The sequence below is a fragment of the Desulfovibrio sp. genome (assembly GCF_009712225.1).
Classification (GTDB): Bacteria; Desulfobacterota; Desulfovibrionia; order Desulfovibrionales; family Desulfovibrionaceae; genus Desulfovibrio.
On sequence record NZ_WASP01000010.1, the window covers coordinates 193586 to 251256 of the forward strand.

Below are 57671 nucleotides of genomic sequence, written 5' to 3' on the forward strand. Positions count from 1 at the left end.
AAAGGTGATGCCCCGCGGACCGGGCGGGGTATTCCCCCGGCCCTCTTCATTATGGCAGGCTATTTTCTGATGAATAAGGACAAGCCTTCACCGATTGGCAAGCACAATCCAGAGCAAGATGCCGCGAAGCCAGCTTGACCGATAGAACCAAATTCAGCACTTATTCGGCTAAAGGATCGTGAATATGCAACTCAGCACAGCAGTACGCCCAATTAGTGCGGTCAAGGCGCACCTTGAAGAAATCATTCGCACTTTCAGCGAAGAAGCTGCGCCACCCGTTGTGATCACCCAGAATGGCGAGGCCAAGGCCGTACTCATGGGCATTCATGAATATGAACGCATGCAAAAAACTTTTGCCTTGCTCAAGGCCCTCAGCCTTTCAGGCAAAAGCTTTGAGGCGGGCAAGGGACGCCCCCTCGAGAAATTTTCGCAGGGCTGCGTGCAAAGGGCGAACGATGCCCCCTTTCCCCAATGTGTCGCTCTTGAAGGCTCTCCTCTCTCAGAGGAGGGTTAGGCCTTGCTGGCTATTTTCTAATGAACAAGGACACCCCCCACCGATTGGCAAGCACAATTGTTGCTGCTATACCAAACCCTCACATTGTCCATTGTCACTGCTGAGGGCAGCTTAGTGCCGCCGTCCCAATTTTCCGTATTGCTAGAGGAACGTCCATGCTTACAGAACAGCACAGCAAACTTGTCGAATTCATATGGAGCATTGCCGAGCGTCTGCGCGGCCCCTATCGCCCGCCGCAGTACCGCAAGGTTATGCTGCCACTGATTGTTCTGCGCCGTCTGGACATGATGCTGGAGGATAGCAAGGCGGAGGTATGCGCCGAATACCAGCGCCTCAAGGCAATACAGAAAGCCAATGAGGGCAATGAAAAGCAAAAAATGTCTGACGATACCATCGCCAAGACATTGAGCCACTTTGTGAACCAGAAGCACGGGGTGAGCTTTTATAATGTAAGCCCGTACACGTTTTCCACCCTGCTGCATGATCCCAATGGGCTGGCCGCCAATCTGAACGCATACATCAACGCTTTTTCGCCCAACGTGCGCATCATCTTCGACAAATTCAAGTTTGATGCGGAAATAGCCGTGCTGGACGACAAAAACCGCCTGTTCAGCATCATCAAAGAATTCGCCGACGAGAGGATAGACCTGCACCCTGACAGGGTGAGCAACTTGCAGATGGGCTATATTTTTGAACACCTCATCCGCCGATTCAACGAACAGGCCAATGAGGAAGCCGGGGACCACTTTACCCCGCGTGAAGTCATCACCCTCATGGCGCACCTTGTCTATACGGGCGACGACGACATCTACACCCCAGACATAGCCAAGACCATCTATGACCCCGCCTGCGGCACCGGCGGCATGCTGTCCGTTTCGGAAGATTATATCCGCAGCCATAACCCACAGGCACACCTTGTGCTCTGTGGGCAGGATTATAACGACGAATCGTGGGCCATCTGTTGTTCCGACATGCTCATCAAGGGCGAGAACGTGGAAAATATCGCTCTGGGCGACACGCTGGGCGACGGCAAGAGCAAGGACCAGCACGAGGGCGAACAGTTTGACTACATGCTGGCCAATCCCCCCTTTGGTGTGGACTGGAAGGACCAGTTGCCAGTGGTGCAGAAGGAGCATGAGACCTTCGGCTTTAAGGGACGCTTCGGCCCAGGCCTGCCGCGCATCAATGACGGCTCACTGCTCTTTCTTTTACACATGCTTTCCAAACGCCACCCTTCGGAGGCCGAAGGCGGTCAGCCGGGTGACGGCTCCAAGATCGCCATTGTGTTCAATGGCTCGCCCCTGTTCACCGGTGATGCGGGCGGCGGAGAAAGCAACATACGGCGCTGGATCATCGAAAACGACTGGCTGGATGCCGTGGTAGCACTGCCGGATCAGCTTTTCTACAATACCGGCATCTATACCTACATTTGGCTGGTGAGCAATCGCAAACCTGCAGAACGCAAGGGCAAGGTGCAGCTCATCGACGCCACGCGGCATTTCCGCAAAATGAAAAAAAGCCTGGGCAATAAGCGCAATGAGCTTTCAGAAGAGCATATTGCGGAGATTGCCCGCCTGTACGGCGAATTTGCCCACAACGGTACGAGCATGGTCAACGGCACGGGCGAGCCCAAAGAGCGTGTGTGCTCCAAGGTGTTGCCCAATCAGGCCTTTGGCTACATCAAGCTGACGGTGGAGCGCCCCTTACGCGTCAATGTGCAGGTGAGCCCCGAGCGTATGGCACGCTTTACCGATAGTGGGCCTTTTGCCTCGCTGGTGGAGAGCAAAAAACGCAAAAACAAAGAAGCCATAGAAAAAGACGTGCAGGCCGGGCAGGCAATGCAGCAAAGCTTGCGCAACCTGCTCAGCATCTTTGACGCGGGCAAGCTGTACATGGACAGGGCTGAGTTTGAGGCAGACTTGAAGAAAGCATGCAAAAAAGCAGGCGTAAAGCTAGAAGCCCCCATGAAAAAGGCCCTGCTATCCGCCCTGAGCGAGCGCGACCCCAACGCCGCAATTGTGCGCGACGCCAAGGGCAATCCGGAGCCGGATAGCGACCTGCGCGACACGGAAAACGTCCCCCTGCCGGAAACTTTACCTCTCCCTCTGCCCCTGGGATACGGCGGCAAGGGCGACAAGGTGGACAACAGCAAGCTTGTTGCGCTGGTGCAAGCCCATTGCGACAGCTATTTTGAACGCGAAGTGAAGCCGCACTGGCCTGATGCCTGGATTGATTACGACAAGACCAAGGTGGGCTACGAAATTCCCCTGACCCGGCATTTTTATGTATATGAGCCGCCGCGCCCGCTGGAAGCCATTGAAGCGGAGATGGCGGCGCTGGAAGCTGAAATCGCCGCACAACAAAGCACCATGACGGGCCTTGCCGGGAGCCACGCATGAGTGGCGCAGGAAAACGCTGGAAGCCCTACCCAACGTATAAGGATTCCGGCGCGGAATGGCTGGGAGAGGTCCCGGAGGGGTGGGCGGTAAAGAGGTTGAAGTTTGGAGTTGATGATATCAATCAAAAATGCCTTGAAGAAGCACCCCTCACCCCTTTTGTAGCGTTAGAGCACATTGAGCCATGGACTGGCAAGCTCATGGTTGATGAAAGCTCTCAAAGTGACGGACAACCAAGCTGCTACCAATCTGATGATGTGCTTTTTTGTAAATTGCGTCCGTATCTGGCAAAAGTTCACTTGGCCAAAGTCAACGGAATTTGCACTTCTGAACTTTTAGTTTTACGTGCCCAGCATGGTATTTTCCCCAAATACCTGCACCGCTTTTTGCTTTCACGAGACACTATTGATTGCATAACTGCATCTACTTACGGTGCCAAAATGCCTCGCGCAAACTGGGAGTTCATTGGTAATCTACTACTGCCAATCCCCCCTCTCCCCGAACAACGCGCCATCGCCGCATTTCTTGATCAGCAATGCGCCCAGATAGATTCGCTCATCGAGAAAAAACAACGCATGCTCGACCTGCTGGACGAAAAGCGTCGCGCCGTCATTACACAGGCCGTCACACGTGGTCTTGATCCCACTGTGCCCATGAAGAATTCCGGCGTGGAGTGGCTGGGCATGGTGCCGGAAGGGTGGGAGATTTTTTCTTTGCGACGCTTATTTTGTGTAAAAAGTGGCGACATGACGACATCAACAGACCTTTTTGATGAGGGTTTTCAAGTATTTGGCGGGAATGGGTTTAGGGGATATTTTGATAAATGGAATACGAATAAGGGTGTAATTATTATTGGGCGTTATGGAGCTCTCTGCGGAAATATTAAAATCTCCCCAGATAGGATTTGGGCGACAGAGCATGCATTCCGCGTCGTTCCATTCATGGTTTTTAATGTGCACTTCATGGCATTTTTTCTCGAGCATCTTAATCTCAATCGTCTATCTACACGAGCAGCACAGCCGGGACTTAATTCTGAAATGGTGCGTAACCATCTTATAGCTCTCCCCCCCCTCCCCGAACAGCAGGCCATCGCCGATTACCTTGACGCCCAGTGCGCCGCCATGGACAGCCAGCGGGAAAACCTGGAAAAATCCATTGAACTCTTGCGTGAGTATAGGGCATCCCTTATTACTCATGCGGTGACCGGAAAGATTGACGTGCGCGATGTTGCGCCCCTTCAATAACGTTTTCAAGCCAGCCGAGGAGCTGCCATGCCCGCCATGCACACGGAGCGCCGTTTTGAGGAAGCCATTGAGCTCACACTTCTTGCTCTGGGCTATGTAAAACGTTCGGCGCGGGACTATGACGCGGACACGGCCCTATTTACGGCGGACGTGCTGACCTGGGTGCAGAATTCTCAGCCCAAGGTCTGGAACGCCCTGCAAAAAGCCTTGGGTACAGAAGACAACATTGCCGCCCATCTGCTCAAGGCGCTGAAGGACAATCTGGCGGATTCCGGCAGTCTGCATGTGCTGCGGCACGGCTTTACCTGCTATGGCAAAAAGGTGCGCATGGCCGCCTTTGCCCCGGCCTCCGGTCTCAACCCCGAAACCATAGCCCTGTACAACGCCAATATCTGCGCCGTGGCCCGCCAGATTCCCTGCAAGCCCGGTACACGAGACACCGTTGATACGGTGCTGGCGATCAACGGCATACCCGTGGTGACGCTGGAACTTAAAAACCAGATGACGGGGCAAACAGCAGATAATGCCAAGATACAATACGAAAACGACCGCGACCCCGGCGCACCGCTGTTCCGCTTCAATGAACGGCCAGAACGAACCTTGGCGCATTTTGCTGTTGATACGGACGTGGCGTGGCTGTGCACCCGCCTGAACAAAAAAGACACCTACTGGCTACCCTTCAATCAGGGGAATGGCTTCGGTAAGGGCAACCCGCCCTCACCTGCCGGGCAGTACCGCACCGCCTATTTGTGGAACGAAACCCTGAGCCGTGAAAGTCTGCTCGACCTGCTGGCGCGCTTCATTCACCTTGAAGTGAAACGCAAAAAAATTGTGTCTGGCAAGGCCATCAAGACCATCACCACTGAAAGCCTCATTTTTCCGCGCTATCATCAGCTTGCCGCAGTGCGCCAGCTCACGGGCCATGCCCGTGAGCATGGTTCGGGGCACAACTATCTGGTGCAGCACTCGGCGGGTTCCGGCAAATCCAATACCATCGGCTGGCTGGCCCACCATCTGGCAAGCCTGCACAATGCCGCCAATGAAAAAGTATTCCACTCCATTGTCGTAGTGACAGACCGAGTGGTCATCGACAGGCAGTTGCAGGACACCATCTACCAGTTTGAGCACAAGCGCGGCGTGGTGGAAAAAATTGACCAGAATACCCGCCAGCTTGTAGAAGCCCTTGCCTCCGGCGTGCCCATCATCATCAGCACAATCCAGAAATTTCCCTTCATCGCCGCTTCTCTGGAGCGCCTGACCAAGGAAGGGCATGATATTTCGCTGGCGACCAAAGGCAAGCGATTTGCCGTCATCATCGACGAAGCGCACTCCTCCCAAAGTGGCGAAACCGCCACAGAGCTGCGGCGGGTGCTTAACAGAGACGGTATTGAAGCGGTGGTGGCGGAACAGGTGCTGGATACGCAAGATGACGAAAACCTGAGTGAAGACGCCCGCGCCAATCTTTACCGGGAACTTTCAGCCCGCACGCGACAGCCCAATTTGAGCTACTTCGCCTTTACGGCAACCCCCAAATACAAAACTCTGGCTGTGTTCAACGAGCCGGGGCCAAGCGGCCAGCCGCCCTTCCATCTCTATTCCATGCGCCAGGCCATTGAAGAAAATTTCATTCATGACGTGCTGGCCCACTATGTGCCGTACAAAACATATTTTTCTCTAGTCAAGGCCGTGGAGAATGATCCGGAAGTGCCCAAGCGCAAAGCCGCCCGCGCGCTGGCCCGCTTTGTGGGGTTGCATCCTCACAATATCCGCCAGCATGTGGAAATCATGGTGGAGCACTTCCGCTCTTCCACCATGCACAAGATCGGCGGCAGGGCCAAGGCCATGGTGGTCACAGAATCGCGTCTGCATGCAGTGCGTTACAAGCTGGCCTTGGATGCCTATTTGCTTGAAAAAGGCTATACGGATGTGCGCACGCTGGTGGCCTTTTCCGGCGAAGTACATGACCCGGACAGCGGCAAATCATACACCGAACCCGGCATGAACAAAAATATCAAAGAAAAGGAACTGCCGGAACGCTTTGAAACGGACGAATTCAACGTGCTGCTGGTGGCCGACAAATACCAGACCGGCTTTGACCAGCCTTTGTTGCACACCATGTATGTGGATAAAAAGCTGGGCGGCGTGCAGGCCGTACAGACGCTCTCACGCCTGAACCGCCGGGCATCGGGCAAAAGTGATACCTTTGTGCTCGACTTCCGCGACCAGAGTGCCGACATTTACAAGGCTTTCAAGCCCTACTACGAACGCGCCGACATGGGCGATGCCCCTGACCCGCAGCGGCTCTATACGCTGCACCGTGAATTGCTGGAAAGCGGGGTCGTAAACAGTGAAGAAGTGCAGGCCTTCTGCGCCATCTGGTTCAGTAAGCGCGGAGACGGCACGGCGAACCACCAAAAGCTCAATGCTCTCATTGATCTGGCAGTGGAACGCTTTACAGCTCTTGCGGAAAAAGAGCAGGATCTGTTTCGGGGTAAATTGGGAGCCTTTCGCAATCTCTACGCCTTCTTGTCGCAAATTATCCCCTATGGCGACTCCGAGTTGGAAAAGGTCTATGCTTACAGCCGATTTCTGTTGACCAAACTTCCTTCAGAGGATGGCGGCGCGGCTTTTGCGCTGGATGATGAAGTAGCCCTGCGCTTTTATCGTTTGGAAAAGCTGGAAGAAGGCAAAATACGTCTGGACGAGGGCGAGGCTGCCCCCCTGAAAGGCCCCACGGAAACGGGCAGCAGCAAGGGAGATGAAACAGAAGTGCCGCTTTCCACTCTGGTGGACGCGCTCAATGAACGCTTTGGCACCGCCTTTACCCCGGCGGATCAGCTCTTTTTTGATCAGGTGGCCGAGGCCGCCGCTGAAGATGAAACCCTCAGGCGGGCATCAAAGGTTAACTCGCTGGAAGCCTTTGGCCTTGTGTTCGCCGACATTCTGGAGCGTTTGTTCATCGCCCGCATGGAGGGCAACGAAGGCATCTTTGACCGCGTTATGAGCGACAAGAGCTTCCGCAAAACTGTTGAAGAGCAACTTGTCAAAGACGTGTATGAACGCCTGCGCGGAGATACTGGAGCGGTTGCGTAATACAGTTTCATTGTTGCAGCATCCAAAACTTCGGTGGAATTCAATAGCTGGTAGAATGGAGTGATGACATGACACAGTTGGAACGTGTGCTGGCCTTTCTCAAGGCCCACCCCGGTGAGCAATTTACAGCCAAGGGAATTGCCGCCGCCATTACCCAGCAGTTTGCGGATGACTACACTTCCAAGCGGAATAATCCAAGGTTTGCCGACGAGCGCAGTTTTACTGCGCAGGTGGCAGCGGAAATTGGTGCTCACAAGAATGCGTTGCAACGCGCTGGCGTGGTCTGGCAGGACAGGCCAAAGCCGCGCCGATATTTCTGGGAAGTGGATGGCGATGCTTCCGGTTGTGGCAGGACGGTCATCGACACACATGAAACGGAAGAAGACGAACAAGAGCGAGAAGTTGCATCTTTTTCCCAAGACATACGTAGTCTTAGTGAGCACGATCTGTATCCTGTGCTTATGGATTACCTTAAATCAGAACTACAATTATACTGCTTACGCATCAATGAATCTCGCTCGCGCAATACGCGCGGCGCTGGCGGCAACAAATGGTTGCACCCGGATATTGTAGCCATGCAGCCTCTGGACAGAGGATGGGATGGCCTTGTACGCAACTGTGTCCAAAAAAGTGGCAGCAATAGCGTTCGTTTGTGGTCTTTTGAAGTAAAGAAAGAACTGACCGCGTCCAATGTGCGTGAATGCTTTTTTCAGGCTGTCAGCAACTCCAGTTGGGCCAATGAGGGATATCTGGTAACCACCGCCATTGCATCTGACGGCGGTGTGGAGCAGGAACTCCGCATGCTGTCGGCTTTACACGGCATCGGTGTGATTATACTGGTGCCCGACAACCCTTCGGAAAGTGAAATTTTTTTGCCAGCCATCAGCCGTCCCGAGGCAGATTGGCAGTCCATCAATCGTTTGCTTGTGGAAAATGCCGACTTCAAAGAGTTTGTAGGCCAAGTGAGTGACTATTTTCAAACTGGTCGCCTGAGAGACCGAGACTGGGGTTGGCGTCACGAAGCGTGATGGCAAGTCTATTTCCAGCATTACAAAAATTTTCTGTGAAGGCCGGGATTGCTCCGGCCTTTCGTGCTGCTGGAATCAAAGCATACGCACATGCAAGGAGCGTGGTTGGCACACTAGCACCTCCAAGCGTAAATGGGGTTCAGGTTGACGCTATACAGGGATGACAACAGGAATTTGAACTTGGTTGTCAATGGCCACCTTCACGGGGGTGTAGATATCCACGTCTTGCGCTTCTGTGTGTAGGGAAATGATAAGACTATAGCGAGCAAGGCTATCTGCCTTCTTGAGATGGGTACGTGTCTTCCACCAGCCCCCAACGGGAAAGACCGCTACACGGTTGCAGGCCGCGATTTCAGCTCCAGTACCTTCCCAATAGTCAGAGTGGACAGAACCAGAATTTCGTCCGTTGCGACCAATGCCCCATCGCTCACTAAGAGCGGCATCGCGGGGTGGAGCGGGCACGTCCTCTTCTTCCTCTCTTGCAGCCCTATTTATGCGCTTTTCAAAATCTTGGAGCGACTCATGCGGGCCGCATACCTCAAAGCGCAACCCGTGCGAGGCATAGCGATACTTACTATCCCACCCCCGCTGTCCTGGGCTGGGTTCAATAAAATAGGACAAGGTAATCCGCAGGGTGACTGGAGTTTCCGCCAGATCCTGCAAGGCTTCTTTTGGCCATGGCAAATCGAACATCTGAAGTTGCATGCCCTCAGCGAGTTTGCCTACATTTTCATCAAAATACCTAAAGGGCATAAATTCACGTTCTGCCACTAATACCAGACTGTTATTCAAACAACGCGCGGCTCGTTGCAAAGAAGGGACACCGTGCCCACATATACGCTTTAGCTTTGCAATCTCGGTTTTACTGGCACCAGGTGCGAACTGTTCACGCATGGCAGGTGTCCATTCCGCAGAGTGCACCATAAGCGCACGGATGGTTTCTGGCCACGCTTCAGGATAGGCCAACTGCAACTGGGCAGCAAACCACGCGGCTTCGGCCGTTGCGGCACTAGTGGCGTCAAAGTTGGCGAATAGGCGATGCGGCATCTGGGATGAGGTCGTCAAAACACTGAGCGCATCATGCGTGCAGCAGAATCCGTCAGCAGAGCGCGCTATATTGCCTCCCTCAAAAACCACATCAGGCTTAGGAGGCCGCTGCGGAGCCCACTTGCAGGATGTGCGGCTGAGCGGAGACAATCCACCTTGTGGAGCCACAGCTACAGGATCGTCTGCTTGATTCCCAAGTTGCGTAAAATTTGTAAATGCACCTACGGTAAGGGCATTCCACGATTGTGCGGGATCTTCAACACTCATAGCTAAGTTGGAGTCAGGATAGTTAGCCCAATCTTCGCGATTGCGGACGTTCCCCGCACTCAACAAAACGAGGTATTTTGTGTCATCGCCCACACCGGCCGCAAGACGATCAATGGCTGCAGACCACGATGTTGGTTCACCCTTGTTAGCAAAAGGTGAGGGTGCACTGACAGCCATGCACACCTGCCGCTTGCGTTCAGGGGCGGCGTCTCGAGCCTGCTGCACGGCTTTCACCGTGACAAAACCGTAGAGCTCTTTTGGCAAGTCATTTCGAGGGGGACAAATTTTACACGATTCCAAACAATGCGAAATAGTTATCGAATCAGCACTGGCTAATGCCTCTGCAAGATTTCCGTAGGTTGCAATACCCGCCATGCCAGTTCCATGACCGGCATGATCATGAGCGCCCCAATCAGGGCACACGGCATGCATGTCCTCATCACCCAAGACGGGTACAAGTAAGGGGTGCCCATTATTAACACCAGTATCCAAAATACAGACAGAGACGGGTTCTGCGCCAAAAAAGGAATTTCCCAAAAGCGCAGAGGCCCAATCAGCCTGTTCCCTGGGGGTAAGGTCGAGAAAAAATTCAGCGGGCTCACGTGCAAGACGACATTCGGCTATATCACTGGAAATTTGCAATAGCTTATGGAAGGCTTCTCTGTTGAGTTTAGCCAAAATGATAGTCCGCTCGGGGAATGAAAGGCGAGACGCTTTACTATATTCAATTTGAAGGTATTCAGCCTGATGCTCAAAGCGCCTCACAGCCTCAACGGTTTCGTCATCCTTCAACCATAATTCACACCACTGCGGCACTTCCCGTGGCATTTCGGCTGAATCTTCTGTCCAAAAGTCATCCAAAAGGGCGAGACGAATTCCCTCAATGCCACCGATAAGCTCGCCGTTCTTTGGGTTCCCTTTTATCGTCAGTTCCGTTGCATAAGACTGAATTTTTTTCGTGAAGTTTTCTTTTTTCTCGTTAGGAATGAATATGGTGGCAACCGTAGTCTTGGCATCATTTTCCACAAGCTGCTTCACGTTAAGCAACGTGTAATCGCCGCGGCTACTATCAAGACTCTTCGTCGCAAGATCTTTGCCTGCCGCTCCCTTCACCTGAAGATATATTCCCTTCTTGACTGGCAATGGTAAAACATATTGCTCTACGGCCTGCTCATTAGCGGCCCATGCGGCGTCAAAAAGAGTTTGGATGCGGGCGGCATGATCGCTGGGGGTACGGAACGGGTATTGGGGATCACCCCCTCCATTGCCTTTATAGCGCCTTAACTCAGGTTCGGTGGGGATAAACAGAAGAGGATACTCTTGCATGGGCTACCTTGCATATTTGGCTTTACGTGCAAGAAGGGCAGCAACGAGGTCGTCCTGCTGCACTTCTGTCTTATCCTGCAGGATATTATTTTTCATTGCATCGGCACAGGCTTCGGAAATTTCAGCGTGGCTCAATCCCTCTGCTGCGTTGACGACACTGTCCATACACTCTGGGGCTCGCCAGAAAAGTCCCAGCTTATTCGGCAAAAGCTGTTCTATGGTTGCGCGGTCAGGGCTTGCATAGTACAGCACATCGTCAAAGCGCCTAAAAAGGGCCGCATCAAGGATGGTCGCCTCATTGGTGGCGGCAACGATAATACTTTCAGACGTATCTTGCTCTAAAAGCTGCAAAAATGTGTTCAGCACCCTACGCATTTCACCTACGTCATTGGCGCGCGTACGTTCTCCCCCGATAGCGTCAAATTCGTCAAAAAGATAAACACCCCGGTGTTGAGTCATATGGGAAAATATTTGCCGCAATTTGGCACTGGTTTCACCCATGAACTTCGTCACCAATTTATCCATAAGCACTGTATAAAGAGGCAGATGGAGTTCGCCAGCCAAAATTCGAGCGGTCATGGTTTTACCCGTACCAGGAGGCCCAGCAAGCAAACTTTTACGGCGAGGTAACATGCCATGTGCGTGAAGTTTCGCCCGTTGTTTGTACTCCAGTAGCAACCGCTCTATCTGAGAAAGTACTCTCGATGGAAGGATGGCCTCGGGCAAACGCTCCTCGGGGTGAGAAACGATAACAAGATCGCTTATCTCGGCATCGGCATTGTCTTTGAAGGATAAAACCTTGGCGTGAAGGGGCTGCCCTTTGATAGCGTCCACAAGCTGACGAATTTCAAGCGCAACAGTGCCATGCCCCAGCTTCGTTTCATGTGCTGCAAGCTGGATAGCCGTGGAAATAAACCTATCACGGTCATTTTCCTTGAAGGCGCGTATGAGCGTTGTAACTTGTGTTGCTGTGGCCATTGTTTTTCCCTTAATAAGGACAACACAAAAGTCTAGAAAAGTAAACGCCACCGGGGTCAGCAATGAGCCCTCCCCCGCTCGGTATGTCAGTGAAGAATTAGTATTTCTGATATCTAAGCCCAAAAATGAAACGAAGAAGATACACCTACGAAAGCATTCCCAGATAGCTAAAATTGTTATTCATCTAACCTTAAGAATATATTACTCTTTCAAGAACATCAGAGTAATGCTTCAAATCAACTTGAAAGCCCTGTCCAGCACTAAGCTGGACAGGGCTTTACCATTTTTAGGGGGCAAACATGCACGAATACCAATCAGAAAACATTACCGATTTGGCTAAGGCCCTGCTCAACGTACAGCGAACCGTGCAACCCGTTACAAAAGACGCTGAAAATCCGTTCACCAAAAGCTGGTACGCCAGCCTCAACAGTGTCATGGATGCCTGCCGTGATGCACTTATCGAAAACGGCATCTGGCTGTGCCAGTATCCTGTGCCTGTGGAGCAGCCCAACTCCTTAGGGCTGGTTACCAAGTTGACGCATGCAGAGTCTGGTCAGTGGCAAAGCTCTCTTGCCGTGGTTCCTCTGCCGAAGGCCGACCCGCAAGGGATGGGGTCGGCAATGACATACGCCCGGCGCTATGCTCTAACCGCCATGTTGGGCATGGTAACTGAAGATGACGATGGCGAAGGGGCCAAAAATGGTAAAAAATCGCCTGTACGGCCTAAATTGCCCGTAATTCCCCCTGAATCACAAAAAGCACGCCAACGCGACCCATCCACCACAAACAACATTTCAGCCCCCTCAAATCGACCGCTAGCAAGCCTTGAAAATCTCCCACCGCTAGAAGGCATCACCTATCAGCAGGTTACCGCTCAGGACGGACGGCCTTGCATCATTGCCACTGGCAACACGCAGGCGAAAAAGGAATTGCTTACCGGTTCGGGCTTCCGCTGGAACCCGCAGAGAAAATTGTGGTGGAAGTATGTTGATGCCGCATAATGTAAATCAAAATACCAAGTAAGAGGGCTGCCTGATGGCGGCCCTCTTGCTTTTGTGGAGGCTAACCCATGGAACAGATGAACCGCACGGAAGGATTGCGGGCTCTAATCAGACAGGGCCTACAAGCCGTTGCCCACAAAGATACTCTTGCCCATCTGGGCGACAGTTCCAGCTACATCGGTATGAGCGACATTGGCCAGCACTGGGAATGCCCACGGGCAGCACTGGCAAGAAAGGTGCTCCCCACCACTAACAGCCTGGAGCGTCTGCTTACTCTGCAGCGCGGGCACTGGTTTGAATCTGGGGTTGGACAAGCTCTGGTATCGCTCGGCCTGCATGTTTTGCCCCAGCTTGAGATCAATTGGCATCATCATGGCGTGCCCATCAAGGCTCATCTCGATTTTGTGCTGGTCTGGGGCGCACCGGTCAATGCCATACGCATTCTGAAAGTGAAAAGCACAGACAAGCTGCCAGCTTCGCCGCATGATTCTCATCTTCTGCAATTGCATTGCCAAATCGATCTTCTGACAAAAGCTTGGAACAAACCCGTCTTCAGCCTCCGAGCTGAGGACGGCACGCTTATGCATGACAAAATGACATTTCCACAACTTTGCCATGCCCAACTTGGCCTTCAGCTGCACGCAACGGCTGCCGAGACAAGTATGGAGGCATGGTTGCTCTGCCTTTCCATGAAGGAGGTTAAAGCGTTCGGCCCCTACGGTTTCAATCAGGCCATGCTCGATACGGCCCTTGACCATGCGGCGCAGCTTTGGGGTGAGCTTGCAGCATTCCGCGCCGGGCACATAACTCTGGCACATGTGGATTGCGCTCAAGGCTTTTACCCATTGTGCTCGTACTGCGAACACAACGGCGACTGCCCTAAATTTCCGCAGGGCGTGCAAATGCCACAATGGGAGCCAGCTCTTGAAAAGCTGGCGGCCATTAAGGCGCAGCGTACTGCTTTGGATGCTGAAATTAAAGAAATGGAAACGGTACTCAAGCTGGTTCACCGCCAGGCTGGCACACGGGATTGGGTAGACACGGGAAACTACCGCTTCCGCATGTCGGTGGCAGCGGGGCGCACCACTTTGGACAAGGATGCTCTGCGGGAGGAGTTGATCGAGATTTTTCACTCTGAGCATCGGGGTGACATTGACGTGGATACCTTGCTAGCTCGCTGTGAGCGCACAGGGTCACCGTTTGAGAAATTGAGTATTTCGCCCATAAACTGAACTTCGGGAGATTATCATGGGGTATTATTCTGACGTGGCCCTGTGCCTGACAAAAAACGGCATGGATCAGTTAAAAACAGCTCTTGCTGAGGCAGAAAGGAACAATCCCGACAAGTTTGCAGCAATCAAAATGCTCATAGGTGGCGAACCCATCAAAATAGATGAAGGCTCAGGCTCCGCTGTCTTTCTTTGGGAGGGAGAAAAGTGGTACGCAGAATTTGATGAAGTGGCCTTTGTAGCAAAGCTAACGGACAGCTTGCCCGACCAAGACTTCCTGTTCATCCGTCTTGGCGAAGATTATGACGACATTGAAACTCGCGGTAGCTTCTGTGGCAAGCCGTTTGGGATGTATGTCGCAAGAAAGATTGCGTTTTTGTGATTATTGCGGATAACGTCGGGCGGTATGTAGAACACGAAGGATATGTACTTCCGATTTCACAACGCGGTATGCAATAAAATACGGAAAATCTGCCAGCACAAGCTCACGAGTCCCAGCGACTCTTCCAGCCCTTCCCCGTGAAGAAAGAGAAGCAAGGCTTTGCCCAGCATTCCATACGCATTGGGCTATTTGTTCCCCTGCATTTGAGTCCTTTTCAGCCCAATACCCCGCAATTTCGTGCAAATCCTCAAGCGCTAGAGCGAGCCACCGCACAGGCCTATTTTGCATGGACGCCCCAACGAGCAAAGGCTCCCGTCACCTCTTGGTCAGAAGCAAACTTCCCCTCATCTGCCTGCCGAACACCTTCCTGAATGGCTTCGACCTGCCAGGACTGTTCGGCCACGTATTGCCTTACCGCCTCTGCCACCAGCCAGGAACGAGACCGTGAGGTAGCAGCGGCAAGCTTTTCAAGCTGCGCCTGCGTATCCGCATCCAATCGCGCTGTTACCGTAGACATGGGAATCTCCTTTGTCATTATTGTGTACATTCAAGACAAACGTGTCAATAGAACACACAGGAGTAATAATGCAAACTCCCCTTACTGATGAGCTTGATTCTCTTACCCCCATCGACCTCGATGCCGGTCATATTTTCAGCGGCAAGCCCTCCGGCACCACGGTCAGGGGCTACGCTGTTCCTTCGGCCTACACCCCGGCAATTAACCACGACTATATTTTCCATGAGTCCAGCCGCGATGTTGTGGTCTGGTTTCTCAACCCACAGGAACCACTGTACGTCTTCGGCCCCACTGGTTGCGGCAAAACCAGCTGCATCAAGCAGCTGGCAGCCAGACTTAACTACCCTGTCTTTGAGGTTACCGGACACGGGCGGCTGGAATTTGCCGACCTGGTTGGTCACCTGACAGTCAAAAACAGCAACATGACCTTTGAATATGGCCCGCTTGCGCTTGCCATACGCTGCGGCGCACTTTTGCTGCTGAATGAGATCGACCTAACATCCCCTGAAATTGCGGCAGGCTTGAACAGCGTGCTGGACGGCTCCCCCCTGTGCATAGCGGAAAACGGCGGAGAACTGATACAGATTTTAGTATGCTGAAAGCTGCAAACCTTGATCCTGTGACCTTTAATTTGTTCAACTGCCTCGAAGATTGGCGTGTTGAAAAGAAGCTGTCGGGCATTTTCCCCGGCTGCTGGAGAAACCTGAACTGGCTCATACGACGATTCTTTGTAGAGCAAACACAACCAAGGGCCAGGGACGATTCCCCGGTCCTTGCTGTTTTGGACTATGTGCTGTTGACGGTGAGGGCTTGGGATGTGGACGAGGTGACCCCGGCGCGCCAAAACGCGGCGAGCATCATTGAGCATCACTTCCCCGGATTAAAAGAGGCCATGGATGCCATCCTGGTCAAGGTCTACATCTATTGCCCTGATACAAAGGCAGCAATTGAATACGCGAAACAGATCGCCCTGTGCATCCGGCAGTGGAAACCGCCTCAGCCAACTGCAACCAGCAACTGCTCGAACGCAAACGATAAAAGCGCCGTGCGTCAAACTACAGGGGAAACCAACGATTCTACCTCACAAATCGACCAACAACCTGAATCGGCTTGTGACTCTGCGCCGGTTCAACAGTCGAGGGCTTTGAGTGCCTTACCACTCAAGGCCCTGTTTCATGCTGAGGTCCAGGACCTACCCCAACACATTGGGGAAATTATGGCGATTGAGCTTACCAGTTGCAGCACAGAATCCGCTGGTGACGCGCTGACCATCGCTGTGGCAGGCACCCGACAAGCAGCCCCCTTGTCAGCAGGGCAGAAGATGCAAGCGCTTCAGGCCAGCATTGCCCTGCGCACTCGCCTTCAGGGCTTTCTGCAGGCGCAAACGCAAAGGCGATGCAGTATTGGGCGCAGGGGCACACTGCACGCCAATTCGTTATACCGTCTGCAGGTTGGCAATGCTCGTGTTTTCCAAAAAGAGTCTGTGCAACTGGGCCTCAATACGGCTGTCCATATCCTGCTGGACGTAAGCGGCAGCATGGCTGGCGCACCAATTAACCTTGCCAAGCGAGCCTGCTTTGCCGTGACAACGGCACTGAGCCGTATCCGTGGCGTGAACCCGGCGGTTACGGCCTTCCCTGCTGCCACGGCGACCAATTCCGTATTCCCCATCATGCGACACGGGCAGGCGGTGCCAGACCTGTTTGATATTCGAACTTCTGGCGGGACACCCTTGGCTGGGGCTTTGTGGTGGATTTTGCAAACCATGTTGCCCCTCAAAGAGCAACGCAAGATGATCTTGGTTATCACTGACGGCATGCCGGACAACCCGCTGGCCGCAAACAATGCCATCGGGGTGGCCCAAAAACTCGGCTTTGAAATTTATGGCCTTGGCATTCGGGATGAACACATAACACGCCTGCTGCCGCATACCAGCAAGGTGGTCAACGATCTGCCTGATCTGGTGCCTGCCATGTTTGCCATGTTGCAGGTAGCCTTGCTCAAAAGCGGTGCAGTATGATGGTACCGCTTGATTTCAGCCATCGGTATCGGTCGGGGGCATTTCGTTTCTTTACGCTTAACAAAAAGCGGCGCATCCCGCGCTGCTGAAAACAATGGAGGTCATATGAACCCACTGGCTTGGATACCAGTAGCCATCGCCGTATTGCAGGTTATCAAGGACAACTGGGACGACTAGCTAACAATCGTGCTGGTATGCAGAAGGTGGGAAATACCCGCCTTCTGTCATTTCGTGAACACAAAAGGAGCAGGAATATGAGCAAGACTTGGGTATTTATCGGTGGCATGGTGGCGGGAATTGCAGGGGTATTTGCTGCGGCTTTTGCGGCTGAAGAGTTTGATGCTCGCAAACAGCCCGGCAGGGATGGCACAATTGAAAACAAAAACATACTTGCTCTGCCTGAGGCAGAGTAGCCTTAACGATGGATAAGCTGTGACTAGAAATTCGGGTCCCAAACCGGGACCCGAATACATTTCTCTATCAAGCGAACTTTCTCACAGACAGACCAACAACGGCGGTGAGTTATGCTCATTATCTCCACCGTTGAGCTTATTTTAGCACTAGTTTCAGGCATAGTTCCAGCATCTCCTCCTTAGTTAGAGGGGTGTCCGGTAGAAATGGAGGGTACTCTACAGATGCTCCTAAAGGTATTTAGCTGTCTATAAGGAATTTGCTGCAGGAATGATGAAATACACTAGTGCTCGCAAGATATTTGACATAAAATATCGCCATGTTGGGTAGTTCTTTTGGCCTTTTTAAAATAGGAGGTGTCGGATATGAACAAGGTGACAGCGGCAGTTACCCGTTATATTCAAAATGCATTTTCAGAATTAGATCCAAAGAGTTTTTCGCAAGAACCCGCGTATGTGGCTGCATTGATGGGAAGACTGAGGGGGGTTGCTTGGGAAGATGATGACGGTACCTTGGTAAAATTTAAAACTACTGTTATTGATGACCGAGGGCCAAAATCCGCGGAAAGTCGCTTCGGCGCAGATTTTGCGATAAGCCTCGAAATGACGGGGCGGGATTACAATGTATCTAAGGCGGTGTTTGGCCAAGGTAAGCGCGGAAAAATCGAAAAACTCCGCACCAGCGAAAAACGACGCCTTGATGAGCAGTGTAGCAAAATGTCGAAGCACACAAAGGAGTACTTGATTCTAGAAACGCCGATGATAAGCGGAGCATCTCCCATGGTTCGACTGCGAAGTGACTCTGAAATTACTCCATCGGGACAGCAGATTTCTTTACAAAATTATATCGTTGAGATGTTCATTGCTTGTAAGCACGGTGACAAACGACCGAGCTTCGTGTCTGCTGTCCAAGAAAGCAATTTGAGTCAGTTATCGATCATTGTAGAAGGCCTTGATCCGAATTTGATTCCAGATTCTAAGCCACGCCACAAGCCTCGCTTCTAGTGATCTGTTCATGGGTATATAGAGTAATGCGCCGCTGCGTTGAAAACTACGCAGTTGGCAAAGCATATTGGTGATATTGAAAAGCAAGGAAGAAATTCAAAATCGAAGAGCTAGAAAACGAAAGGCTTTTTCAGGTGCAATGCAATTTTCAGCAATTGATCGAAAAAATGTAGCTACGTCAACAAACGCCTTCTCTTTAAAACAATGCTATCGTGCTACAATGGTTGGCAAAGAACACTTAGCCTTAAGTTCACTTTCACCTAAGTGGGGTCAAAGCATGGGGTCAAAGTGCGGGGGCATAGACAAAATCACTGAAAAATTTTATCAACAATATCAGGTTGTTTTGGACTCGATGGTGTCGCGGTGCCTATTCTCCGCTTCATCATATTTTTAGATTCTTTACAGACAACAACATCCTGTAACAACTCATTTTTTATATATAAAAAAGGGGGGGGGAGAGCCTTTCAAGAACCACAGCAAAAAGTAGTTGCCCCACTGCTTAGTTTTCTGACGATTCACATAATTCGATTGAATTTTATTTTTTTCATTCCAAGAATAACGTCACGATTTTTAACTCGCATTGGCTTATTTTTTCCCAATCTGGACATACCCCAGCCAGAATGATGGAAAATTTTAACTGTGTCTCCTGATATTCACTTTCAAGATCAGAACCATGCACCAGGCAGCAACCAACAAAAAGGGTGGAGCTTTCCCGTTGATAACGCCAGCCCTCGGTGAAACCATAGTCTCGCCTTTTCCCAAGGCAACAAGCTAGCCCATAGGCCTTACGCACAAACCCGACATGAGACAGAAAGCTTGACACAAATTATTTTTTAATGAACGATAAATAAAAAAGGAGGGCACCTTGAACACGTATAACCATTCCCTGAAATACACCGCGACAGCCATTCTTCTGGTGTGTTTTTTTGCATTTCAGGCATTGCCAGCAGGGGCACAGATGCCCGAAGCCGGAAGAGTAGACGCATCCGTGGGGAAAAGCCTCATTGACGATTTTGGAAAGCACCTTCTGGTTATTGATGTGAGGACGCCAGAAGAATTTGGTCAAGGGCATATCCCTGAAGCAGTCAATATTCCCATAGAAGAACTTGCCCAACGGTCTGCGGAGATCCCCCCGAATGTTCCAACACTTCTGGTTTGCCGCACAGGAAGACGAGCCGAAGCTGCATACTTGACGCTGCAAAAATCCGGGCAGCAGCATGCTCAACTTTGGTACCTCGCCGCAACTCCTGTTTACGAAAAAAATGGAACATTTACCTTTAAATAGGTGGGATCATCCCCATCCGCGTGTGTACATTTAACATCTCAATAAAACTGCTTTTCTGGAGAGTATACTGTGCAAAAAATATTTGAAGCCATGTCACGAATGGATTCCGTTGCTGTCACCATGGCAAGAGTTGGCATGATCATTGTTTTATTATGGATTGGCGGGCTAAAGATTGCTCCCTATGAAGCCGATGGCATTGTTCCATTTGTTGCAAACAGCCCGTTCATGAGCTTCCTGATGGATGCTCCTGACGAATATAAAAGTCATATGAATCCCGAAGGCAAGCTGGTTCCGGAAAACAGAGCATGGCACACGCAACATGGAACCTACACAGCCTCCTACATTATCGGCGCAGTAATCGTTACCTTGGGGTTAATGCTGTGCCTTCATCCGCTACTGCCACAGGTGGCCGCCATCGGCAGCGCACTGATTGTGGGCATGTCCTTTGTAACCTTGTCCTTTTTGATTACCACCCCGGAATCATGGGTACCAGCTTTGGGTGATATTGAGCACGGATTTCCATATTTGAGCGGAAGAGGCAGACTTGTTATCAAGGACGTGATCATGATGGGGGCGGCAGCCGTTACAATGGTGGACTCCGCAAAGGCATATCTCAAGAAACAACACGCCTGAAAGAATACGTAACACTATGCCCTGGCTGCTCATCCAGATTCTGCTGAACAACCAGGGCGTAGATACAAGAGAGGGCCATACCCTTTCGAAAAAGAATTTGACCGCGGTTAAACACGCATCCTGCCAGGCAGGGCAACCCAATATTGCAAAGGAACAGAACATGAATACCGAAAACCAACCCTCCCCCCAACCTGCTTCGCAAGAGGTCGATATGAGCAATGTTGTCGGCCTGCACGCCGTGAGAGCGATGTCGGATGCCCCCACCGTACAACAGCGCCTGGAGAACTGGCTTGCAGAAAAAAATATCCAGATTTTCTACGTTGTGGACCATGCGGCCAACGCCAAAGCGTACGATCTTTTCCAGCTTCCTGCATGGGTAACCTTCTTTGGAAATCCTGCCGTCGGCACCCCCCTCATGGTGGAAAACCCCTTGATGTCTTTGAACCTGCCTCTCAAGGTACTGGTGTATGAAGATGCCTCAGGGGCGACATGGTTGGCCTACCATAATCCTGCACAACAGGCTGCGGCACTGGGGATAAAGCCAGATCACCCCAGCCTGAAAAAAATGGAAACCCTGCTGAAAACCCTGGCACAGGCTGTAACGGCATAACCCCGTAAATCATGCAACTATGCCGGAATCAAGAGGTATTACATGGGTAGAGCACCTAGTTACGATAAAGAAGTTTTGCTGAAAAAGCTCACCGACTGCTTTTGGGAATATGGGCATTCTGCCCCTGTGAGTTTTTTGGTTGAGCAGGCTGGTGTTAATGCGGCCAGCCTGTACGCCGCTTTTGGAAGTAAAAAGGGCATGATCCATGCCACCATAAAAGATTACGCCCGTGAAGCATGCACTGAAGTAACCGAGCTTCTGGGAAAAAACAGTCCTGGCCGCGAGCAGATACGATATTTTCTTCAAACCTTGCTGGATACAGGGCTGGCTGATCCCAAGTCCAGGGGATGTTTTCTTGTTAACAGCATACTTGAAGCACATTTCGATGACCCGGAGATCAGGGCAATTCTTAATACGTGCATGGATGACCTGCGGGCAATTTTTCAAAAGCACCTTGCGCTTGCAAAAGATTTGCGCCCCGGCATCACTGCGGCAGAGGCGGCGCTATTCCTTCAGGTTCAGGTATGGGGCATCAAGATGATGGTCAAAATGGGATTACCTGCGGAATCAGGGCAAACCCTTATTGAACAGACTCTTTGCAGGCTATTTGCGGATAAACCCGAAATTCAGGAAAAAGCCGCCCCCAATCGGCAATGTGGGGGCAGACAACATGCTTAAACGTATTTCCCCTGTCCCGGTTAATTACTTTGCCATTGTTCTTGGCTTGTTGGGATTGGGTCTGTCCTGGCGCTATGGTTCCAACGCCGGGCTTCTACCGGCTTGGCCGGGGCATGCCCTGCTTCTGACTGGCGCAATTTTGTGGTTATTTTTGCTCTGCACATATATTTATAAATGGGTATGCCAAAAAAATGCAGCTCTTGAAGAACTGCATCATGTCATCCAATGCTGCTTCATAAGCCTGATCCCCATAACTACGCTGTTGATGGGCATTACCGTCTTGCCATATTCCAGAGTTTTCTCATGGATACTGCTTGCAGCTGGAATAATCGGACAGCTGGGTTTTGCCGCTTATCGTGGAGGAGGACTGTGGCGCGGCACGCATGTGGCTGAGGCAACAACGCCCATCATCTATTTACCAGCTGTTGCCGCCAACTTTGTTTGCGCATCAGCAATGGGTGCCACAGGGCATCTGCTATGGGGAACATTGTTTTTTGGCGCTGGCATGCTTTCCTGGCTGAGCCTCGAGGCCGCAATACTGCACAGATTAAGAACCATGCAAGCGCTTGCAGCGGCTGCGCGCCCGGTGATTGGCATCCAGCTGGCCCCAGCTTTTGTCGGTTGCGCTGCCTACCTATCGATAAACGGAGGGGAAATTGACGCAATTGCCCTGGCGCTGATCGGCTATGGCATTTTGCAGGCCATTTTTTTACTCAGGCTTTTGCCTTGGGCGCTGGAGGGAGGCTTCACACCCTCATTTTGGGCTTTTTCATTTGGCCTGGCTTCAATGGCTGGCTGCGGTCTTCGGATGATAACATTCTACAGCAAAACCGGTGAGAATGATTTGCTAGCCCTCGGCTGGGGCCTTTTTGGCATGGGAACATTCTGCATAGTGGCTCTCATAGCATTTACCCTGTTGTTTTTTATAAAAAAGTTACAAAACCATACGGTTGATGCGTAGTAATACTTCCCTCTAGGATTCACCCGACAAGTACGTGGGAGATACAAGAGAACAGATGTAATCAACTGTAGCAAAAAATATTGATAATAAATACTATTATTATTTACACGGACAACTATTCTAGCTATCATAAGCCAGTTGAGTTGAAAACAACGCGCCATGACAGTTGTAATATTTGTAAGACATCTCAACAAAATAGCTACCGTTAGCGTGGCGCTTTGATCGTGCGACAGCAGCACTTCTTTGCCCGCATGTGAGATGGCTGCAGTTTTACTAACCTATATTAAAAGGGGAACAGCATGAAAAATGATCACAGTAACAAACTTACCAACAACGCCGGAGCCCCTGTTGCCGATAACAATCGTGTAATGACCGCCGGGCCCCAAGGGCCAATGCTTCTTCAGAACGTTTGGTTTCTTGAAAAACTGGCTCATTTTGATCGGGAGGTGATCCCGGAACGTCGCATGCATGCTAAGGGATCCGGCGCTTATGGCACGTTCACTGTCACACATGACATCACGAATTACACAAAGGCTTCTGTCTTTTCTGAAATTGGTAAAAAAACAGACCTGTTCGTTCGATTCTCGACCGTTGCTGGTGAGCGAGGGGCAGCCGATGCAGAGCGGGACATTCGCGGTTTTGCCATCAAATTTTATACAGATCAGGGCAACTGGGACCTTGTTGGCAACAACACCCCTGTGTTTTTTTTGAGAGACCCACTAAAGTTTCCTGACCTCAACCATGTGGTCAAACGCAATCCCCGCACCAACATGCACAGTGCGGCGGATAACTGGGACTTTTGGTCGCTTCTGCCAGAAGCGTTGCATCAGGTTACCGTCGTCATGAGTGATCGCGGCATTCCTGCTTCATATCGGCACATGCACGGTTTCGGCAGCCACACATTCAGCTTTATCAATGCACAGAATGAGCGCTATTGGGTGAAGTTCCATTTTCGCACGCAGCAAGGCATTAAAAACCTCACTGACGCCGAAGCGCAGGAACTAGTTGGTAAGGATCGCGACAGCCACCAAAGGGACCTTTTCGAACATATTGAAAAAGGTGATTTCCCACGTTGGACGCTATTTGTTCAGGTCATGCCAGAAGCTGCAGCAGAAAAACTTCCCTACCATCCTTTTGACCTGACAAAGGTGTGGTACCATAAGGATTGCCCTCTCATTGAGGTTGGCGTTCTGGAGCTCAATCGTAACCCGGAAAACTATTTTGCAGAAGTTGAACAAGCCGCTTTTAACCCCACCAATATTGTACCGGGCATAGGCTTGTCTCCTGACAAAATGTTACAGGGAAGGCTGTTCTCTTATGGGGACGCCCAACGCTACCGGCTGGGCGTTAACCACCACCTCATTCCTGTAAACAAATCGCGCTGCCCCTTCCACAGTTACCACCGTGATGGTCAGATGCGTGTAGACGGCAACTATGGGGGGCTCACCAATTATGAGCCTAACAGCCATGGGATATGGCAGGAACAAGCAGAATTTATCGAACCGCCTTTAAAAATCAGCGGAGATGCTGACCATTGGTCATATCCGTGCGATGATGCGGACTATTTCGAGCAACCAGGAAAATTGTTCAGAATAATGAGTCCTGAGCAGCAAGAGGTATTGTTTGGCAATACCGCCCGCGCCCTTGGAGATGCCCCCGAAGAAATAAAGCTGCGACACATTAGGAATTGCGCAAAAGCTGATCCGGCATATGGAGCGGGAGTGGCACGAGCTTGCGATATTCCGGCAGAAAAAATCTAGTTCCATCCCATTACGGAAATTATTCGACAGAATCGCAATCTTTCTGCAACAGTCCATAACACTTTAGGGTAGTGCCTTGCGCACTACCCTAAAGATATACAGCTATAAGCCGATTATAGGATAATAAAAAATTTATTGAGGCACATTGTTTTCGCTTTGAATGAGGAGAGAGTCATGCATAACGTACCTAGGAGTTACAGTAAGTTCTATCTCACGCTTGTTAGTCTTCTTATTATTAATTGTGTCCTAACTATCTATGCTGTGTTTTCCTCTAATTTTTCGTTAATGCCAACACTTGCTGCGGGATGGACAGTATTCACTGCATTGTGCATATGGTTCGGATTTTCTTGTTTGCGCCCAATGGCACACCAGCTTAGTATACATCGAAACGCAATAGACCGACTGACGACTGGTAATTTGAGCGGCTGCCATAGTTCCAGTGAAAGTTGTTCCGCGATTATGCGGATGCGTACTTACGCCATTAAAGATAGAAATGCTATCTCGACTATCTCCGCTTACAGCTTTGATTTTGAAAAGAACTCTGACCAAGCCAGCACTAAAGCCCAGACAGCTCTACGTGACACTTCCGCCATTAATGATGAAACTCTGCTTCTTTTGGGTGAGATGGAATCTGTGGATTTGTCCGCCAGGGAAGTTGCTAGCCATGTCGCCGGGATTGCTACAGGCGTAAGCCAAATGTGTCAATCAAGCCAATCCATTGCCAGTAATATGGAAAGCGCTCTGGAAGCTGCGGAGCAGGTATCACATACCGCCCGTGAAAACTCTCTTCGCATTGAATCACTTGGAGAACAGGCCGCACAAGGCATTGTTGGCTTACGCAACCTCAACGATTCAATCGCAGGTGTACGGGAACAGGCAGTATCTCTCAGAACGGATATGGAAGCATTAGGCCAGGACAGTCAGTCTATTGGTGCGATTTTGGGTGTTATTGCTGACATCGCAGACCAAACGAATCTCCTCGCGTTAAATGCAGCCATTGAAGCCGCCAGGGCTGGAGAATCAGGCAGGGGATTCGCAGTTGTTGCCGATGAAGTACGCAAGCTTGCAGAAAAGACTATGAATGCAACCAAAGATGTGGAAACGGCAATAAGATCTATCCAAACAATGGCCAGCAGCAATCTTGCTTCAACGGAACATGCCGTGACTGCAATCGAAAAAAGTATGAGTGTGGCCGAAGAGCAGATTCGTGAAACTGACAGCCTTATGGAAGCTATGCACATTGTGAGTCAAGAAGTCGGAAGCATTAATTCTGACGTTAATGCCCTCAAAGACATGATATTTAGTTCTTCAAAAGCCACAGGTGAACATTCACAAGCATCTGTAGACATTTCAAAAATGATGACAACTATAACTGAAACAACGGACAACATGCGCGACAGAGCCCACAAAGGGCATCTCTCAGTTCAAAATATATCTCAAAATGTAAATTCTGTTAATTCTACAATTGCAGAGATGGCGACCAGCACCATTCAGGTCAATTCTTCGGCCAGGGAACTAACCAGTTTGACCAAAGGGATGAACAAATCCATTTGCGAATTTAATCTTGGCGATGAACCTTTTGATGTAGGTGCCATCAAAACTGCGCATTTGGCATGGCGATCACGCTTGGAAGCGGTACTGCAAGGACATATGTTCCTGAAGTCAGCAGAGATGATCGATCACCACCAGTGCGCCTTCGGTAAATGGTATGACGGTGAAGGACAACGCAATTGGGGTAACAACCCAATCTTTCAGGAAATAGGAAAACTCCACGAACAGGTACATGCTTTGGCTATCCGCATAGCAGCCTTGGTCGAACAAGGTAACAAGAGAGAAGCACAAGACATTATGCCTGAATTTGAAGAAGTTCGCCAAAAGTTGTTTGACGAGCTTGATCACCTTTATCTTGCCATGTCGGCGTAAGCGGTTCTCGTCCCGGCTACCTTTTGTGCTGAATTTTCACGTAAGTCACAGCTACTATGGGGGCAAAGTGCGGGGGCATAGACAAAAATCTCGAAAAATTTTATCAATAATATCAGGTTGTTTTGGACTCGATGGTGTCGCGGTGCCTATTCTCCCCTTCGGCACCATCTTGAACTCCAAGAGAGTTCAAAGAAGCCCGCTAAGCTAACAGCTTGGCGGGTTTTCTGCTTTTTAAGGCTCCAACCAAGTTCAGCTACGTCTTTTGACATACCCCAATATTGGCTGGGGGTACGAAGACTAAAAAGCCGGTTGGAAGCCATTTCAATACCCCCAGAGCGCAAAGCATTGCTGGCCGCCTGTTTCTCAACATTTCCCGTCTTCCACCTCTCCGCACCTCACCGATACCCCCACGGGGGGAGCGCAATGCTTTGATATTGAATGCTTTGAGAAGGCATACGCCGCGATAGCCAGAATCAATTTTCTGAAACTGTAATGGACTTATCGAGCACAGTTGGGAATGCAGAAAAGTTACGAATTAAGCTCGATCATGCACAAAAGCGCATCGCTGAACTTGAGTCAAAAATTGCAAAGTGTGCACATAATTTGCACACAAAAAATAGCGATCAAGAGTTACAAGTAATGGTTAATGCCCCAATGTGGGAAAACACATTATCCGCAATCTTTTTTAAATCAGGAAAGGGAAGACCTCCTAAAAGACAATAGTGGCAAGCCGTGACCATAAAAAACAAAAAAATGCTAATTAGTTATGTGCGTTTTTGTCCTTTACACGTAAAGAAAATTTCATGGTTTTAGCTCTGCCCAATTTTTTATTTTGCTCAAAACGTAGAATCTCAAAAAAAGCCAAGGAGATTCTACTTTTGATACCAAAGCCAATCTGCCCCAACAAACGCCATCGATGGGGTTTCTTCGCCTAGATCAAGTTCTTCAACTTATCCCCATCAGCCAAAACATGTGGTATTCTGGAATAAAAAACGGGCAGATTCCCTCAGCCCGTTAAAATCGGGCCACGTAACCTCGCCAATCGAACCTGCTTTGCCGTGGCAACTGCGCGGGGCCATGTCCATGGCGAGAATCCGGCAGTGATGGCCTTCCCTGATACCGCGGGCACGAACTCTGTATTTCCCATCATGCGGCACGGACAAGCGGTGCCAGATTTGTTCGATATTCGGACTCCAGGCGGGACATCGTTGGCTTCGGCTTTATGGTGGGTTGCAACCTATGCTGACCCGCAAAGAGCAGCGAAGGGGTGGCGCTTGCCCGTGCTCTTGCGGAGGAGCCGGAACAGCTGTTTGACGAACAGACTGCCGCGCTGGATTGGCGGGTGCAGAGGGACATCTGCAATGCAGTTGCCACACTGCGAGAAACATTCAACCTCTTCGCCATCATGGTAACGCATGACCCCAACGCAGTGTTTGCACTGGCTCAAAAGGTTGCCATGCTACGGGCTGGCGGCCTGTTCTGGCAGGGTGATGCTCAGGATGCCATTAATGCTGACCTGCTGAGTAATCCGTATGCCGTGCCTATTCAGATAGAATACAGTGGCGAGCGCATGGCGGCCTTGTTTTGAACAGGACGGCCCTACGTAGCAAATACCCACGGGTGGAATATGGAAGACTTTTTTCAGTATGCCTTTTTGCAGCGCACACTGTTTATGGCCCTGTTTGGCGGTTCGGTCTGCGGGGCCATGGGTGTAGTTGTGGTGCTGTGGCGCATGAGCCTGGTGGGCATGTGCGTTTCGCACGCCGCCTTTGCAGGTGCGCTGCTTGCCTTATAGTTTGGTGTCCACCATTAGCCTGGGGGCTTGCGGCCAGCCTAGGGGCTGCTTCTGCTGTGGGGCCGCTTGCCGAGAAGCCAGGCTTCAGCCTTGATACTGCCATGGGTGTTGTTTTTTCGGTGGTGATGAGTCTGGCCATGCTGCGGACAGAAGGACTCAGCCTCATACGGGGCAGCCTGCTCACGGTCACACGCTTTGACTTGCAACTTGTGGCCGTAACGGCCTTGCTTCTGTTTGGCTTTGACTTTCTGTTCTTTAAGGAAATAGAGGCAATCATGGGGCAAAGCCATGCGGCGGTGGCTGCGGGGATTCCCGTTAAGGACATATACTATGCCTGCCTTGTCTTGATGGGGCTGGTGGTGGCTTTTGCCCTTAAGGCCATCGACGGATTATTGATCTATGCGCTCATTGTTACACCCGCAGCCACGGCATTGCAGAACACCTATCGCCTGAGCCGCATGTTTCTGCTGGCTGCCCTGTTCGGCCGCCGGCTTCAGTAGCGGGCCTGTGGCTTTCATTCTACTGGGCTGTACCGCCGGGGGCGGTTATTGTGCTGGGTTCTTCCACCATACTGGTTGCCGCCATGATCCTTTCGCCAAAGAAAATTCACCGAATTAAACAGGACTCCCCTGTGGAGCAGAGCAATCAGATTAATCATTAAATCCCCTTAAGTACAAAAAACATGGGAATACGCACCACACAGGGAATGGCCTTGCCTTCTCGCTGGGCAGGCTTGAACGATGACGACTGCACACAAGCCAGTGCCGCATAGGCGAAATCTTCGTGATCAGCCTGCAACACGCGGACGCGGAGTAATTTGCCTTGCATATCGAGATACGCCTCCACAACCGCCTTTCCTTCAAGGTTACGGCGTTGGGCTGAGCGGGGATAACGCAGGGGGGCCTGATGCAAAAACCGGGGGCCTCCGGTGCTGTTCCAGGGCACAAGCTGTGGCTGGGTATCTCCACTGCCAGCCGCTCCTTCTCGTGCAGCATTTACTGTGTCTGCTCCACCGTTTGCAGCCCCCTGATCATCGCTCGTTCCAGAAGCAGAAGGCCTACCTGCTGCCATTGTGGAATTTGCAGGCGGCGCGGTACCAGATTGCTGTACGTGTGGCCTCAGCACAGCGGCATTCTGCTTGTCACCAGGCTCTTTTTCTACAGGTCTTGGTTTGGCGGCCTGCTTTTTTATGGGAACAGCCTGTTCGCGTTGCGGCGCATCTCTGGTTGGGGGATCGGGCTTTGCATTTTCCACTAAGGTTGATTTCACCTGAGCAGCAACCGTTTTTTCCAGCATGGCAGAGTCTTGTGCAATGTCGCCTCCAGAAAAAGCGCCCCCCAGACTGGCCAGACTGACCATCACCGCTCCCCCAGCCTGAACCGGTAAATACTCCGGCAAATACCTGGCGGCCGCGATCACTCCAAAGACAAGAAGACCGTGCAGCACGGCAGAAAGTCCAACCCAACGGACTGGATGCCGATGGCCGCGGCGTGGCGGCGGGTCAAGGGGCAACAATGGCGCCTCCAGCTTTCCCCGCCTGAAACAGACGCAGATATTCATCGTGCAACTGCACAGCACTGGGGGTGCACTGGGCATCGGGATACAGGGCCTCAATCATGGCCGCCAAGCCTACTACCCAGCGAGGCCCGCCCAGTATATCAGACGCCAGAGCGTACACCCGCCCGGTGTGCACTGCCGCCATGCCCTGCCAGTCTGTCTGGCCCATGAGCCGGTTTCTGGCCTGTGCCAGCTGTTCCTGGCCCTTATCAGTATCAAGCGTGCAGAGCGAAACGCTTTGTATGATCACAGCTGGGTTCTGCTCTGCAACCCATTCCATATTGATGATTGAAGAAGCCGCATGCAGCACCTTGGCGGGATTGTTTCCCCCGGCCCCTACGGTGAGATCAAACAGTGCAGACCCCGGCCCGGCCACACGCTCGGCAACAAAGTGCCGGCCCAATACGGTGGGCGGTTTGTCGTTGACAGGAATGCAACCCTTGAGGTTTCTCTCTGCCTGACGCACCCACCGCAGAAAAACTTCGCCCTTGTTATGCGCATGGCCGCCCAAAAGATCTGCCAACACATGCACGCATTGCTCCAGATTTTCCGGCAGGTGCATGTCCAAGCGCACAACCCGGATACCAAAAGGTTTGAGCCGCTGCTCCAGTTCCATACCGGGGTACTCGCGCCAGGCAATGACCACATCGGGCGAAAGGGCCGCGATGCTTTCAAAATTGGGCGAAAACCCGCTCCCCACGCTGGGCAGGGCCGCAACCTCGGGCATCAGGGCACGGCGGTCAACCGCATGGTGTGACACTCCCACAACCTGTGGCATGCCACCCAGCAGGCGTACCACTTCCAACACGTCCTGCGGCAAGACAACTATTCGGTGTTCCGCCAGAATCGGCCTTGCGCCAAGCGCCAAGACCAGCAGAAAGCAAAACAGCGCAGAAAGCAGCTTCACGCCGTCATCTCCCGCACAAGCCCCACCAGGGTGGACGCCCGCAGATTTTGTACCGGCAGATACTCGGCCCGCAGGGCCTTTGCCAGCTGACGCGCCTGCCCAAATTGCAGCAAACCGGCCTGCTCCACATCAATCACAAACGAATGCACGCGCGCATCCTGCGCAATACGGCCAGCTTCAGCCAACGCGGCATCCAGAGCGGAACCTTCCTCCAAACGGGGCGTCAAGTTGGCCCTGCCGTCTGAAACCACAATCAGAATGGGGCGAGTATCGGGCTTTTTGCGCAGGGCAGTGCCAATAACGCGAAACGATTCTTTCAGGCCATCTGCCAAAGGTGTGCGCCCGCCTGTGGGCAGTATTTCCAGTTCGCGTGATGCGCGCTCCACACTGCCGGTGGGCGGCAGCAAAACCTTGCCCTGCTGCCCACGAAAAGCCACCAGCGAGACCTGGTCGCGCTTTTGATACGCGTGCAGCAGCAAAGACAGAATTGCGCTTTTGACCTCGCACATGCGTCCGGCAGCCCCCATGGAACCAGAGGCATCCACAGCAAATACCACAAGATTGCCAATCTTTCGTTCGCGGCGTTTATAGCGCCAGTCCTGCCTCTGCACCTGAAGCGGATAGCCCGCGCCTCCTCTCATGCTTGCAGCCATGCGCAAGACCGCAGCCATAATTGTGGGTTCCAGCGCGATATCAGGAGAGGCATTGCCCTGCAGGGGGCGGTGTGAATAGCCCACGCACCGGCCGCATTTTTGTGCCGTACGCGAGCGGCTGTGCCGCCCACTGCCGCTGCGCTGGCGTTTGTCGGCAGCGGTTTGCAGCGGCTTGACCCGATACGGATCGCCAGCCGAAAAAACTTCTTCCCTGTCCATGCCGGAAGAATCGGCTGTCGCCTCCGCATTGTCCTGATCCTGCGGGGCAACTTCCATCTGGCTGGCATCCAGAGGCTCCTGCGACGCAAAAGGTGTCTGCCCCGGCGCTGAGGGTTGGGGCGTCTGCTCTTCATGTTCGTGCTGCGACTGAGCGGCCCCGGCAGTATTTTGCTCTGGCAGCTGCGGTGCCTGCATGCGTCGCCGATGTACAAGAGCCAAGGCCGCCGCCTCCTGCACATGCTCATCACGCACAGCCGGGCAGCCATCAAGAGCAGCAAGGGCGCGGGCGGCATGCAACAGCGCAAGTTCACCGCGATGGCCAGCGCACAGAGCCTCTGCGCACAGCGTAGCCATGTCTTTCAGCAAGGTTTCGGAAACGCGCACCTCTGGCAACAATGCCTTGGCTTTCATAAGCATGTCGGCCACGGCCTGCTGCCGCTCCTGCCATGTAGCCAAAAAGGTTGCGATATCCCCATCAAAAGCCATGCGCCGCCGCAAAACCTCCATACGGGTTGCAACGTCCTGTGGGGCCAGCACGTCGACGCAAAGGCCAAAACGGTCTAGTAGCTGTGGTCGTAGCGGCCCTTCTTCGGGGTTCATGCTGCCAATAAGTGCAAAGCTTGATGCGTGTACAAAGGCGCAGCCGTCACGCTCAACCCTGTTCACCCCGCTGGCGCACACGTCCAGCAACAGGTCAACCATGTGGTCGGGCAGCAGATTGACCTCGTCCACATACAGCATGCCCCTGTGGGCAAGTGCCAGTAGCCCCGGCTGCATGCGTCTTTTGCCCCTGCCTATGGCTGATTCCATGTCCATGCTGCCAACCAGCCGGTCTTCTGTGGATGAAAGCGGCAGCGTCACAAGAGGAGTTTGCACCTGCGCCACGGGCAAGGGGCCATTCTTTGCGGCGGCGGCGCAACTCGGGCACAGCGGCCCTGTGGGAGAACAATGCCATGCACACCCGCGCACCACGGAAACATACGGCAACAACCCCACCAATGCGCGCACTGCTGTAGATTTGGCTGTACCCTTTTGCCCGCGCAAAAGCACACCGCCGATTTCGGGGCACAGCGCATTGGCAAGCAGGGCCCGCGTCATAAGCGGTTGCCCGGTCAGTGCCGCAAAAGGAAATACAGGCCGGGTCGGCCCGTTTACTTTCATGCAGACTGCCCGCCCACAGATTCAAAAGGATTACGCCGCATGCGGTGCGGCAAGGCCAGACTTGCAGCTTTATCCACATCCTCGCAGGCAACATCGGCGCGCCCGTTCAGGGCGGCCAAGGTGCTGGCTGTTTTGAGCATCACAATATCCGCGCGGTGACCGTCTACCTGAGCGGCGATGGCGTGCTCCACAACCCTGTGCATGCAGACATCGTCTGCCTGTACCATGGGCAGCAGGCGGCGTGCCTGCATGATCCTGTCTGCCAGCTTGCGATCCTGCTCCTGCCATGTTGCGCAAAATTCTGCCGGATCACGTTCAAAATCCATGCGGCGCTTCATGACCGTCATGCGCTGCTCTGGCTCGGCCATGCCGCGCACGTGCACGCAAAGACCGAACCTGTCCAGCAGCTGGGGGCGCAGCTCGCCTTCCTCCGGGTTCATGGTTCCCACCAGGGTAAACCTGGCAGGATGCGACCACGAAAGCCCCTCACGTTCAACAGTGTTGACGCCCATGGCCGCAGCGTCCAGCAGCACATCAACAATGTGGTCTTCCAGCAGGTTGACCTCGTCCACATAAAGTATGCCCCGGTTGGCCGACGCCAGAAGGCCGTGTTCAAAACGGCGACGACCAGAGGCAAGGGCAACCTCCATATCAAGCGAACCAACAACCCGGTCTTCGCTTGCGCACACGGGCAGTTCCGTAACGCGCACACGGCGTTTTTCCTTTGTCAGCTCGCCCTTGTCGATAAGCTCGTCGCGGCACAGAGGGCAAAGGGTGTCGGCGGCCTCAGGGTTGCAGTTGCACGGACAGCCTTTTACCACGTTCATTTCTGGCAAAATGGCCGCCAGTGCCCGTACAGCGGTGGATTTTGCCGTGCCTTTTTCACCCCGCACAAGCACCCCGCCGATGCCCGGATTGACCACATTGAGCAGCAGGGCTTCCTTCAAGGTTTCCTGCCCTGCAATTGCTGAAAATGGATAGAAATACTGCTGTGACCTGCTCATTGTTTGCCCTCATTGCCCGCCAAACCGGAATTCGGGGTGACAAAAATATCAATGCTGCCGCCCTGAAAACTGCCGCCGTGCGCCTCGGTGCGTTCCTCAAGCCAGCCTTCCATATCCAGATACTGTTGGCGCAAGGCTTTCAAAACATCCTTGTCGGCCTGCCACACCCCTCTGGCTTGTGCCTCAAGCAGTCTGCGGGACATTTCCTCCAGCGCCCAAGGGTTGTTTTCTTCAAAAAAGGCACGGTTTTCTTTATCCAGCACAAAGGTACGGACAATGTCGTCAAAGATGCCGTCATCCACCAGACCAGTGGTGGCATCCCAGCCGTACAGGCGCACGGCCCGTTTGGACATATCGCCAGCGCCTTTGTAGCCGTGACGCTTCATTCCCTCGATCCAGAGGGGATTAAGCAGCTTGCCGCGTGCCACCCGCCGTATTTCGTCTGCCATGTCGCGCACCTGCACATGCTGCGGATCGCGCGTGTCACCATAATATACGCGCACGTCGTGGCCGCTCAGATGCTTGGCAGCGGCTGTCATACCGCCGTGGATACCGTAAATGGCACAGCAGTTGAGCATGTCGTGCTCATCACTCACAACCTTGTTGTAGGTGATGTCCACGTTGGAAAGGCTTGCCGTGAGCGCAGAGACTTCTTCCTGCCCCCACACGCCCTCACCGTAGGCATAGCTGTTCCAGCGAACAAAAACGTCAGAAAGGTCAGCCTCTGTACGCCAGGCCGATGCGTGCACGGCAAGGTCTACGCCGCCCTGATACACGCCGGGCTGTGACGAAAATATCCGCAGTGTCGCCCTGCGCCACGCACTTTGCCCTTCTTCCTGCTGCCAGAGCTTAAGCCGCTGGCAACTGTGCATGCGCACGTAGTTGTCTGATTCCTGCTCGTCCAGCTCGGCCACCGCCAGCACAGCAGCATCAAGATAGCGCACGGCTTCGGGAAACGAATCGCGCAGCAGGCCAGAAACTCGAACCGTTATGTCCACACGCGGTCTACCAAGCTCTTCCAGCGGAATAACCTCGTGGCCGGTTACAACGCCTCCCTGCCAAACTGGCCGCACCCCAAGCAGGGCAAGCAACTGCCCCAGGCCTTCGCCGTCGCTCCACATGAGATCGTTGCACATCCAGAACATGGCCACATTTTCGGGATACCGGCCTTCTTCGGTAAGGTGCTTGTCGAGTATGCCCCGTGCAAGGTTGCAGCCCACGCGCCAGGCCGCTTCGGTAGGCAGGCGGCGCGGATCAAGCGTGTACGAGTTGCGTCCGGTGGGCAGAATATCGTCGCGCCCACGGGCAAGCAGCCCTGAAGGCCCTGGGGTAATGTAACTACCAGTAAGAGCGTGCAAAAATGCCGCGCGTTCCTGTGAGGCATCCAGTCGCTCGGCCAGATTGCACACCCGCGCCAGCAGCGCATACAGATCGGGCAGACGGTTGGCGGGCAAACCGGGCAAAAGCGCTGCCAGATGTTCGTCATCAGGGTTGCCGCCATCAGTTGCCATGAGCAGCAGGGCCTCCGCAACGCTTGCCCCAAGGGCGTCAATGCGCTGCAAAATTTGACCATTGTTGGCGTTGGCCTGTTCTTCTGCTTGAGGGGTATTTTCCAGCAGTGCATCCAGATCAAGCTTTTTTGCTGCGCAGATCAGACGGCGCAGGTCTGCAGCTGCGCCAGTATCGTGCCTCAAAAGCGCATAGATAAAATCCGCCCGGCTCTTGCCCTGCGGCAACTGACCAAGCACATGCAGGCCATCGTCCACGCGGGTATTGCGCAGCAGGTTGAGCACCTCGTGCAGTTTGGCCGCAAGGGTTGAAAACGGTGCATCTGGATTTTTTTGCAGCAGGTCATTTTCCACATCCGCCAGACCTGCGCTTGCCATGGCCTCGCGTATCAAATGCTCAAGCTGGTGGGCACGCGCGGGGTCGCGCCTGCGCGCCTCGCCCCACTGACCAAGGTGATTGTCCAGCGCCTCCAGCTTGTCATGCAGCCCGCCAGAAACCTGAGGGGGGCGCATGTGGTTGACCAAGGCCGCATAACTGCGGCGCTTGGCCATGACGGCCTCTGCCGGGTTGTCGGCATTATATATGTAGAGGTGTGGCACCTCATGCAGGGCCACGTCGGGCAGGCAGGCGGCAGAGAGTCCACAGGCCTTGCCGGGCAAAAATTCCAGCGTGCCGTGCGTGCCAACATGCACGATGGCGTCGGCCCCAAAACCATCCTGTAGCCAGCGGTACGTTGCAATATACTGGTGCGGCGGAGGGATATCGGGATCATGCAAAATACGGCAAACCTGCCCGTCGCAACGCGAACCAGCGCACCCGCGTTTGGGCTGCACGCACACCACTGCATTGCCAAGCGAAATACCCGTCACAAGCAGATGACCGTCGAGGGTCATGGCTGGGGGAAGCCCGTCCTTGCCCTGACCCGGCCTGCCCCATGCGGCGTCAATGCGCTCGTGCGCTTCTGCTGGCCAGGCGGCAGCCCATCGCTCGTACTGAGCCAGCGGAATCCGCGCCAGCACGCCGCCCTTGGCGGAAATTTCCTGCACGGATGTCCAGCGAAATTCGCTCACGGCCTTGCGGTCAAGAATCATGCGCATGAGGGCGTTGCTGTTTTCAGGAACCTGCACATCGTACCCGGCCTCGCGCATATCGCGCAGCAGGGCGCACAGCGATGCCGGGGTATCCAGCCCCGCAGCCCCACCAACTGTGGCCTCGGCAGAGGAACAGGGATCGTTGTGCAAGATGAACGCAACGCGGCGCTGCGCCACAGGTTTGGCTTGCAAGGCAAGCCACCGGTCAACCCGTGCGGCGAGCCTTTGCACGCGCTCGGCCACTGGCGCGCGGTAGGCCACGGAATCCAGGCTTTTTTCCGGCGCAGTACCACCAAGAAAAAACGGCTCCACAACGCCTTCAAATTCCGGCAAGGCCACAGCCCACGCTACTTCTGATCCCAGGCCCTGTGGGTCTGCCTGCCAGGCCTCCACCGTTTTTGCAGATGTAAAAACTGGCTGAAAAACAGGCACGTCCATTGTTCTGAACAGGCGCACATTGTCTCTGGCCGGGGAATCGTCGCCCACAAAAGCGGCGGGGTCGTCTTCCATACATTTTTCACGAGAAAAATAGGGCAACAGCTTTATGAGTGCCTGAACCCTGCACTGCTGGCTTGCGTCCAAAAAAACTTCCCGCGCCCAGCGTACCCCGCCCTTGTTACCCAGTGCGGCATCATGAAGCGAATTGCTAAATGCGGGCAACACTCGCAGCCCTCTTGCTTCGAGAGCTTGAACCAGAGCTGTTTCGGCCTGCGTCATGGAGTTTACCCAGTAGTGCCTGCCAAACAGCAACCCGACACTGTGCCCGCGCAAGCCCTTGCGCTGTGCGAAATCGTTGTACCACGCGCTGTAGGTATTCACGTTTTCAAAAAATGGCTCCGGCGCTTCGGGATGCCACAGGCCCTCCCACGGCATAAGCAGAGGATCTGCCACAGATTCCACAGGCTGACCGTACGCCAGCATAAGCATGAACTGCATGAGCCGGGCAGCATTTTCCGCCCCGCCGTATGAAAGATACCGATAGGCCCGTTCCGCTGTCTGCGGCACTACGGAAGAAAGCGCCCAAGCCCCCGGATCTGACGCCACACAAACGACAGGTACATTCGCACCCGCCAGTTTAAGTCTGTCGTCCAGCAGGTTCCATGCTGCGTCTGCCCCCCGAAAAACAAAAACAGCCCTGGCCGCGTCAATGGCATCCAGACATGCTTCGGGCTGCTCTTCTACATCACGCGAGCACAAAATTCGCACGCATACATCGCCGGGCAGACAGGCAGCAGCCTCTTGCAAGGCGGCCATGTGACTGGACCAGACAATAAATGTCAGTACTGTTTGCTGTTTCATAAGGATGCCCCTCAAAAGCCCGGTCCGGCATCAGCCTGCACGCCTGGCAATCACAATGAACAAGTTCTGGCAGTCAGCTGCCCAAGTACAGCAGACTGCCAGAATCCTTAGTTTAGAATCCGGCCTTTACACCCACAAAGACCAGGTTGGTGGGCACGCGAGAGGTGGTGGTGTAGCGCACCTCCTCCTTGGTGGTAGCCGCCTGAAGTTCTGCGTAGGGTTCAACCCAGTAATCCTTGAAGGTAAAGCGTTTGGATATGCGAACCTCAGTCAGCCAGAAATTACCTTCCTGAAAGGCCTCGGTATTATCCTGATCTGTCCAGATGGGGCCGGTCCAGGTTTCGCCCACGCGCAGGGTAAACCAGTCGGGGTGATCAAAGGTAAAGCCCAGAGTGGCCTTTGACGTTGGCGTAAAGGGAATCTGGTTGCCCTGATACTTGCCCGAGGTCATCTGTGGATTAAGGATGGTGCCGTTGGCAAAGAGAGTCAGATAATCCATTGCCTTCCAGCTGGCTTCGCCCTCAAGACCGGCAATCTGCACGCTGTCCAGATTCTGCTTTTGCGAAACGTAATACCCTTGGGCGTTTTTTGTCGAACTTTGCACCGAAGCAATATAGTTGTCGGCCCAGGTGACATAGCCAGTAATGCCGAATGTAAGGTCTTTGACAGGCGTAAAATCAAACCCGGCATCAATGGTACGCGAGGTTTCCGGCTTGAGATCCGGGCTGCCCCGATACAGGGTGGAGCCATAAATATATTCACCAAAACGCTCATCCAGGCTGGCAGAACGAAATGCCTCGCCATAATTTGCCCTGAATACAAGCATACCATCCCATGGATTCACACGCACGCCCAGCTTGGGCGAAAGGCGGCTGTCGGTTTCCATGCCGTATTCTTTACGCCCGGGACGACTTTTGTTGGACGAATCCTTGTCGTAACCGTTGGTGCCGATAACGTCGTAGCGTAGACCGGGAATGATCAGCAGCTTGTTGTCAAAAAAGCTGATCTCGTCTTGCAGGTATCCGGCCATGGTGTACTGCTTGCCGCCGGTTTCGCGCACGCGGTTTTTGCCCGTGGACGAAGGGGAATAATCGTAATGCTTGTCCGACTGGCCGTAAGACGCATTTATACCAGCCGTTACCAGTTGGTTATCGCCAAGGGCATAGGTGTTTTGCTGATCAAGAGTGTACTGCTCCTGCTTTGTGGGGTTGACATAATCGACCCTGTAACCCTTTGCCATTGTACCGCCGATGTTATCGAAATCGGTATTGAGCAGGTCGGCTCTAAAAGCCAGCGAACTGTCTACTGCGCCAAAATCTTTGTGCAGGCGTGTGCCAAAACCTGTTTTGTGGTACTCGTACAGGCGGTAATCACTGTCAAAATTATACTGCCCCGTTCGCAGGTTAGAGGCCACGTCGGCTGTGAACGTGACATCGGCTGTTTTATCAAACTTGTAGCCTACGCGAGCAGCGCCGGTGGCGTTGCGTATACCGGTGCCATCGTCGTTATAGCCCGCCTTCTGGTTGCTGGAAGCTTTTGAACTGTGCTCGGGAATACCGTTGAAGCCGTACGATGTAAGGTAGCTGCCAGAAAGTGAATAGCTGAATTTCCCTGCTGTTCCGGCGTGGAACAGGCTGGAATCCCAGGTATTGTAGCTGCCATATTTTGTATCGACTGTAGTTGTAAAGCCATCCTTGGGGGGTGTGCGCGTAATGATGTTGATAACGCCGCCCATGGCGTTTGATCCGTACAGGGCGGATGAAGGGCCGCGCACAACTTCAACACGTTCAACAGCATCAAGGTTGATGCTGTTCCATTCGAAAATATTAGAGCCGGGGGGCATGGCCGGCATGCCGTCTATCAGCACCTGCACGCGCCCCTGTGAATCGCCGCCCATACCGCGAATGATGACCTTGTTGTAGGTACTGCTGCCAAACATGCTGCGGTCGGCATCAACCGTCACGCCGGGCATGGTGCGCAGTACGTCCAGCACGTTTTGCGCTGGCATCTGGTCAATCTCTTTACGGGTAACTACAGAAACAGCAGCGGGAACATCCCCGAGGCTGTGCTTTGTTCTGGTTGCAGTAACAACAACTGGGGCCATATCGGCCTCTGCCGCGCTGTCGGAATCAGCAAAGGCAGAGCATGGCAAAAGGCTACAGCAAGCAAGGCAGGCAAGGTGCAATGACCGGCTAAACTTCACAGAACCACTCCACTAGGCTTGAAGGGATGAAGGAAACCACAACGGACTTTTTGAACATGTGCTGTGGTATGTTTGCATAACAACACCGTATGTATGACTTATGCGCTCAGCAGTAAGCACTTCATACGGCTTGCCGTGTGCGACAATACAACCACCCTGCTCTGACCTGCGCAGCAATGCCACCTTATGCGCGTATCTAGCAGCTAAATTTATGTCGTGCAGCGACAGTAATACACCCATGTTATTCTCTGCCGCGTCGCGCACCAGTTGCAGCACTTCAAGCTGGTGTCGCAAATCAAGATTACTTACAGGCTCGTCCAGCACTATCCAGTCTGTTTCCTGTACAAAAGCCCGGGCCAGCGCCACTTTTTGCCGCTGCCCGCCAGAAAGGTTCGCCACCGGCTTTTGCGCCAGAGCTTCAAGCCCCATGCGCTCCAGCACACAGGCCGTGCGGGCAACGTCATTCTTGCCAGGGCCCCAGCGCATATGTGGCTTGCGGCCTAGCAACACGGCTTCAAAAACTGTCATGGGAAAGCGCGGCATCGCTTCCTGTGGCACATAGGCAATACGCAGGGCGCGCTCGCGTATTGGCATGCCCGCCAAGCGCCTGCCCTCCAACACAATTTCGCCAGATGTAGGGCGCAGCAAACCAAGCAAAATCCGCAATAACGTGGTTTTTCCCACGCCGTTTGGCCCAAGCAGGGCGCACACTTCACCGCGATGTAGTTTTAGATCAACCCCGCTCAGCACCGCAGCTTCTGCCGCATATGCAAACGACACGGCATTTGCTTCCAGACAGGCAGACATTAAAAAATGCCATCCTTTCCACGCCCCTTGCGCAGCAAAAGCCAAAAAAAGAATGGCACACCAAGAAATGCCGTAACAATGCCAACGGGTAATACCTGCGGATGCAAAAGCAGCCGGGCAAGAGCGTCTGCAAGAGTAACCAGCCCAGCGCCAAACAGGGCAGCCCCCGGCAACAGCAGACGGTGATCGCTGCCAAGGCAAAACCGCACCACATGAGGGGCCACCAGCCCCACAAAACCGATCACGCCCGTAAAGCAGATAGCTCCTGCGGTCATGGCCGAAGCGGCCACTATACCAATGGTGCGCAAGCTGCGCACAGACACTCCCAGAGCCGCCGCGCTTTCCTCGCCGCAGGCCAGCGCGTTAAAATCCCAGGCCAGACGCAGCGCAAAAGGCGCGGGCAGCAAAATCATACAGGCGGCCACCGTTATTTCCGCCCATCCGGCCCGGCCTAGGTTGCCAAAACTCCAAAAAACGATGGCCGAAACCTGCTGCTCTGTGCCTAAAAACTGCACAAAAGATGTTGCCGCAGAAAACAGAAACATCACGGCCACACCAGCAAGAATGAGAGTTTCAGGGCGGCTGTCCCGCAGGGTCGCCACCCCCAGAATAACCATGGCGGTAAGCGCTGCAAAAACAAAGGCGCAGCCAGCCATGTGCCAAAGCCCAAACGAACCTCCGGCCAGAATGACCAGAGATGCGCCAAAGGCAGCACCAGATGAAATACCCAACGTAAATGGTGACGCCAGCGGATTACGCAAAACGGCCTGAGTGAGCAGCCCCCCCATGGCAAGGCCAGCGCCCACCAGCATGCCCATTATCACGCGCGGCAAACGCAGATTCAAAAAAATTTTGTTCTGCATCTCAGAGCCATGACTCAAAGGCCACTGCCATCCATGCGGGCCAAGCCCCACGGCCAACACAAACACGCAACCAACAAAACCCAACAACAAGAACAAAATCATACAACTGCGCACACGGTGCGCTAAAAACATTGCTGAGCATGGCAAGCAGGACTGCATGGAACTTCCGTCAATGGGTGAAAATTACTTTTTAACAAATCGTGCTACGACTTAGTAGTACAAAATTTAAATTAGTGCCACAGTTTTATGCCGTAATTTTTTCCTTATTTTATATATACAGCTAGTTATACTAAAAAGAACGGTTAAATTATAATTCTGAATCACACATTTGGCTGATATAAATAGGTCTCATGGCTCGCATTATTTTAAATCAACAAAAAACGCCTGCCCAACGCATGTTGGACAGGCGGAAAAAGGCCTTAAGTATGTTTATTAACTTTTCTTCAGCGAAATTATTTTTATAAATTGCCGATTAATAATACTTTTGCATCTTATTTATATCTTGTTGTAATTATATTCCGCCGCATAATACAATTCATAGTTACATTTAAATACATCCATCATACCTCATAAATCAATGTATTACTTCTAGATATTTTTTCAACATCAACACCTAGGACGAACGTTACCCCTGCAGATGTGCATGGTTACCAGCATTTCTGCAGGCCGGTCTGCAATGGCAGCGTTCACAACGTCCACGTATTTTTCCGCCAGTGACGCAGAATCAATATCTTTTTTTCAGCCCGTCACGCTATTCGGCAGAGCACAGCCCCCCCAAAAAAATGGTGTCATCCAGCTGAAGATAGCGTTAGCCAGCATAATGAAAGCCTTCAGGGGATTCTATGTATGTATTTGCAATGTGTTCCGGCAACGCGTTTTCGGAACGATAGAAACCGGGCAGCGTAAACTACTCTTTGCAGATAGCCAGAACAAAGTGGAGCATGGCGGGCGATGGAATAGTCATTTTAGCAGTATTGTCGCCAGCGCAGGACTTGAGAAAGGCAAAATCACGCAGTATGGGGTGGTTGGAAAAGCCCACGAGGGCAGCCAACTCAACACTTTCGTCCTTGGCATGCACGCCATAAAAGACAAATCCCTCGCAGGTGGTTGTTTTTTTTGAATACCATCAAGCCCGGCAAAAAAGTCCAGATGCCACAAGCTGCAGAGGAATTCCCCATCGGTAACAGCCTCCAGCCCGCACTGCTTCTGATTTTCAACCAGAAGCCTGATGGCTTTGTCTTCCACACTGCGCAGATCATCAAGTGTAATTTCTTCGTCTTGCAGCTGCTTTCTGGCCTTTTTTATGGTTTCTGAACGCAGGAAACTGTCCACATGGTCAGCACGAAAAGGTGGTTTGTTCCCAAAGTCTGCGTTGGTTTTATCAGTCTTCATTTGATTGTACCTTCCATGCTGTTACTCCACTGAGGCGCGGACGATTGCGGCAGCCACAACCATATTTTTCAACGACGGGTATGCTTCATCCCATTGCCTTGTTTTCAGGCCACAATCCGGGTTAACCCACAGTCTCTCCGCTGGAATGTGCCTAAGTGCGCGTGCAGCAGTTCGGCCATTTCTTCCGTTGCGGGCACTCGCGGGCTGTGGATGTCGTACACGCCCGGGCCGACCTCGTTGGCGTAGTTAAACCTCTCGAAAGCATCCAGAAGCTCCATACCGCTGCGGCTGGATTCAATGCTGATGACATCGGCGTCCATTTGGGCAATCCACGGCAGAATGGCATTGAACTCGCTGTAGCACATGTGCGTGTGTATCTGCGTGCTGTCGGCAACGCCCGAGGTAGCCAATCTGAAAGCATCCACAGCCCAGTGAAAATAGTCTTCTGCTGCCGCACGAGTCAGGGGCATGCCCTCGCGCAGGGCGGCTTCGTCTATCTGGATGATGCGCACTCCGGCCTTTTCCAGATCAAGAACCTCGTCACGGATTGCAAGGGCAATCTGTTTGCACACATCTGCCCGGCGAAGATCCTTTCGCACAAAGCTCCAGCACAGGATAGTCACCGGGCCGGTGAGCTTGCCCTTGACCGGCTTTTGCGTGAGCGACTGTGCATATCGTATCCAGTCTATGGTCATGGGCTGTTTGCGGTACACATCACCGTAGATTACGGGTGGTTTGACGCAGCGGCTGCCGTAGCTCTGCACCCAGCCGTTCTGCGTAAAACAGAAGCCGCCCAGTTGTTGACCAAAGTATTCAACCATGTCGTTGCGTTCCGCTTCGCCATGCACCAGCACGTCCAGCCCCAGCTGTTCCTGCTTTTCTATGCACTGACAAATCTCACGTTGCATGGCTGCCATGTATACGGCTTCGCTTATGCTACCGTTTTTGCAGTCGCGCCGGATTGTGCGTATTTCTGCAGTTTGAGGGAATGAACCAATGGTCGTAGTGGGCAAATGAGGCAAGGCAAGCCAGCCTTGCGCTTCTTTGCGGGAGGGATAGCTGGATTGGCGGGACAATTGCGCCGAAGTGACAGCAGCCCGCTGCCGCACCGCTCCAATATGCAGATCAGGGTGAGTAGCGACTTCTTGCCGATCTGCGATTCTGTTCAGGATTTTTTGCGAGGTCGCTTGCTCGGCAATTCTGCCAAGGGCTGCAACTTCCGCGCATTTTTGCACTGCAAAGGCCATGCGCCCGCGTATGTGCACTGGGAGGGCTGTTTCCGCATCTATATCTACGGGCGAGTGCAGCAAAGAGCAACTTGAACCGAGCAAAACCCGTTCGCTGCCCAAAGCTGCTGTAGCCTGCTCAATGCACGGCAATATCCGGGAAAAATCCGCCTTCCAGATATTGCGCCCGTTCACGACTCCAAGCGAAAGCGCCATATTGTCAGGGATGGCGGCCAGGATATTGCCCAGTTCATCCCTGCCTCGTACCATATCCACATGCAGCACCGCACAGCCGGATTCCAACGCCAGAGGGAAATTTTTTTCAAGCGATCCAAAGTATGTTGTGACCATCAGCCTGTTACTGCTGGCGGCGTTGAGACCAGCGTATGTTTCGGTTAAGCGCCTGACCGCAGCCGGGGGCAGCAACTCTGTACTCAGCACGGGTTCTTCTATCTGGATACTGTCGCAGAGAGGGGCGAGCGAGGCCAACAGATCGGCGTACGCCATGGCAATGCCCTCAAGCTGCGCCCATTTGAGAGTTTCATCCTGAGATTTTGCCAGTAGCAGCCAGGTAAACGGACCGATCAGGGTTGGCTTGGGCGAAAAAACCAGATCATGTGCAAGTAGGGTGTCCGCAAGTACAGGGTGCTCACCCGGATGCCATGGTGTACTGTCTGTAATTTCTGGTACGAGGTAGCAGAACGGGATCCGTTCCAGAAAGACTCGAGGGCCTGCTTCAGCTCTCTTTGCCTGCCGATTGAGGGAAACCCGAGGATGTGGGTTTTTATAGGGATGCTCCTTTCAATAAATGTTGAAAGAGCAGTCCATTTCACGTTCATCCAGAACCGGATGCGTGAAATCCGATAGGCCGGGCATTTGCCTGCACGCGAGACAGTACTGCCACGCTGCGCCAGTCGCAGCAATTGTGACAAGTCGTCTCCTAGCTTCCGGCCTGTGTCAGTCAGGCCTACCCATCTGCTGCAAACCGTGACCATGACTCAGGTAATGCCGATTACAGTTGCGCGCCCGCGGCAGGTTTTCACGGCCTTCCGTTTTTTATCACAATATCTAAATAAATTGATATTGATGTCCAGCCATTCTGTCAATGCAACTATTCTGTTGAGTCAGGAGATTTTGGCGGAGAAAATAGGAATCACACAACAGGCTCTGGCTCGGATGGAACAGGGGGAAATTGCCCCCAAGCTTATCAAGCTACCCGAATTGGCTGGAGCCCTGCAATGTACGGTTGCGAATTTGTACCATCTCCTAAAGGAGACGTGCTTGGGGCCAGTAGCCGACTACAGGCCACGTTAGAAGGAGTTCCTGCTCATAAACAAGAAGCCTTTATTCAGCAAATTTGGCTGACGGTTGAACTGATGCGATGAGTGGATCATTCTCACCGCATACAGTTTGGATTGGTGCCAACTCAATTACCGGAAAGGAGTACATGCCGTTTCCGGTTTATTTATGTAACCTTCGTCAAACAGCTATCTTTCTATGAACTAGCTGAATTACTTACCGAACATTGAAAGAAAGCATTGATCAACTTGGTGGCAGCGACTGCCGGAGTAATGAATTTGATGAATAAAAAATGAAGGTGAGTATTGCTCGTGAAGCCAACACTCACCTTTTCTATACTTATAACGGAGCGATAGAGTATTCTAATAGGGCGCTCAACCTACATAAACCCTTGATAATTTTTCTTATGATCTAGCTATCCATGAAGTTGGGCATATCAACCTCAGCGAGATCAGTGATTGTTAGTTGTCATGCTTTTTTTATCCTTGATGAAGATGGCACCATTGACCCCTAGGGGCTATATTCTATGGTTCTAGTTTTAGTCAGGTAACTGCCAGCATAGACTGCGTTGTTCTTCTGCTGTTCAAGTCATCTGAGTTTCTGTCGATCATGATACCCTTTTGTCCGTTACTCTCTGAAAAATGAACAAGTCCATCATTGTCGGTGTCAATCTTGTTTTTTACTTGCTTGTTAAGGTCAGAGAAAATCAAATAACCACTCTGGATGGCATTGCCATTAGCTAGTGGCATGAGATGGTAATGAGATTTTGGCCTCTGGAGAGGCTCGCTCTGTTGTTACAATGGCTTCAAGGGGCACAAAAATTCCAAAATCAGCAACATCCGAGCCTGCTGTCAAATCCCGCTCGCACGACTACTGAGCCTGCCGCCTGTCAATCCGCACAGACTGCATGCGCTGAGCTCTGCAAAAAACCTTCAAGCATCAGCACATTCCAGATGGGATAGGCAAAATTTTCGCCTGCGAGGTGCCGCTGCCAAGAAGGCAGAATGGCTTCTGGCCGCAAAAGGCCCTGCCCTTTCATTGTGTGCGGGTCAAGCAGGCTTTGCGCCCAGTCTTTCAGCGGGCCGCGCAACCAATGGTCGATGGGCACCCCAAAGCCCATCTTGGGGCGCTCAAAGAGCTGGCGTGGCACGTATTGCGACAATACTTCACGCAGCACTATTTTGCCGAGTCCATTGCGAACCTTCATATCTGCGGGCAACCGCCACGCATGTTCAAACAGGCGGTGATCCAGTAATGGCACGCGCACTTCCAGGGAAACGGCCATGCTGGCTCTATCCACCTTGACGAGGATATCATCTGGCAAATAGCAAAGGGTATCTGCAGCCTGCATCTGGCTCACCTTACCGGCGAGCGCGTCGAGAAATCCTCTGTCGTCAAGCACGTCATGGGGTTCGCTTCCGCCAACCACAAGGTCTCCCGGCGCAGGCCAGTGCGTGAGGCACACCTGCCGATAACGCGACAAATAGTCAACGTAATGGCGCTCTACCATGCGTGTAAGCCTGCCGACAAAGTCTTGCTTATACCGGGCAGGAGCACACCTCGCAATGAGTTGCAGCAGGGATGCGGGCGTGCGCTGCAAAATGTCCGAAGCCAGCTTCCAAAACTTTTTTTCAATGGAGCTTGTATCCTCAAAGAGGAAATAGCGGGCATATCCAGCAAAAACCTCATCCCCTCCATCACCAGACAGGGCCACAGTCACATGCTTGCGCGTCATGGCTGAAAGCAGGTAGGTGGGCAACTGGGATGAGTCACCAAAAGGCTCGTCATACATGCTTGCCAGCTGTGGAATGACATCCCATGCATCCTTGGGTTCCATGTAAAGTTCGGTATGATCTGCGCCCAAATGCGTTGCAATGGCTTTAGCGTAGGGGGCTTCATCGTATTCCGACTCGGAAAAACCTATGGAAAAGGTACGCACGCGTTGTGATGTTTGCGCCTGCATGAGCGCAACCACGAGTGAGGAGTCAATGCCGCCGGAAAGAAAAGCCCCCAGCGATACATCCGCCACCATACGCCTTTTTACCGCATCTCTGAGCATCCGGTGTGTAGATTCCACCAGCTCGTTATGGCTAGCTCGATACAGAGTGCGCTGCCCTTCCCGCATCTTTTCACGCGCGTCCCAATAGACGTGCTCCTGAGTGGTTCCGCTGGCATCGATTTGCAGCAGGCTGCCCGGCAACAATTTGTATACCTGTGAAAAAATTGAAATAGGCCCATGAATGTAACCATAGCGCAAAAATTGTGTTACTGCCTGACGGTTGATATCCGCCTTCCAATGGGGGTGCTTGTAAAGTGCTTTCAGCTCCGAGGCAAAGCCCCACACACCTTGAAAACATGCATAGTAAAGAGGTTTTACTCCCAATCGGTCGCGCACAAGGCTTAGCTGCCGCTTTTCTGCATCCCAAAAGGCAAAAGCAAACATGCCGATCATGCGTGGAACAAAGGCCTCCACACCATGCAAGGCGCAGCCCTTAAGCACCACCTCGGTGTCGGAAGTTCCATCAAAAGAAACACCCTGCTGGTGTAATTCACTACGTAGTTCTTCTGCGTTGTAGATTTCGCCATTGTAGGCGATGACATGGCGGCCATGCCCAGTCTGCATGGGTTGCGCACCAGTGGGTGAAAGATCACGGATGGACAGGCGCTTGTGCCCAAGCCCTATACCGTGAACGGGATCGGCCCATAAGCCTTCAGCATCTGGTCCACGATGGGCCAGCGTTTTAGTCATTCCTTCCAACGAAACCTGCAAACGTTCTGCATTAATATTCGCAGAAGGTGAGAACAACCCTGCAATGCCGCACATACATCACCCTTATGTTGTTAACCAGCGCATTCCCGGTTTGCCAAAGCCAGAGCGCCAGCATCGCCATAAACGATGTATGCGCGGGGCATAGGGCATCTGTGCCCAACCTTGAACAATTTCCCGTTGCGCCGTGTCCATCCTGTCCGCATATCGTTTAAAAAATTCCGCAGCCTGTTCTTGCGTGCGCTGTGCATTTTTCTGGCTGTCCAGCAGCATTTGCCGCAGACCTCGTTTTTTTGGGATGCCAAGCACATTGGCGCTGTGCTGTCGGTAAGCCACAAGCGGCTCTGGCATGCAGCGAGCCACGCCAAAACAGCAGGCGACAAGCAGCAGCCACCAGTCATGCATAAAAATGTTTTCGCCTTGCGGCAGGGGAAGGGCTAGGCGGCGTAATGCCGCGTTGCCCATACATGTGCAGCCCAAAGCGGGTGACATGACTAGTGATTGCCGCAATGTTTGCCCCCATCCACGCGGGATGCCCATTTGATGCAAAAAAGATGGAGTAACCGTTCGTCCATTTTCATCTATGCAGTGCGCGTCAGAATACAGCAGTATGGGGCATTCCTTTCCGTGTTGCTGTTCAAGGCGACACATGAGGCAGTATTGCTGCTCAAGCTTGTTTGCAAACCAGATGTCATCCTGATCCGCCAAGGCAAAATATGCGCTTTCGCCTTGGCTGGAATGCGTCATGAGGGCGTTAACATTGCCCACAACACCTAGTCGTGGCCCGCACTGCGTTTGTATGCGAGCATGTTGACGCGCGTACCGCTCTAGAATCATTGGGGTTGCGTCGGAAGAGCCATCATCTCTCACGTGCAGTCGAACAGCAGCCCCCTTTTGTTCCAGTATTGAATCCAGCATAGAGGCCAAAAAGCGCGCGCCATTGTATGCTGGCATGAGCACGTCAATGATGGGTTCCATCAGGCTCTCCGTCGAAATGACGAACGCGCCAACATCCACAACCGGCGAAACAGGGAAGGGTGCACTGTTGGTATGAGGTATAAATTCCCTTGGTCATGAAACAGAATGTGTTCAAAGCCACACTGATTGAGACCGTTGCGGATTTTTGCTTCGCAGCACGCGTTGTCAAGAAAAACTGCTGTGCGACAGTGCGGAATGCTGTTTTTTAACGAGGTCCAATCACTGGCAATGTGCCAATCAAAGTTGATAGTGTTCTTGTCTGCATCTGCAATTTGTTGGGGGCATACCCTCACCGAGCCGTCAGGGAGAATGGAGTTTTCTTTTGAAGAAAAATGTCTTGAAAAACAAACGACAGGCTCATGGTGCTCTGAAAAATATTTTTTCAGGCCAACCCAGGCAATTGCTTCTGCAATGGGAAGTTCGGCAGCCAGAGAGGACAGGTCGTGCGTTGCTGGGTTTTCGGATTTGTGTGGCAGGCCTATGAGGTCCAACATCTTGTCACCCATAGCTGCATGGCTGAATTTTTTTTGGATAAATTCTCGTCCGGCTTGTCCCATGCTCTGGCGCAGCGCAGCGTTATCCAACAATTCTGCACAGTGGGCCATCAGGGTCTCCTTGTCTCCTCTGGGAGCAAGCAAGGCTGTTTTACCATCCTGAACGGCTTCTGGAATTCCGCCAACCCTGGTGGCCACCACGGGCAGCGCGGCGGCTTGCGCCTCCAGCACAACATTGGGCAGGCCTTCGTTATTTGAGGTAAGCAAGAGTAAGTCTGCACAATGCATCAGATCCACCACGTCTTCCCGCCGCCCCAGAAGGCGCACGACATTTTGAAGGCCATGGCGTTTCAGAGCATGGCGAACTTCATGCTCATATGGTCCCTGCCCTGCGTGTAGCACTAGTAAATCTGGAAATCTGGCGTGCAGGTCGCGTACTATTTCCAGAAACAGATGGAAATTTTTTTCCTTGGTCCAGCGAAAAACTCCAAGAATAATCTTTTTCCCTGGCTCAATGCCCAGACTTTGGCGTATGGCCTGTCTGCGTTGTGGAAGTGGTACTTCAGGAATACTGACTGCGTTGCGGATAGTAGTAACGCGACTGCTGTCAATGCCAAGCCATTGTGCATAATCGTCGCAACCAGCCCTGGAGTTGCCGGTCAAAACCACACGGGGTGAGGCAATGAGTTCCTTATACTGCGGAAGCAACCATTCTGAATAGATATAGGGAAAATGTGATGGATTTACGCTTCTGAAGGACATCAGTACCTTTTGCGTCCCTGTCAGGAGTGCAGCAGTGGTTCCAATGATATTTGTTTGATCCAGTTGGCAGAGCACATGGGTTGGGCGCAGATATAGAATAGCTAGGAGAGTTGCACACAAAGGATAGGGAAACTCTTGCGCGGTGCAAGTTAAGGCGGTGTTTAAAGATACCTTCATGGTATCCAGGCCCATCAGTTGCACGTTGTCATGTATCAGCGGCACATAATGCCCGCACTCTCCAGTGATTACGTCCACCAGAAGGGTTACTCTATATCCTCGCGAAGCCAATTCATTGGCAAGATAACACCATTGACGTTCAGCGCCCCCACTGCAGAGAGTTCCCGTATATAGTAAGAGATGCGTTGAGGTTTGCTCTGGAGCATGTCTTGCCGTATTTATGATGTCACGCAATTTTTCGGCATAGCTCTTACTGTTTATAGCTGGAACGCCTTGCACCTTGAATGGTGCAAGGCGCGCAGCATTCAAGAGGAAATGTGCCAGTGGGAGTAAACACGGAGCGTATTGCGTCAGAAAAAAACGAATACGGTGCAATGGCTTCATCGCTGTACCTTGTAGCCTATGGTGTGGTATATACAATTTCGCAAAACTATGGCCAGAAGCTTTGCAAGCTGCAACGGGTGTTGCATGTATAGTTTTTTATGGTTGAGCATCAGTCTTGTATAGCTATAAAGAGAATGCGACAGCTTCGCGCGCAGCTGTGTTGTCATGGAGACTTCTGCAATACGATAAAAATAAACAAGTCCGTCAAGGCGCGTTACTGCCCCCCCCTGCTCAAGCAAGGAAACCCAGAAATCCCAGTCTTCAAGGCCATAACGCATGTTGGTTTTATACCCGCCAACCATTTCCCAGTGCATTTTCCGAAAGAATGCCGCATGAAAAATCACATTGCGCGTCAACATGCGTCGCAAAGAAGCAGGCGGTAAGTTCCAACGTCCGCTTGCCGCTCCCATAAATTCAGCTTCCCCATAGACAATGCCTACTTGCGGATTTGCGTCAAGCTCTGCAACCGCCCGCCGTACATAATCTTTTGCAATGGCATCATCGGCGTCGAGGGGCAGTATGTATTGTCCCCGCGCCATGGCGATGCCGTTATTGCGTGCGCTGCTCAGGCCCTGATTGTCGGTATGCAGCACATGAATGTGGGGCAAGGTATATGTCTGTAACACCTCGAGAGTTGCGATGTCTGTGGAACCATCATTGACTATGATGATCTCCATGTCATCATAGTCCTGATTCAATACAGATTGTATCGCCTCTTGAAGATAGTGCCCTTGATTATAGCACGGGATGACAACGCTGACGCGTGGCATATGGCTATGGCTCCAAGCAATAGGTATACTTTCGGCCATTATGACGAGGGTCGCTCAAGTCTGAGCTGGAAAAATACACGGCATCTTCCCAATGCAGGTATCTTCCCGATCCACTCTTTTCGATGCCAATTTGTTGCGCATGGCGATACCCAAGAGGGACGCCATCTTCGAATAGTGTTAACGTTGAACCTCGAGCTGCCTGCTCGTTGTTGCTTTTGTTCTTCAGGTGGAAAAGCTTACTGCTATACATTTGCCCGGCCTCATGGTTGAAAGGCTCGGGAAGGGGGAAAAACTGTCGGCCTGAGAGTATGACATCCCAATAATTATGGGCGCCTTTGGGCCGAAAGAGAAATTCTGTGTTACCTTCGCCAGAGTTGATCCACAAAGGCTCAAGCCCGAGCTCCTCGGTGCATAGACGAACATAATCCTGCTCTTTGACAAATTCCATTGGCCATCCGCCCATCCAATCCCGGATATCTGTCCAGAATTCCATACCCCTAGCTTGCTTGTAGGAGAGGATATCGCGCGCAAGGCGTATTCCTGCTTTCGCTAATTTAAGTGGGTTGCGGCGCATAGGTGCTAAAAACGTACGCCATACATACCCATATTCCATATACCGTTTGCGTGCGGGGGAAGCCGCATTATAGATTTGCTTGATATGAAGCCACTGTTCTGGGGTTGGGGCATTATGCCAAGAAGCGTCTCGGTAGCTGGTATCGCTATACAAGGCCACAAAAAAAACGCCATTATCAGCGAGTGGCAATGCTGCATTGCGTATCGCTGTCCACATGTCGCCGGTGTGGTGAAGTACTCCCCAAGAATAGACAATATCGAATTTTTCAAGTCCGCGCATAAAGTCAGTGTCCAGCACCGACCCCTGCCTCACTATCCAGTTTTCTGGCTGGCCGGCCATTTGCCATAGAGCCTTTGTGGTTTCCACCGAGTTTGTATCATAGTCAAAACTGTAAACGCTGCGGGCACCTGCTCGCCATGCAGCCAAAGAGTGCAAGCCACTACCGCACCCAATGTCCAGAAAGCTCATGCCGTGCAGTTGTTGTAGTTGTAGCGAATGTAATAAATTTTTAGAGGCAGCTGTCGCACGCTCTTCAGAAAAATGTTTTTCGACAAAATTTTTCCAGTTTTTACCAAATCCAAAACGTTCAGACATTGCATTCTCCCACATTTCGATATTAGCCTTTAAAAACAGCTAACTAAATTAGAAAATTTAAATTAATTATATAACTAATAAGATAGCAAGAAACGAAATGTTACAGCGCACAGGTATTGCTAACTTTCATTTTTTATATAAGCAGCATAGATACGAAGTAATTTTTTGAACACTCTGGAAATAAATGAATTTTCGCGAAGCGCTGCCAAGCATTCGCTTGGCAAATCAGCTACCATTTCTCGGTAGCTTGCAACACTGGAACGCAGATGAACAAGTTCCTCCTCAAGTGTCACCATCGTTTCGTGCAATTTGCTGCAATAGTGCGGCAATGAAGACGCAGGCTGAGCTGTGGTATTGCAAAGAATGGCATTCATACTACTGGCCGCATTTGTGATGGAGTATTTTAGTGCTGCGGCTTCGCGTGGGGCAAGGCTATGCAGCGTTCCCGTTTTTGCATGCTCGTTGCAAGATCGAAGCACGCTAGCTATAGCCGATGCATCATCTGGAGGAGCTATTATTCCACCGACTTCCCTAAGGAAATCTGCAGATGAGCCGTTTTCGGGGGTGAGTGCTAGAATGGGTAGCCCCAATGTCATGTAGTCCAGAAGTTTACTGGGCAAAAAAACACTTTCCGAAGCTGGGGCATCGCAAGCAAGCAGAATGTCTGCATCGTTATAATATGCCGTCAACTGATTGGAAGACACCGTGGTGGCACACTGCACCAGGTTTTCAAGGCGCAGATCTTGAATATGTTGAAAGAAGGATTTCTGCGCCTCCCCCACAAAACGTGCCCGGCAGCATATTCCTTCACTGCGCAATTGTGCCAGCGCATCCAGCAGGGCAAAAGGAATGCGCCTCCCGTACAGATTGCCTGTATGCACCAGAAGCATATCCTGTTTGGGGGGACGTATCCTTGCAGGAGTGCATTCCCCTTCAAACCCATGCGGCAGTACATGGCATTTACTGCGCCATGACTCAGGGTATTTTTTCATCACAAGGCGTAGAGTTCTGTCCGTGGTAAAAATAACCGCATCTGCAAGTGCTATCGTCAGGTGTTCCGCAACAAAATCCTGACACAAGGGTTCTAAATAGGGGTTGTCCACCCACGGGTCGCTAAAGTGCGCAACCCAGGGTAGGCCTGGAAACCTCTTTTTAAGGTTGATGCCTACAAGATGGTCTGAGAAGGGCTGCGCAAACGTGATAAAAGCGTCAAACGTGCGCTCTCCCATTGTCTTGATAGCGGCGTTTGTTGCCCTTTGCACCCAGCGGTCTTCAAGGCATGTGCTTGTGCTGGAGTATGATACTTTTTGCAATGCATAATGCTTGGCATAACGCGCAGCAAAAGACTCGTCCATTTTGTAAAATAGAGTGTCGCTTTCAGGGGGATCTGCACAGACAAAAGAAGTGTCCCAGTCATATTTTTGCAGGGATGCGACAAGACGGGCAACCTGTATTGATCTTGGTGACAGAATGGGTGGCATAGCCCAACTTATGGCTAACAAATGTTTGTTCATATGCCCCATCTCCGCGCCCAAAGCTCCAGAATGATGCAATTCCAAAGGCGGTGCTGCTCCAGCCATGATGCTCCGTTTTGCGTGGCCGCGCGCAGCAGGTTAGAGAGAGCCTCTGGCGTAAACCATTGCCGCAAGCGCGTGGCCTCTCCAGCCAGCATATCGTGAGCAAAGTTTTTTAGGGGGCCTGCCAGCCATTCATATACAGGCACTGGGAAACCTTGCTTGGGGCGCGTGATAATGGATGCAGGCAAAAGATGTTCTGCCATTTTTCTCAGGACGAGTTTGCTGGTCCACACCCCATTGCAGTCTTGCCCTGCTTTGAAGTGTGGGGGGATTTGCGCGGCCCACTCCACAAAACGGTAATCAAGGAAGGGAGTACGCAGCTCCAGAGAGTGCAGCATGCTCATCCGATCTGCTTTCATCAGCAGGTCTTCTGTGAGCCACCCCTGGCAATAGAGATACAGAGCCTGATCCAGCGTGTGCTGATCGCCCAGGCGCTGTAAATCATGTTTTGAAGGATCAAAACTGTCTGGCCATGTTGCTTTTTTGTGAAACATGGCGGCCTTGTCCGCAGAGGTATAGTAGTTGGTCATGGAAAGTGGGGTATCCCAGGTGCGCATGTCAGGCGCCGGTCGCGGCCAAAGCCTGTCTAAAATTTGTCCAATCCCGGTGCGTTTACGCGAGAGTTCCCACTGGCGCACATTTTCTTCAAAGTTGTACCCGGCCAGCACCTCATCACTTCCTTCTCCCGAAAGCACTACTGTGACATGGTCTCGCGCCAGAGCGCACACATGCTGAAGGGGGATGGAAGCGAGATCTGCCAGTGGTTCGTCCGTAGCGTAGACAAACGAGTCCAGAGCTTCCAAAAACTGCTGCTGACTCAAGACTATTTCATGGTGATCTGTGCCAAGGTGTGCGGCCACTTCCCTGGCGAAAGGCCGCTCGTCGATGGCCTGCGGATCAGCAAACGCAACTGAAAAGGTTTTTATGCCTTTTCCCCAACGACGGGCCGCCAGCGCGGCGGTTACAGAACTGTCCAAGCCCCCGCTGAGCATAATGCCAACAGGGACGTCGGCTAACATTCGCAAATTAACAGCATCCTCCAGCAATGCTTCTCCTTCCAAGGCAGCCTGCTGCAATGAAAGGGATCGGGGCGGGTTGGTATAAGGAATATCCCACCAACGTTGTACCAATGGCTCTGCCATTCCCTGCTTAAAAACAAGATAATGTGCCGGTGGGAGTTTATATACATTTTTCCAAATAGTATGAGGTCCAGGAACATACCGAAATGTCATATAGTCCCAAATGGCTCGTTCATTGACCTCGGGGGTAAATGCCTGCGATGCAAGAATTGCCTTTATTTCAGAAGCAAATATCAGCTGCTTGCCATCATAATAATAGTATAAGGGCTTTACGCCAAGGCGGTCACGGACCAGATGCAGGCTTTCATTTTGCGCATTCCAGATGGCGGCCGCAAACATGCCATTGCACTGTTTAAGCGCGCTGGTTCCGTATTGCCGCCACATGGCGAGCAACACTTCCGTATCAGAGTGGGTGCTGGAAAATGAGTGCCCAAGGGTGATCAGTTGTTGGCGCAATTCCTGATGATTATAAATTTCGCCATTACAAACGAGCACGTGCATGTTGTCATGGCTGGCCATGGGCTGACGCCCGCCTTCTCTGTCGAGAATTGTCAGCCGCCGCATCCCCAGCCCGACATGATCATGCACAAAATAACCACTGTCATCTGGACCGCGATGGTGCAAAGTATTGCACATCTTTTGCAGTCGGCTGTGTCGCTCATCGGGCGAGATTGTCCAGCCATACCAGCCCGCTATGCCGCACATGTCCCTTCCAGCCTGCCACGAAAGAATTGTGCGCACTCTTTGCCTGTGTAACTCGGAATACGCAATTCACGAACCATATCAAGCATGCGCATAAAGGGGGCCTGCCCCAATACATGGGCAGGGTCAACATACAATGAAAGCAACAATGGTACGCGGTGCTTTGTGGATGCAGCTATCGTTTCATTGAAAAGGGTAAAGTATTCTTCCGACAGTCGGTAGTGAACGCGATCTGCAAGATAGGTCCACGAATCCAGTATGGATGTTGGATTATTCCATGAGCCCAGTAAGGGGAGTTCCACAATGTTTTGCGAAATAAAGGCTGGGCCGTGCTCCAACGCGTACGCTGGGATCGTAGTTGATGCGTATGTATAGCCAAGATCAGCGCATACGGCATGCATAAATGCAACCTGATCCGGCTCACGGTAACAGCCAAAATGTGGAGCGCGAAACCCGTGGGGTGTAATGCCAAGCACCTCCCGCAATGTGGTATCTGCCTCGCGAATATCGTTTTCTACTTCTTGGGGTGTCAGTTCGTTATAAAAGGTACGGCCAACATACTTTTGACCATCCCATTCGGTGTGGGGCCGCAACCCATGATTGAAGAATTCATACCCTCGTGAAGCAACTTCTGTGTACGCTTGTTTTTGGCGTAAAAGTTGTGTGCCAGGCACGGCAAAAGATGCCTTGATCCCACGTTGCTCTAACAACGGCAGCAAAGATAAAGTCGCTTCAGCATCCAGGTCTGTATCGCAGTCGAATGAGAGAAATAGGGAAGTTTGAGTAATACCAAGCCGTTTCATATGTTCCGCATACCCCTGCCAGGGATGACTTTCTGCGGGCTTGCGAAAGAAATTTAAAAAAGACTGTAGCATGATTCCCCCGGCTTATGGGCAGTAATTTAAAAGCACCAAACCCAGCGCTTGGCAAGAACGTTTAAAAGCGGTTGCGGCAAGGTAAGGAGTGCTGGTGGTAAAAAGTATCCCAACAGTCCAGGCTCGTCAGTTCCAAACGTTTCTATGCTGATGTGTTCAACACTCTACGATTCTTTACAAAAAAACGAAAATCTGCTGAAGCGTGACTCAAGTTCTAGCGCCTGGCTTTAGAATTCGCAACAACTCTCCTCCCGAGGTTTGGATACAGGACGAATGATGCAATAGTCCTCATCAATAAACACAATCAAAACCCGAGCCTGCAAAAGACAACGGCTCGCCGCCTGCCGCTTGTACGCAACCTGCTAGCCGATAATTTAAAACACTGCTTTTTGCGGCAACGGCAACGGAATTAAAATCAACAGCAGTAATGTTTGTCCCGTGCTGTGCCCACAGGTTGGCTATAAACACACCGCAACTAACCCATAAAATCGATTTGTTTTGTAGTTCAACTAAGGGAAAGATGTATAAAAAATAATCATCACTGTCACGGTGTGAATATTTCATAAAATAAAGTTTTAATCTGCCTGTCTAAAAATGTTGTCAAAAGGAGCTACCTCAACATGATATTCTCTTAAAAAGGCTGCGG

Annotated in this window: 45 protein-coding genes, 3 pseudogenes and 1 riboswitch; of the genes and pseudogenes, 24 read left to right on the forward strand and 24 right to left on the reverse strand. The window is 52.1% G+C overall.

Annotated features, from left to right (window positions below):
- Positions 1-184 precede the first annotated feature (184 nt).
- The 5 genes from F8N36_RS13210 to F8N36_RS13230 all read left to right on the forward strand — a co-directional run bounded on the left by F8N36_RS13210 (position 185) and on the right by F8N36_RS13230 (position 8275).
- The gene (locus tag F8N36_RS13210; protein WP_291333284.1) at positions 185-514 is read left to right on the forward strand and encodes a type II toxin-antitoxin system Phd/YefM family antitoxin; all 330 of its coding nucleotides are present in this window, start codon (positions 185-187) and stop codon (positions 512-514) included.
- Positions 515-669: 155 nt separating this feature from the next.
- The gene (locus tag F8N36_RS13215; protein ID WP_291333285.1) at positions 670-2913 is read left to right on the forward strand and encodes a class I SAM-dependent DNA methyltransferase; all 2244 of its coding nucleotides are present in this window, start codon (positions 670-672) and stop codon (positions 2911-2913) included.
- On the forward strand, positions 2910-4154 hold the full coding sequence (locus F8N36_RS13220; RefSeq protein WP_291333286.1) for a restriction endonuclease subunit S: 1245 nt from the start codon (positions 2910-2912) through the stop codon (positions 4152-4154). The genes F8N36_RS13215 and F8N36_RS13220 overlap by 4 nt, the downstream gene beginning before the upstream one ends.
- Before the next feature lie 27 nt (positions 4155-4181).
- Positions 4182-7247 carry a type I restriction endonuclease gene (locus tag F8N36_RS13225; protein WP_291333287.1) on the forward strand — a complete coding sequence of 1022 codons (3066 nt, stop codon included), beginning with the start codon at positions 4182-4184 and terminating at the stop codon, positions 7245-7247.
- Positions 7248-7315: 68 nt separating this feature from the next.
- Positions 7316-8275, forward strand: a complete 960-nt coding sequence (locus tag F8N36_RS13230) for an HrgA protein (RefSeq protein WP_291333288.1) — start codon at positions 7316-7318, stop codon at positions 8273-8275.
- A gap of 150 nt (positions 8276-8425) precedes the next feature.
- Here F8N36_RS13230 and F8N36_RS13235 read toward each other — a convergent pair whose 3' ends face one another.
- Both F8N36_RS13235 and F8N36_RS13240 read right to left on the reverse strand, forming a co-directional pair.
- Positions 8426-10915, reverse strand: a complete 2490-nt coding sequence (locus tag F8N36_RS13235) for a S8 family peptidase (RefSeq protein ID WP_291333289.1) — start codon at positions 10913-10915, stop codon at positions 8426-8428.
- Positions 10916-10918: 3 nt separating this feature from the next.
- Positions 10919-11956, reverse strand: coding sequence for an ATP-binding protein (locus F8N36_RS13240; protein ID WP_291333290.1), 1038 nt, complete (start codon positions 11954-11956; stop codon positions 10919-10921).
- Positions 11957-12192: 236 nt separating this feature from the next.
- Here F8N36_RS13240 and F8N36_RS13245 point away from each other — a divergent pair, with 236 nt between their 5' ends.
- The 3 genes from F8N36_RS13245 (at position 12193) to F8N36_RS13255 (ending at position 14505) form a co-directional block, all read left to right on the forward strand.
- Entirely contained in the window at positions 12193-12894 is a 702-nt protein-coding gene (locus tag F8N36_RS13245) for an ERF family protein (RefSeq protein ID WP_291333291.1), read from the forward strand.
- Between the two features lie 68 nt (positions 12895-12962).
- The gene (locus F8N36_RS13250) at positions 12963-14126 is read left to right on the forward strand and encodes a hypothetical protein (protein ID WP_291333292.1); all 1164 of its coding nucleotides are present in this window, start codon (positions 12963-12965) and stop codon (positions 14124-14126) included.
- A 16-nt stretch (positions 14127-14142) separates the two neighbouring features.
- A complete protein-coding gene (locus F8N36_RS13255) occupies positions 14143-14505 on the forward strand; it encodes a hypothetical protein (RefSeq protein WP_291333293.1) in 363 nt (120 codons plus the stop codon).
- On the opposite strand, the gene F8N36_RS13260 is transcribed toward F8N36_RS13255, so the two are convergent.
- Entirely contained in the window at positions 14506-14793 is a 288-nt protein-coding gene (locus F8N36_RS13260) for a type II toxin-antitoxin system RelE/ParE family toxin (protein WP_291333294.1), read from the reverse strand.
- Complete coding sequence (locus tag F8N36_RS13265; RefSeq protein WP_291331840.1) at positions 14783-15022, reverse strand: ribbon-helix-helix protein, CopG family; 240 nt, start codon at positions 15020-15022, stop codon at positions 14783-14785. The genes F8N36_RS13260 and F8N36_RS13265 overlap by 11 nt, the downstream gene beginning before the upstream one ends.
- 68 nt (positions 15023-15090) lie before the next feature.
- Here F8N36_RS13265 and F8N36_RS13270 point away from each other — a divergent pair.
- The 15 genes and pseudogenes from F8N36_RS13270 to F8N36_RS13335 form a co-directional block, all read left to right on the forward strand.
- Positions 15091-15603, forward strand: a pseudogene (locus F8N36_RS13270) (AAA family ATPase); the annotation flags it as partial.
- An 11-nt stretch (positions 15604-15614) separates the two neighbouring features.
- Entirely contained in the window at positions 15615-17042 is a 1428-nt protein-coding gene (locus F8N36_RS13275) for a VWA domain-containing protein (protein WP_291333295.1), read from the forward strand.
- A gap of 119 nt (positions 17043-17161) precedes the next feature.
- Complete coding sequence (locus F8N36_RS13280) at positions 17162-17455, forward strand: hypothetical protein (RefSeq protein WP_291333296.1); 294 nt, start codon at positions 17162-17164, stop codon at positions 17453-17455.
- Between the two features lie 363 nt (positions 17456-17818).
- Positions 17819-18457 carry a hypothetical protein gene (locus tag F8N36_RS13285; RefSeq protein ID WP_291333297.1) on the forward strand — a complete coding sequence of 213 codons (639 nt, stop codon included), beginning with the start codon at positions 17819-17821 and terminating at the stop codon, positions 18455-18457.
- 865 nt (positions 18458-19322) lie between these two features.
- Complete coding sequence (locus tag F8N36_RS13290; protein WP_291333298.1) at positions 19323-19742, forward strand: rhodanese-like domain-containing protein; 420 nt, start codon at positions 19323-19325, stop codon at positions 19740-19742.
- Positions 19743-19832: 90 nt separating this feature from the next.
- The gene (locus F8N36_RS13295; protein ID WP_291333376.1) at positions 19833-20375 is read left to right on the forward strand and encodes a DUF417 family protein; all 543 of its coding nucleotides are present in this window, start codon (positions 19833-19835) and stop codon (positions 20373-20375) included.
- 16 nt (positions 20376-20391) lie between these two features.
- A complete protein-coding gene (locus F8N36_RS13300) occupies positions 20392-20985 on the forward strand; it encodes a DUF302 domain-containing protein (RefSeq protein WP_291333299.1) in 594 nt (197 codons plus the stop codon).
- Positions 20986-21027: 42 nt separating this feature from the next.
- Positions 21028-21183 (forward strand): annotated as a pseudogene (locus F8N36_RS16340) (TetR/AcrR family transcriptional regulator); the annotation flags it as partial.
- The gene (locus tag F8N36_RS13305; RefSeq protein WP_291333300.1) at positions 21184-21663 is read left to right on the forward strand and encodes a hypothetical protein; all 480 of its coding nucleotides are present in this window, start codon (positions 21184-21186) and stop codon (positions 21661-21663) included.
- Entirely contained in the window at positions 21656-22624 is a 969-nt protein-coding gene (tehA, locus tag F8N36_RS13310) for a dicarboxylate transporter/tellurite-resistance protein TehA (RefSeq protein ID WP_291333301.1), read from the forward strand. Before F8N36_RS13305 ends, tehA begins: the two co-directional genes overlap by 8 nt.
- Positions 22625-22923: 299 nt before the next feature.
- The gene (locus F8N36_RS13315) at positions 22924-24384 is read left to right on the forward strand and encodes a catalase (RefSeq protein WP_291333302.1); all 1461 of its coding nucleotides are present in this window, start codon (positions 22924-22926) and stop codon (positions 24382-24384) included.
- A 174-nt stretch (positions 24385-24558) separates the two neighbouring features.
- Positions 24559-26307, forward strand: coding sequence for a methyl-accepting chemotaxis protein (locus F8N36_RS13320; RefSeq protein ID WP_291333303.1), 1749 nt, complete (start codon positions 24559-24561; stop codon positions 26305-26307).
- A gap of 1267 nt (positions 26308-27574) precedes the next feature.
- Positions 27575-27895 (forward strand): ABC transporter ATP-binding protein, encoded by a 321-nt coding sequence (locus F8N36_RS13325; RefSeq protein ID WP_291333304.1) that lies wholly within the window; start codon positions 27575-27577, stop codon positions 27893-27895.
- A gap of 39 nt (positions 27896-27934) precedes the next feature.
- The gene (locus tag F8N36_RS13330; protein WP_291333305.1) at positions 27935-28102 is read left to right on the forward strand and encodes a metal ABC transporter permease; all 168 of its coding nucleotides are present in this window, start codon (positions 27935-27937) and stop codon (positions 28100-28102) included.
- Between the two features lie 56 nt (positions 28103-28158).
- On the forward strand, positions 28159-28602 hold the full coding sequence (locus tag F8N36_RS13335) for a metal ABC transporter permease (RefSeq protein WP_291333306.1): 444 nt from the start codon (positions 28159-28161) through the stop codon (positions 28600-28602).
- A gap of 157 nt (positions 28603-28759) precedes the next feature.
- Here the strand turns inward: F8N36_RS13335 and F8N36_RS13340 are convergent, their stop codons facing one another.
- The 11 genes and pseudogenes from F8N36_RS13340 to F8N36_RS16345 form a co-directional block, all read right to left on the reverse strand.
- On the reverse strand, positions 28760-29548 hold the full coding sequence (locus tag F8N36_RS13340) for an energy transducer TonB (protein ID WP_291333307.1): 789 nt from the start codon (positions 29546-29548) through the stop codon (positions 28760-28762).
- 55 nt (positions 29549-29603) lie between these two features.
- Positions 29604-30566, reverse strand: coding sequence for an ABC transporter substrate-binding protein (locus F8N36_RS13345; RefSeq protein ID WP_291333308.1), 963 nt, complete (start codon positions 30564-30566; stop codon positions 29604-29606).
- Entirely contained in the window at positions 30563-32599 is a 2037-nt protein-coding gene (locus F8N36_RS13350) for a VWA domain-containing protein (protein WP_291333309.1), read from the reverse strand. Before F8N36_RS13350 ends, F8N36_RS13345 begins: the two co-directional genes overlap by 4 nt.
- Positions 32596-33603 carry an ATP-binding protein gene (locus F8N36_RS13355; RefSeq protein WP_291333310.1) on the reverse strand — a complete coding sequence of 336 codons (1008 nt, stop codon included), beginning with the start codon at positions 33601-33603 and terminating at the stop codon, positions 32596-32598. Before F8N36_RS13355 ends, F8N36_RS13350 begins: the two co-directional genes overlap by 4 nt.
- Positions 33600-37502 carry a cobaltochelatase subunit CobN gene (gene cobN / locus F8N36_RS13360; protein WP_291333311.1) on the reverse strand — a complete coding sequence of 1301 codons (3903 nt, stop codon included), beginning with the start codon at positions 37500-37502 and terminating at the stop codon, positions 33600-33602. The genes F8N36_RS13355 and cobN overlap by 4 nt, the downstream gene beginning before the upstream one ends.
- Before the next feature lie 112 nt (positions 37503-37614).
- Positions 37615-39606, reverse strand: a complete 1992-nt coding sequence (locus tag F8N36_RS13365; RefSeq protein WP_291333312.1) for a TonB-dependent receptor — start codon at positions 39604-39606, stop codon at positions 37615-37617.
- A 111-nt stretch (positions 39607-39717) separates the two neighbouring features.
- Positions 39718-40485 (reverse strand): ABC transporter ATP-binding protein, encoded by a 768-nt coding sequence (locus F8N36_RS13370; protein WP_291333313.1) that lies wholly within the window; start codon positions 40483-40485, stop codon positions 39718-39720.
- 26 nt (positions 40486-40511) lie between these two features.
- Positions 40512-41534 (reverse strand): iron ABC transporter permease, encoded by a 1023-nt coding sequence (locus F8N36_RS13375; protein ID WP_291333314.1) that lies wholly within the window; start codon positions 41532-41534, stop codon positions 40512-40514.
- 801 nt (positions 41535-42335) lie between these two features.
- A complete protein-coding gene (locus F8N36_RS13380; RefSeq protein WP_291333315.1) occupies positions 42336-42767 on the reverse strand; it encodes a hypothetical protein in 432 nt (143 codons plus the stop codon).
- 21 nt (positions 42768-42788) lie between these two features.
- Positions 42789-44674, reverse strand: a pseudogene (gene metE / locus F8N36_RS13385) (5-methyltetrahydropteroyltriglutamate--homocysteine S-methyltransferase).
- Positions 44578-44832 carry a hypothetical protein gene (locus F8N36_RS16345; protein WP_366247056.1) on the reverse strand — a complete coding sequence of 85 codons (255 nt, stop codon included), beginning with the start codon at positions 44830-44832 and terminating at the stop codon, positions 44578-44580. The pseudogene metE and the gene F8N36_RS16345 overlap by 97 nt, the downstream one beginning before the upstream one ends.
- Positions 44833-44907: 75 nt before the next feature.
- Positions 44908-45080: riboswitch (cobalamin riboswitch) on the reverse strand.
- Between F8N36_RS16345 and F8N36_RS16350 the strand changes: the two genes are divergently transcribed.
- The gene (locus tag F8N36_RS16350; protein ID WP_366247052.1) at positions 45080-45307 is read left to right on the forward strand and encodes a helix-turn-helix transcriptional regulator; all 228 of its coding nucleotides are present in this window, start codon (positions 45080-45082) and stop codon (positions 45305-45307) included. (Overlaps the previous riboswitch by 1 nt.)
- Positions 45308-46181: 874 nt before the next feature.
- On the opposite strand, the gene asnB (F8N36_RS13390) is transcribed toward F8N36_RS16350, so the two are convergent.
- The 9 genes from asnB (F8N36_RS13390) to F8N36_RS13430 form a co-directional block, all read right to left on the reverse strand.
- The gene (asnB, locus tag F8N36_RS13390) at positions 46182-48116 is read right to left on the reverse strand and encodes an asparagine synthase (glutamine-hydrolyzing) (protein WP_291333316.1); all 1935 of its coding nucleotides are present in this window, start codon (positions 48114-48116) and stop codon (positions 46182-46184) included.
- Between the two features lie 9 nt (positions 48117-48125).
- Positions 48126-49076 (reverse strand): glycosyltransferase, encoded by a 951-nt coding sequence (locus F8N36_RS13395; protein ID WP_291333317.1) that lies wholly within the window; start codon positions 49074-49076, stop codon positions 48126-48128.
- On the reverse strand, positions 49037-50854 hold the full coding sequence (locus F8N36_RS13400; RefSeq protein WP_291333318.1) for a glycosyltransferase family 4 protein: 1818 nt from the start codon (positions 50852-50854) through the stop codon (positions 49037-49039). The genes F8N36_RS13395 and F8N36_RS13400 overlap by 40 nt, the downstream gene beginning before the upstream one ends.
- Positions 50851-51624 (reverse strand): glycosyltransferase, encoded by a 774-nt coding sequence (locus tag F8N36_RS13405; RefSeq protein WP_291333319.1) that lies wholly within the window; start codon positions 51622-51624, stop codon positions 50851-50853. Before F8N36_RS13405 ends, F8N36_RS13400 begins: the two co-directional genes overlap by 4 nt.
- A 4-nt stretch (positions 51625-51628) precedes the next feature.
- Positions 51629-52792, reverse strand: coding sequence for a class I SAM-dependent methyltransferase (locus F8N36_RS13410; RefSeq protein ID WP_291333320.1), 1164 nt, complete (start codon positions 52790-52792; stop codon positions 51629-51631).
- A 119-nt stretch (positions 52793-52911) separates the two neighbouring features.
- Positions 52912-54306, reverse strand: coding sequence for a glycosyltransferase (locus F8N36_RS13415; RefSeq protein WP_291333321.1), 1395 nt, complete (start codon positions 54304-54306; stop codon positions 52912-52914).
- The gene (asnB, locus tag F8N36_RS13420) at positions 54303-56153 is read right to left on the reverse strand and encodes an asparagine synthase (glutamine-hydrolyzing) (protein WP_291333322.1); all 1851 of its coding nucleotides are present in this window, start codon (positions 56151-56153) and stop codon (positions 54303-54305) included. The genes F8N36_RS13415 and asnB (F8N36_RS13420) overlap by 4 nt, the downstream gene beginning before the upstream one ends.
- A complete protein-coding gene (locus F8N36_RS13425; RefSeq protein WP_291333323.1) occupies positions 56141-57025 on the reverse strand; it encodes a polysaccharide deacetylase family protein in 885 nt (294 codons plus the stop codon). The genes asnB (F8N36_RS13420) and F8N36_RS13425 overlap by 13 nt, the downstream gene beginning before the upstream one ends.
- A gap of 291 nt (positions 57026-57316) precedes the next feature.
- A complete protein-coding gene (locus tag F8N36_RS13430) occupies positions 57317-57589 on the reverse strand; it encodes a hypothetical protein (RefSeq protein ID WP_291333324.1) in 273 nt (90 codons plus the stop codon).
- Positions 57590-57671: the final 82 nt, after the last annotated feature.

Bases quoted from the DNA above. Each gene is read 5' to 3' on its own strand.
- F8N36_RS13355 (WP_291333310.1), bottom strand. From the start codon at position 33,603: ATGAGCAGGTCACAGCAGTATTTCTATCCATTTTCAGCAATTGCAGGG.
- F8N36_RS13210 (WP_291333284.1), top strand. From the start codon at position 185: ATGCAACTCAGCACAGCAGTACGCCCAATTAGTGCGGTCAAGGCGCAC.
- F8N36_RS13405 (WP_291333319.1), bottom strand. From the start codon at position 51,624: ATGCCACGCGTCAGCGTTGTCATCCCGTGCTATAATCAAGGGCACTAT.
- asnB (WP_291333316.1), bottom strand. From the start codon at position 48,116: ATGTGCGGCATTGCAGGGTTGTTCTCACCTTCTGCGAATATTAATGCA.
- F8N36_RS13375 (WP_291333314.1), bottom strand. From the start codon at position 41,534: ATGCAGTCCTGCTTGCCATGCTCAGCAATGTTTTTAGCGCACCGTGTG.
- F8N36_RS13365 (WP_291333312.1), bottom strand. From the start codon at position 39,606: ATGGCCCCAGTTGTTGTTACTGCAACCAGAACAAAGCACAGCCTCGGG.
- tehA (WP_291333301.1), top strand. From the start codon at position 21,656: ATGCTTAAACGTATTTCCCCTGTCCCGGTTAATTACTTTGCCATTGTT.
- F8N36_RS16345 (WP_366247056.1), bottom strand. From the start codon at position 44,832: ATGAACGTGAAATGGACTGCTCTTTCAACATTTATTGAAAGGAGCATC.
- F8N36_RS13305 (WP_291333300.1), top strand. From the start codon at position 21,184: ATGATCCATGCCACCATAAAAGATTACGCCCGTGAAGCATGCACTGAA.
- asnB (WP_291333322.1), bottom strand. From the start codon at position 56,153: ATGTGCGGCATAGCGGGCTGGTATGGCTGGACAATCTCGCCCGATGAG.
- F8N36_RS13250 (WP_291333292.1), top strand. From the start codon at position 12,963: ATGGAACAGATGAACCGCACGGAAGGATTGCGGGCTCTAATCAGACAG.
- F8N36_RS13350 (WP_291333309.1), bottom strand. From the start codon at position 32,599: ATGAAAGTAAACGGGCCGACCCGGCCTGTATTTCCTTTTGCGGCACTG.
- F8N36_RS13320 (WP_291333303.1), top strand. From the start codon at position 24,559: ATGCATAACGTACCTAGGAGTTACAGTAAGTTCTATCTCACGCTTGTT.
- F8N36_RS13300 (WP_291333299.1), top strand. From the start codon at position 20,392: ATGCCCTGGCTGCTCATCCAGATTCTGCTGAACAACCAGGGCGTAGAT.
- F8N36_RS13230 (WP_291333288.1), top strand. From the start codon at position 7,316: ATGACACAGTTGGAACGTGTGCTGGCCTTTCTCAAGGCCCACCCCGGT.
- F8N36_RS13255 (WP_291333293.1), top strand. From the start codon at position 14,143: ATGGGGTATTATTCTGACGTGGCCCTGTGCCTGACAAAAAACGGCATG.
- F8N36_RS13425 (WP_291333323.1), bottom strand. From the start codon at position 57,025: ATGCTACAGTCTTTTTTAAATTTCTTTCGCAAGCCCGCAGAAAGTCAT.
- F8N36_RS13220 (WP_291333286.1), top strand. From the start codon at position 2,910: ATGAGTGGCGCAGGAAAACGCTGGAAGCCCTACCCAACGTATAAGGAT.
- F8N36_RS13245 (WP_291333291.1), top strand. From the start codon at position 12,193: ATGCACGAATACCAATCAGAAAACATTACCGATTTGGCTAAGGCCCTG.
- F8N36_RS13225 (WP_291333287.1), top strand. From the start codon at position 4,182: ATGCCCGCCATGCACACGGAGCGCCGTTTTGAGGAAGCCATTGAGCTC.
- F8N36_RS13410 (WP_291333320.1), bottom strand. From the start codon at position 52,792: ATGTCTGAACGTTTTGGATTTGGTAAAAACTGGAAAAATTTTGTCGAA.
- F8N36_RS13215 (WP_291333285.1), top strand. From the start codon at position 670: ATGCTTACAGAACAGCACAGCAAACTTGTCGAATTCATATGGAGCATT.
- F8N36_RS13400 (WP_291333318.1), bottom strand. From the start codon at position 50,854: ATGAAGCCATTGCACCGTATTCGTTTTTTTCTGACGCAATACGCTCCG.
- F8N36_RS13295 (WP_291333376.1), top strand. From the start codon at position 19,833: ATGTCACGAATGGATTCCGTTGCTGTCACCATGGCAAGAGTTGGCATG.
- F8N36_RS13275 (WP_291333295.1), top strand. From the start codon at position 15,615: ATGCTGAAAGCTGCAAACCTTGATCCTGTGACCTTTAATTTGTTCAAC.
- F8N36_RS13315 (WP_291333302.1), top strand. From the start codon at position 22,924: ATGAAAAATGATCACAGTAACAAACTTACCAACAACGCCGGAGCCCCT.
- cobN (WP_291333311.1), bottom strand. From the start codon at position 37,502: ATGAAACAGCAAACAGTACTGACATTTATTGTCTGGTCCAGTCACATG.
- F8N36_RS13415 (WP_291333321.1), bottom strand. From the start codon at position 54,306: ATGAACAAACATTTGTTAGCCATAAGTTGGGCTATGCCACCCATTCTG.
- F8N36_RS16350 (WP_366247052.1), top strand. From the start codon at position 45,080: ATGTCCAGCCATTCTGTCAATGCAACTATTCTGTTGAGTCAGGAGATT.
- F8N36_RS13235 (WP_291333289.1), bottom strand. From the start codon at position 10,915: ATGCAAGAGTATCCTCTTCTGTTTATCCCCACCGAACCTGAGTTAAGG.
- F8N36_RS13260 (WP_291333294.1), bottom strand. From the start codon at position 14,793: ATGCAAAATAGGCCTGTGCGGTGGCTCGCTCTAGCGCTTGAGGATTTG.
- F8N36_RS13285 (WP_291333297.1), top strand. From the start codon at position 17,819: ATGAACAAGGTGACAGCGGCAGTTACCCGTTATATTCAAAATGCATTT.
- F8N36_RS13380 (WP_291333315.1), bottom strand. From the start codon at position 42,767: ATGAAGACTGATAAAACCAACGCAGACTTTGGGAACAAACCACCTTTT.
- F8N36_RS13265 (WP_291331840.1), bottom strand. From the start codon at position 15,022: ATGTCTACGGTAACAGCGCGATTGGATGCGGATACGCAGGCGCAGCTT.
- F8N36_RS13330 (WP_291333305.1), top strand. From the start codon at position 27,935: ATGGAAGACTTTTTTCAGTATGCCTTTTTGCAGCGCACACTGTTTATG.
- F8N36_RS13430 (WP_291333324.1), bottom strand. From the start codon at position 57,589: ATGAAATATTCACACCGTGACAGTGATGATTATTTTTTATACATCTTT.